Origin of the sequence: Paracoccus sp. pheM1 (assembly GCF_018499825.1) — a bacterium.
Lineage (GTDB): Bacteria > Pseudomonadota > Alphaproteobacteria > Rhodobacterales > Rhodobacteraceae > Paracoccus > Paracoccus versutus.
The window spans coordinates 1-52,603 of sequence record NZ_JAGXCX010000002.1 but is presented as its reverse complement, the minus strand read 5'-3'; the positions used below and the strand labels follow the sequence as shown (position 1 = coordinate 52,603).

At 65.5% G+C, this 52,603-nt stretch carries 67 protein-coding genes, 1 tRNA gene and 1 pseudogene (1 of these 69 cut by a window edge); 27 read left to right on the top strand and 42 right to left on the bottom strand.

The window, feature by feature from the left end:
• Together KF941_RS14320 and KF941_RS14315 are read left to right on the top strand one after the other, a co-directional pair.
• Positions 1-68, top strand: the 3' portion of a protein-coding gene (locus KF941_RS14320; RefSeq protein ID WP_214273760.1) for a hypothetical protein. The gene continues 478 nt to the left of window position 1, outside the view; 68 of the gene's 546 nt are visible here — the last part of the coding sequence; its start codon lies beyond the left edge, outside the window; it ends in the stop codon at positions 66-68.
• Positions 69-89: 21 nt separating this feature from the next.
• On the top strand, positions 90-428 hold the full coding sequence (locus tag KF941_RS14315) for a hypothetical protein (protein ID WP_214273759.1): 339 nt from the start codon (positions 90-92) through the stop codon (positions 426-428).
• Here KF941_RS14315 and KF941_RS14310 read toward each other — a convergent pair.
• From KF941_RS14310 to KF941_RS14300, 3 genes are read right to left on the bottom strand one after another with little or no spacing between them, the layout of a single operon-like run.
• Positions 418-3,717 (bottom strand): hypothetical protein, encoded by a 3,300-nt coding sequence (locus KF941_RS14310; protein ID WP_214273758.1) that lies wholly within the window; start codon positions 3,715-3,717, stop codon positions 418-420. The two genes, KF941_RS14315 and KF941_RS14310, sit on opposite strands and share 11 nt — an antisense overlap.
• A 17-nt stretch (positions 3,718-3,734) precedes the next feature.
• Positions 3,735-6,335, bottom strand: coding sequence for a hypothetical protein (locus KF941_RS14305; RefSeq protein WP_214273757.1), 2,601 nt, complete (start codon positions 6,333-6,335; stop codon positions 3,735-3,737).
• Positions 6,335-6,838, bottom strand: coding sequence for a hypothetical protein (locus KF941_RS14300; RefSeq protein WP_214273756.1), 504 nt, complete (start codon positions 6,836-6,838; stop codon positions 6,335-6,337). Before KF941_RS14300 ends, KF941_RS14305 begins: the two co-directional genes overlap by 1 nt.
• A gap of 190 nt (positions 6,839-7,028) precedes the next feature.
• On the opposite strand from KF941_RS14300, the gene KF941_RS14295 reads away from it, so the two are divergent.
• Positions 7,029-7,580 carry an AP2/ERF family transcription factor gene (locus KF941_RS14295; RefSeq protein ID WP_214273755.1) on the top strand — a complete coding sequence of 184 codons (552 nt, stop codon included), beginning with the start codon at positions 7,029-7,031 and terminating at the stop codon, positions 7,578-7,580.
• Here KF941_RS14295 and KF941_RS14290 read toward each other — a convergent pair.
• The 26 genes from KF941_RS14290 to KF941_RS14165 all read right to left on the bottom strand — a co-directional run bounded on the left by KF941_RS14290 (position 7,564) and on the right by KF941_RS14165 (position 24,696).
• Positions 7,564-8,049, bottom strand: a complete 486-nt coding sequence (locus tag KF941_RS14290) for a hypothetical protein (protein ID WP_214273754.1) — start codon at positions 8,047-8,049, stop codon at positions 7,564-7,566. The two genes, KF941_RS14295 and KF941_RS14290, sit on opposite strands and share 17 nt — an antisense overlap.
• A gap of 1 nt (position 8,050) precedes the next feature.
• Positions 8,051-10,090 carry a hypothetical protein gene (locus KF941_RS14285; protein ID WP_214273753.1) on the bottom strand — a complete coding sequence of 680 codons (2,040 nt, stop codon included), beginning with the start codon at positions 10,088-10,090 and terminating at the stop codon, positions 8,051-8,053.
• Positions 10,090-10,698 (bottom strand): hypothetical protein, encoded by a 609-nt coding sequence (locus KF941_RS14280; protein WP_214273752.1) that lies wholly within the window; start codon positions 10,696-10,698, stop codon positions 10,090-10,092. The genes KF941_RS14285 and KF941_RS14280 overlap by 1 nt, the downstream gene beginning before the upstream one ends.
• A 145-nt stretch (positions 10,699-10,843) precedes the next feature.
• The gene (locus KF941_RS14275) at positions 10,844-11,155 is read right to left on the bottom strand and encodes a hypothetical protein (protein ID WP_214273751.1); all 312 of its coding nucleotides are present in this window, start codon (positions 11,153-11,155) and stop codon (positions 10,844-10,846) included.
• A 10-nt stretch (positions 11,156-11,165) separates the two neighbouring features.
• Positions 11,166-11,594 (bottom strand): Bbp16 family capsid cement protein, encoded by a 429-nt coding sequence (locus KF941_RS14270; RefSeq protein ID WP_214273750.1) that lies wholly within the window; start codon positions 11,592-11,594, stop codon positions 11,166-11,168.
• A gap of 58 nt (positions 11,595-11,652) precedes the next feature.
• Positions 11,653-12,684 (bottom strand): major capsid protein, encoded by a 1,032-nt coding sequence (locus KF941_RS14265; RefSeq protein WP_214273749.1) that lies wholly within the window; start codon positions 12,682-12,684, stop codon positions 11,653-11,655.
• Positions 12,685-12,687: 3 nt separating this feature from the next.
• Positions 12,688-13,344: a hypothetical protein gene (locus tag KF941_RS14260; RefSeq protein WP_214273748.1), complete on the bottom strand. Its 657-nt coding sequence runs from the start codon at positions 13,342-13,344 to the stop codon at positions 12,688-12,690.
• Positions 13,337-13,666: a hypothetical protein gene (locus KF941_RS14255; RefSeq protein ID WP_214273747.1), complete on the bottom strand. Its 330-nt coding sequence runs from the start codon at positions 13,664-13,666 to the stop codon at positions 13,337-13,339. Before KF941_RS14255 ends, KF941_RS14260 begins: the two co-directional genes overlap by 8 nt.
• Entirely contained in the window at positions 13,663-15,339 is a 1,677-nt protein-coding gene (locus KF941_RS14250) for a portal protein (RefSeq protein WP_214273746.1), read from the bottom strand. The genes KF941_RS14255 and KF941_RS14250 overlap by 4 nt, the downstream gene beginning before the upstream one ends.
• A gap of 6 nt (positions 15,340-15,345) precedes the next feature.
• Positions 15,346-15,519, bottom strand: coding sequence for a hypothetical protein (locus tag KF941_RS14245; RefSeq protein ID WP_214273745.1), 174 nt, complete (start codon positions 15,517-15,519; stop codon positions 15,346-15,348).
• 87 nt (positions 15,520-15,606) lie between these two features.
• The gene (locus KF941_RS14240) at positions 15,607-18,078 is read right to left on the bottom strand and encodes a hypothetical protein (RefSeq protein ID WP_214273744.1); all 2,472 of its coding nucleotides are present in this window, start codon (positions 18,076-18,078) and stop codon (positions 15,607-15,609) included.
• Positions 18,078-18,332, bottom strand: coding sequence for a hypothetical protein (locus tag KF941_RS14235; protein WP_214273743.1), 255 nt, complete (start codon positions 18,330-18,332; stop codon positions 18,078-18,080). The genes KF941_RS14240 and KF941_RS14235 overlap by 1 nt, the downstream gene beginning before the upstream one ends.
• Before the next feature lie 63 nt (positions 18,333-18,395).
• The gene (locus tag KF941_RS14230; protein WP_214273742.1) at positions 18,396-19,715 is read right to left on the bottom strand and encodes a phage terminase large subunit; all 1,320 of its coding nucleotides are present in this window, start codon (positions 19,713-19,715) and stop codon (positions 18,396-18,398) included.
• Positions 19,716-19,815: 100 nt separating this feature from the next.
• A complete protein-coding gene (locus KF941_RS14225; RefSeq protein WP_214273741.1) occupies positions 19,816-19,983 on the bottom strand; it encodes a hypothetical protein in 168 nt (55 codons plus the stop codon).
• 35 nt (positions 19,984-20,018) lie between these two features.
• On the bottom strand, positions 20,019-20,420 hold the full coding sequence (locus tag KF941_RS14220; protein ID WP_214273740.1) for a hypothetical protein: 402 nt from the start codon (positions 20,418-20,420) through the stop codon (positions 20,019-20,021).
• A 2-nt stretch (positions 20,421-20,422) separates the two neighbouring features.
• Positions 20,423-20,746 carry a hypothetical protein gene (locus KF941_RS14215; RefSeq protein WP_214273739.1) on the bottom strand — a complete coding sequence of 108 codons (324 nt, stop codon included), beginning with the start codon at positions 20,744-20,746 and terminating at the stop codon, positions 20,423-20,425.
• Positions 20,746-20,952, bottom strand: coding sequence for a hypothetical protein (locus tag KF941_RS14210; protein WP_214273738.1), 207 nt, complete (start codon positions 20,950-20,952; stop codon positions 20,746-20,748). Before KF941_RS14210 ends, KF941_RS14215 begins: the two co-directional genes overlap by 1 nt.
• A gap of 8 nt (positions 20,953-20,960) precedes the next feature.
• The gene (locus KF941_RS14205; protein WP_214273737.1) at positions 20,961-21,434 is read right to left on the bottom strand and encodes a hypothetical protein; all 474 of its coding nucleotides are present in this window, start codon (positions 21,432-21,434) and stop codon (positions 20,961-20,963) included.
• On the bottom strand, positions 21,346-22,224 hold the full coding sequence (locus tag KF941_RS14200; RefSeq protein ID WP_214273736.1) for a hypothetical protein: 879 nt from the start codon (positions 22,222-22,224) through the stop codon (positions 21,346-21,348). Before KF941_RS14200 ends, KF941_RS14205 begins: the two co-directional genes overlap by 89 nt.
• On the bottom strand, positions 22,221-22,592 hold the full coding sequence (locus tag KF941_RS14195) for a hypothetical protein (RefSeq protein ID WP_214273735.1): 372 nt from the start codon (positions 22,590-22,592) through the stop codon (positions 22,221-22,223). Before KF941_RS14195 ends, KF941_RS14200 begins: the two co-directional genes overlap by 4 nt.
• On the bottom strand, positions 22,589-23,131 hold the full coding sequence (locus KF941_RS14190; RefSeq protein ID WP_214273734.1) for a hypothetical protein: 543 nt from the start codon (positions 23,129-23,131) through the stop codon (positions 22,589-22,591). Before KF941_RS14190 ends, KF941_RS14195 begins: the two co-directional genes overlap by 4 nt.
• A complete protein-coding gene (locus tag KF941_RS14185; protein WP_214273733.1) occupies positions 23,128-23,328 on the bottom strand; it encodes a hypothetical protein in 201 nt (66 codons plus the stop codon). The genes KF941_RS14190 and KF941_RS14185 overlap by 4 nt, the downstream gene beginning before the upstream one ends.
• Entirely contained in the window at positions 23,325-23,699 is a 375-nt protein-coding gene (locus KF941_RS14180; RefSeq protein ID WP_214273732.1) for a hypothetical protein, read from the bottom strand. Before KF941_RS14180 ends, KF941_RS14185 begins: the two co-directional genes overlap by 4 nt.
• Positions 23,699-24,028 carry a hypothetical protein gene (locus tag KF941_RS14175; RefSeq protein ID WP_214273731.1) on the bottom strand — a complete coding sequence of 110 codons (330 nt, stop codon included), beginning with the start codon at positions 24,026-24,028 and terminating at the stop codon, positions 23,699-23,701. The genes KF941_RS14180 and KF941_RS14175 overlap by 1 nt, the downstream gene beginning before the upstream one ends.
• Before the next feature lie 117 nt (positions 24,029-24,145).
• Positions 24,146-24,487: a hypothetical protein gene (locus tag KF941_RS14170; RefSeq protein WP_214273730.1), complete on the bottom strand. Its 342-nt coding sequence runs from the start codon at positions 24,485-24,487 to the stop codon at positions 24,146-24,148.
• Complete coding sequence (locus KF941_RS14165; RefSeq protein WP_214273729.1) at positions 24,484-24,696, bottom strand: hypothetical protein; 213 nt, start codon at positions 24,694-24,696, stop codon at positions 24,484-24,486. The genes KF941_RS14170 and KF941_RS14165 overlap by 4 nt, the downstream gene beginning before the upstream one ends.
• A 77-nt stretch (positions 24,697-24,773) precedes the next feature.
• Between KF941_RS14165 and KF941_RS14160 the strand changes: the two genes are divergently transcribed.
• The 20 genes from KF941_RS14160 to KF941_RS14065 all read left to right on the top strand — a co-directional run bounded on the left by KF941_RS14160 (position 24,774) and on the right by KF941_RS14065 (position 35,899).
• On the top strand, positions 24,774-25,121 hold the full coding sequence (locus KF941_RS14160) for a helix-turn-helix transcriptional regulator (protein WP_214273728.1): 348 nt from the start codon (positions 24,774-24,776) through the stop codon (positions 25,119-25,121).
• Between the two features lie 134 nt (positions 25,122-25,255).
• Positions 25,256-25,522, top strand: coding sequence for a hypothetical protein (locus KF941_RS14155; protein WP_214273727.1), 267 nt, complete (start codon positions 25,256-25,258; stop codon positions 25,520-25,522).
• Entirely contained in the window at positions 25,519-25,755 is a 237-nt protein-coding gene (locus tag KF941_RS14150; protein ID WP_214273726.1) for a hypothetical protein, read from the top strand. The genes KF941_RS14155 and KF941_RS14150 overlap by 4 nt, the downstream gene beginning before the upstream one ends.
• A 3-nt stretch (positions 25,756-25,758) precedes the next feature.
• Positions 25,759-26,352, top strand: a complete 594-nt coding sequence (locus KF941_RS14145) for a hypothetical protein (protein WP_214273725.1) — start codon at positions 25,759-25,761, stop codon at positions 26,350-26,352.
• Positions 26,353-26,575: 223 nt separating this feature from the next.
• Positions 26,576-26,770: a hypothetical protein gene (locus tag KF941_RS14140; protein ID WP_214273724.1), complete on the top strand. Its 195-nt coding sequence runs from the start codon at positions 26,576-26,578 to the stop codon at positions 26,768-26,770.
• Positions 26,767-27,075: a hypothetical protein gene (locus KF941_RS14135; RefSeq protein ID WP_214273723.1), complete on the top strand. Its 309-nt coding sequence runs from the start codon at positions 26,767-26,769 to the stop codon at positions 27,073-27,075. The genes KF941_RS14140 and KF941_RS14135 overlap by 4 nt, the downstream gene beginning before the upstream one ends.
• Positions 27,075-27,377 carry a hypothetical protein gene (locus KF941_RS14130; protein ID WP_214273722.1) on the top strand — a complete coding sequence of 101 codons (303 nt, stop codon included), beginning with the start codon at positions 27,075-27,077 and terminating at the stop codon, positions 27,375-27,377. Before KF941_RS14135 ends, KF941_RS14130 begins: the two co-directional genes overlap by 1 nt.
• A 103-nt stretch (positions 27,378-27,480) precedes the next feature.
• Positions 27,481-28,038, top strand: coding sequence for an HNH endonuclease (locus KF941_RS14125; RefSeq protein WP_214273721.1), 558 nt, complete (start codon positions 27,481-27,483; stop codon positions 28,036-28,038).
• Complete coding sequence (locus tag KF941_RS14120) at positions 28,035-29,006, top strand: PD-(D/E)XK nuclease-like domain-containing protein (RefSeq protein WP_214273720.1); 972 nt, start codon at positions 28,035-28,037, stop codon at positions 29,004-29,006. The genes KF941_RS14125 and KF941_RS14120 overlap by 4 nt, the downstream gene beginning before the upstream one ends.
• On the top strand, positions 29,003-30,088 hold the full coding sequence (locus KF941_RS14115; RefSeq protein WP_214274587.1) for an AAA family ATPase: 1,086 nt from the start codon (positions 29,003-29,005) through the stop codon (positions 30,086-30,088). The genes KF941_RS14120 and KF941_RS14115 overlap by 4 nt, the downstream gene beginning before the upstream one ends.
• A 96-nt stretch (positions 30,089-30,184) precedes the next feature.
• Entirely contained in the window at positions 30,185-30,436 is a 252-nt protein-coding gene (locus KF941_RS14110; RefSeq protein WP_214273719.1) for a DUF2312 domain-containing protein, read from the top strand.
• Between the two features lie 54 nt (positions 30,437-30,490).
• Positions 30,491-31,108 (top strand): pentapeptide repeat-containing protein, encoded by a 618-nt coding sequence (locus tag KF941_RS14105; protein ID WP_214273718.1) that lies wholly within the window; start codon positions 30,491-30,493, stop codon positions 31,106-31,108.
• On the top strand, positions 31,105-31,455 hold the full coding sequence (locus KF941_RS14100) for a hypothetical protein (RefSeq protein ID WP_214273717.1): 351 nt from the start codon (positions 31,105-31,107) through the stop codon (positions 31,453-31,455). Before KF941_RS14105 ends, KF941_RS14100 begins: the two co-directional genes overlap by 4 nt.
• Entirely contained in the window at positions 31,445-32,659 is a 1,215-nt protein-coding gene (locus KF941_RS14095; protein WP_214273716.1) for a hypothetical protein, read from the top strand. Before KF941_RS14100 ends, KF941_RS14095 begins: the two co-directional genes overlap by 11 nt.
• Positions 32,652-33,215: a hypothetical protein gene (locus KF941_RS14090; RefSeq protein WP_214273715.1), complete on the top strand. Its 564-nt coding sequence runs from the start codon at positions 32,652-32,654 to the stop codon at positions 33,213-33,215. Before KF941_RS14095 ends, KF941_RS14090 begins: the two co-directional genes overlap by 8 nt.
• Positions 33,208-33,732 carry a hypothetical protein gene (locus KF941_RS14085; protein WP_214273714.1) on the top strand — a complete coding sequence of 175 codons (525 nt, stop codon included), beginning with the start codon at positions 33,208-33,210 and terminating at the stop codon, positions 33,730-33,732. The genes KF941_RS14090 and KF941_RS14085 overlap by 8 nt, the downstream gene beginning before the upstream one ends.
• Positions 33,733-33,922: 190 nt before the next feature.
• The gene (locus tag KF941_RS14080; protein WP_214273713.1) at positions 33,923-34,255 is read left to right on the top strand and encodes a hypothetical protein; all 333 of its coding nucleotides are present in this window, start codon (positions 33,923-33,925) and stop codon (positions 34,253-34,255) included.
• Positions 34,248-34,730 (top strand): hypothetical protein, encoded by a 483-nt coding sequence (locus tag KF941_RS14075; RefSeq protein ID WP_214273712.1) that lies wholly within the window; start codon positions 34,248-34,250, stop codon positions 34,728-34,730. The genes KF941_RS14080 and KF941_RS14075 overlap by 8 nt, the downstream gene beginning before the upstream one ends.
• Positions 34,731-34,895, top strand: a complete 165-nt coding sequence (locus tag KF941_RS14070; RefSeq protein ID WP_155987319.1) for a hypothetical protein — start codon at positions 34,731-34,733, stop codon at positions 34,893-34,895.
• Positions 34,892-35,899, top strand: a complete 1,008-nt coding sequence (locus KF941_RS14065) for a tyrosine-type recombinase/integrase (protein ID WP_214273711.1) — start codon at positions 34,892-34,894, stop codon at positions 35,897-35,899. The genes KF941_RS14070 and KF941_RS14065 overlap by 4 nt, the downstream gene beginning before the upstream one ends.
• A 49-nt stretch (positions 35,900-35,948) precedes the next feature.
• On the opposite strand, the pseudogene KF941_RS14060 reads toward KF941_RS14065, so the two are convergent.
• Both KF941_RS14060 and KF941_RS14055 read right to left on the bottom strand, forming a co-directional pair.
• A pseudogene (locus tag KF941_RS14060) lies at positions 35,949-36,479 on the bottom strand (response regulator); the annotation flags it as partial.
• 92 nt (positions 36,480-36,571) lie between these two features.
• The gene (locus KF941_RS14055; RefSeq protein ID WP_036754658.1) at positions 36,572-36,847 is read right to left on the bottom strand and encodes a DUF1153 domain-containing protein; all 276 of its coding nucleotides are present in this window, start codon (positions 36,845-36,847) and stop codon (positions 36,572-36,574) included.
• Positions 36,848-37,010: 163 nt separating this feature from the next.
• On the opposite strand from KF941_RS14055, the gene mnmA reads away from it, so the two are divergent.
• On the top strand, positions 37,011-38,180 hold the full coding sequence (gene mnmA, locus KF941_RS14050; RefSeq protein WP_036754660.1) for a tRNA 2-thiouridine(34) synthase MnmA: 1,170 nt from the start codon (positions 37,011-37,013) through the stop codon (positions 38,178-38,180).
• A gap of 2 nt (positions 38,181-38,182) precedes the next feature.
• On the opposite strand, the gene KF941_RS14045 is transcribed toward mnmA, so the two are convergent.
• Positions 38,183-38,590 (bottom strand): SufE family protein, encoded by a 408-nt coding sequence (locus KF941_RS14045; protein WP_036754663.1) that lies wholly within the window; start codon positions 38,588-38,590, stop codon positions 38,183-38,185.
• A 128-nt stretch (positions 38,591-38,718) separates the two neighbouring features.
• Here KF941_RS14045 and KF941_RS14040 point away from each other — a divergent pair, with 128 nt between their 5' ends.
• A complete protein-coding gene (locus tag KF941_RS14040; protein WP_072463548.1) occupies positions 38,719-39,234 on the top strand; it encodes a hypothetical protein in 516 nt (171 codons plus the stop codon).
• 303 nt (positions 39,235-39,537) lie between these two features.
• Here KF941_RS14040 and KF941_RS14035 read toward each other — a convergent pair whose 3' ends face one another.
• The 6 genes from KF941_RS14035 to KF941_RS14010 all read right to left on the bottom strand — a co-directional run bounded on the left by KF941_RS14035 (position 39,538) and on the right by KF941_RS14010 (position 43,170).
• Positions 39,538-40,083, bottom strand: a complete 546-nt coding sequence (locus KF941_RS14035) for a GNAT family N-acetyltransferase (protein WP_036754676.1) — start codon at positions 40,081-40,083, stop codon at positions 39,538-39,540.
• 110 nt (positions 40,084-40,193) lie between these two features.
• On the bottom strand, positions 40,194-40,466 hold the full coding sequence (rpmA, locus tag KF941_RS14030; protein WP_036754679.1) for a 50S ribosomal protein L27: 273 nt from the start codon (positions 40,464-40,466) through the stop codon (positions 40,194-40,196).
• Between the two features lie 19 nt (positions 40,467-40,485).
• Positions 40,486-40,908 (bottom strand): 50S ribosomal protein L21, encoded by a 423-nt coding sequence (rplU, locus tag KF941_RS14025; protein WP_036754682.1) that lies wholly within the window; start codon positions 40,906-40,908, stop codon positions 40,486-40,488.
• 191 nt (positions 40,909-41,099) lie between these two features.
• Positions 41,100-42,161, bottom strand: coding sequence for a CaiB/BaiF CoA-transferase family protein (locus KF941_RS14020; protein ID WP_214273709.1), 1,062 nt, complete (start codon positions 42,159-42,161; stop codon positions 41,100-41,102).
• Between the two features lie 18 nt (positions 42,162-42,179).
• Positions 42,180-42,255: transfer RNA gene (locus KF941_RS14015), tRNA-Val, on the bottom strand.
• A gap of 48 nt (positions 42,256-42,303) precedes the next feature.
• Positions 42,304-43,170, bottom strand: coding sequence for an NAD(P)-dependent oxidoreductase (locus tag KF941_RS14010; protein ID WP_214273708.1), 867 nt, complete (start codon positions 43,168-43,170; stop codon positions 42,304-42,306).
• A 129-nt stretch (positions 43,171-43,299) separates the two neighbouring features.
• Here KF941_RS14010 and KF941_RS14005 point away from each other — a divergent pair, with 129 nt between their 5' ends.
• Together KF941_RS14005 and KF941_RS14000 are read left to right on the top strand one after the other, a co-directional pair.
• Positions 43,300-45,756: a penicillin acylase family protein gene (locus tag KF941_RS14005; protein WP_116220782.1), complete on the top strand. Its 2,457-nt coding sequence runs from the start codon at positions 43,300-43,302 to the stop codon at positions 45,754-45,756.
• Between the two features lie 63 nt (positions 45,757-45,819).
• Positions 45,820-46,767 (top strand): nucleoside hydrolase, encoded by a 948-nt coding sequence (locus KF941_RS14000; protein WP_036754696.1) that lies wholly within the window; start codon positions 45,820-45,822, stop codon positions 46,765-46,767.
• A 30-nt stretch (positions 46,768-46,797) separates the two neighbouring features.
• On the opposite strand, the gene KF941_RS28040 is transcribed toward KF941_RS14000, so the two are convergent.
• From KF941_RS28040 to dxr, 4 genes are all read right to left on the bottom strand, one after another.
• On the bottom strand, positions 46,798-47,766 hold the full coding sequence (locus tag KF941_RS28040; RefSeq protein WP_240540430.1) for an OmpH family outer membrane protein: 969 nt from the start codon (positions 47,764-47,766) through the stop codon (positions 46,798-46,800).
• Entirely contained in the window at positions 47,766-50,099 is a 2,334-nt protein-coding gene (gene bamA, locus KF941_RS13990; protein WP_114535477.1) for an outer membrane protein assembly factor BamA, read from the bottom strand. The genes KF941_RS28040 and bamA overlap by 1 nt, the downstream gene beginning before the upstream one ends.
• A gap of 103 nt (positions 50,100-50,202) precedes the next feature.
• The gene (gene rseP, locus KF941_RS13985) at positions 50,203-51,528 is read right to left on the bottom strand and encodes an RIP metalloprotease RseP (protein WP_072462789.1); all 1,326 of its coding nucleotides are present in this window, start codon (positions 51,526-51,528) and stop codon (positions 50,203-50,205) included.
• Positions 51,525-52,603, bottom strand: a 1,079-nt coding sequence (gene dxr, locus KF941_RS13980) for a 1-deoxy-D-xylulose-5-phosphate reductoisomerase (RefSeq protein WP_214273707.1), incomplete at its 5' end; no start/stop codon positions are given. The genes rseP and dxr, both read right to left, overlap by 4 nt.

Here is a 52,603-nt window from a genome sequence, read left to right as displayed (position 1 = left end):
GACAAAAGGCGCAGCCAGTTTCGTTGAGCCTGGACGTGTCAGGCTTCAATCGTGCCGGTCTGCACTGATCGGAATGGGGTGCCGTAGCGATGGATGATCCAAGCTGGTGGGTTGGTCTTTTTGCAATTTTCCTTGCAAAATTTCTCGACCCGCCTCTGTGGCTCCTAAGCGGTGTTCCCTCTTGGTTTCTTGCTAAGCAGCTAATCTCCTATCATCGCGCGATTTTGTGGATGGCTCTGGCATTCGTGGCGCTCATGGTTGCGTTCATTTTCGCAATCATCGGAACGCCCTTGCTTCCCGCTTTTCTTGCCGCCGGCACATTTAATGCCATGATCGGGGTGATTGTTATCTGGCGGTCGAAGCGCGCGCATCAAAAGCGCCAAGCAAAGCAAGACGTTCCTGAACTACGCGACCTGATCAATCGCTAAGGCTCTCCTTCAACGGATTGACGATCTGCCCGTCGATCAGCCAGCGCCAATAGGGCAGGCTGGCGAAAGGCGTCAGGCGGCGCAGGGTGCCCACGTCTCCGGCGGTCATGTCCAGGTCGCCATCAAGGGCGCGGAACCCCATGCCGACGGCCGACCCCAAATCAGTTAGCATTTCGAAGGACGGACCGGCATATGACCCGACTACCGACCGCGACGCAAAGCGAGACGCGGGCGCCTTCTGGCTCTTGCTGGGGAATGCCGCGGCGGCAGTGCGATAGATGCCAGGACCGCCCAGCTTTTCCATGGCGTTGCTCACCTCGAACGCGAGAGAGAAGATGCCGGACCTGTCCAAGCCCTCGGCAATCCAGGTGCCCGGATTATCCGAGATTTCGCGCCCGCTTTCGAGCTGCTTGAGCATGTAGATGAACGACCCGATTGCCGACATGGCGATGACGCCGCCCCAGAACCGGGTCTGTTTTTCTTGCAGGCCGCGCAACAGGACGCGCTGGTTGGAGGCCAGGGCGAAGGAGCGGAATTGCAGCAGCATCCTGCCGACCGTGGTGCTGGCGAACAGCGGCACGTCAGCAACGCCCTTGGTGACGATGATGCTGTCCACGTCCTTGTTGATCGCCGCGCGCCAGGAACGCACCATGTGATCCATCTCGGCCGGCCACACCTCGGAATTGGCGACCCGCACGCCGTCGATCACCTGGCCATGCTCGCGGAACAGCCGCCCCAGCAGCGGGGCGCCGTCCCGGCCCAGGCCGAGATAGGCCATATATGCCTGCTCTGCCTTCGGAAGCGCATCAAATCCACGCTCTGCGGCAATATCGGCATTCTTCAGGATGCGGTTCTGCGTCATCGTCGCGGCCAGCGTTTTCTGGAAATCGTTCCAGTGCAGCAGGCCGGTCATCTTCGTGAAGCCGACGGAGGCATTCTGGAGGAACCGTTCAAAAGGCGAGCCTTGCGCATAGGGGTCGGTCAGGTCGGCCAGCGTCGCGAGGCGAGAATGCAGGATCTTCTCCGAGATGGCCCCGGCCTCCTTGGCCTCCTTCTTCGCCAGCTTGATGCCCTGCATGTTCCTGATCAGCGGCTTGAGCCCATCCTCCATGTAGGATTTCAGTCCATGAACCATGGCCGGGCGCACAGCATCCGTGAGCGAAGAGATGGTGACGCCGCCAAGGGCGCGCAGGTAGTTGAAGGTCATCGCCGCATTGGCGATCCGGCCGAAGGCGGTGGTCTGGGAACGCGCGTTATAAGTGCCGCGCAGCATGTCCCGCACAGCCTGGATGTCCTCAATATCAGACTTTTCCTTGGCGGCGAGTTTCGCCAATTGCTTCTGCTTGGCCGTCTCTGGCAACTCGGTGTTCTTCTCCAGTTCGGCGCGGATCTGGGCGTATTGCTCCCGGATGGTCTTGATCTGATCCTTCATGGTGACGCTGCCGAAACGCGTTTGCATCTCGACATCGGCCGACATCACGCGGGCATACCGGCGCATGATCAGGTCGGCATTGCTGTCCAGGAACTTCTCGACCAGTTCGTCGGGAATATGAAAGGTTCGCTCTGCCAGGGGCCCGCGCTTGGTGGGAATGATATTCGACGGCAAGTCGGCATCGAGCGCGCGGCCGGTGACCACTTCATAAACGCTGTCCACGATTTCATCGAGGTAGTTCTTGCGGTCGGCATCGGACAGCCAGTCGTATTCTCCGCGCCGCCCCAGGGCTTCCAGATCGGCGTCGATCTTCGCCAGCTTGGCCAGGTCGGCCTCGTCCAACTCGCCCACGACGCGGCCGGCCAGCGTGTCCACGCCGGAACGGAATGCGCGCATGGCATCGTCGGACATCACATCGGCCACGCCGCGGGCAACGCCGTCGGACAGCGCCGACGCATCGGCCTGCCGGCCCACCATGCCGCGCTCGATGGCTTCTCGCGCACTGCGCAGGCTGGCGGTCGCCTTGTCTGTCTCGGCCGCAGCGCGCTGCGCCGCCGCCGTCACCTGCCCGTCGAAGTAGTTGCGCAGGATTTGTTTGAACTCGGCTTCATTCGCTTCGATCACGGGGCGATTCCAGACCCGCGAGAAATAGCTCTCGGCCGTGTCGACGCTGACCCCCTCGGGCAGCAGCCCGGCCGCGACGGCCCGATCCTTCAGAGGATCGAACACCTTGGCGCGAATCGAGGCCGCGGCTTGGGCGACCTCGGGTATGTCGCTGCGGTCGCCGCGGCGCATTGCCTGTCCCACAGCGTTGTTGAACTCGGTGCGGGTCATGGCCACGCCGCGCTTGCGCATGGCCTGATAAGCCCCGTTCATGTCCTCGACGGTCGAGCCGACGGCGCCGCGGGTCCATTCCTTCATCGAGGTTTCCGCCGCGGCCTCGCCCTGCCCTTCGAGGTTGCGCTTCAGATAGACCGGGTTCTCCATAAGTTGCGATGCGATTTCGCGAACGGCGACGGACGGGCTGTGCAGGGTGCGCAGAAGCGGGTTGAGCCGCGCCGTGGCTTTCGCCGCCTTGCTGGCGGCCTTCCCCGCCACGCCGAAGTCGTCGAGGGTCACGGCAGGCGCCGCCGCCGCGCCAGCGCTTTCAGGCTTGGCCATGATCGAGAGTTCGGCGTGCAAGGCATCCGTAGCGGCATCGAAATCGGGACGGGCGGCATCCTCCATGAGTTTCGATGCCGCCTTGTATTCCGAGCGTGACATGAGCGCACCGGCCCCGGCGCCAAGAAGCGCGCCCAGAACCACCGATCCGCCGATGGTCCATGCCGATTCCTCTGCCGTGCGGGTCTGCTGCGTCGCCTGCAATCCGGCCTCCTGGACCGCGGCGGAAACGCCGGCCGCCGCCCCGACGGATAGCGCCGACTTTGCAGCGGAATAGCCGATCTTGCCGCCGGTACGCGCCAGGACGCCGCCGGGAAGAAGCGTCGGGAGGTCGGCAAGGCTGGCGCCGAATTGCGAAGCCGTTCCCACCCAGCCCGATGCTTCAAGGATGCGACGGTTCCGAATTTCTCGGTCGATGTCAGATTTTATCGCGGCCGCTGCCTTGGCGTTGAACGCGCCCTCAAAGCGGTCCATGTGATCCTCGTATCCGGCGATGTCGTCGAATACGTTGTAGTTTCGGTCGATGTCATAGAAATCGCCCTGCGTCCTTGCCCACAGCGACTCGGACGCCAGCGCGGACCCGACCATGTTGTCGCGCTCAAATGCCGCACCGAGAGTTTGGGATAGGGACGGATTGAAGCCGACCTCGGCGGGCAGCTTCGGCGTTCCAAGAACGGTATCGCGATCAAGAGGCATTATGCCCTCCCCGAAAATCAAAAGCTGACGGCGGCAGCGCCGTAGAGCGGCGAGTTCCCCATGAGTTCATTGCCCTGCTCACGGAGTTTCATCAGCCGGTCACGCTCTTTCATTGCCTCGGCTTTGCGGGCCGCCAGGGCCTCATCCTGCGACGGAGGCTCGGCATAGAACGGATGCTGCGCCCGCTGGACCTTGCCCTCTCCATCCACGAACCAAAGCTCATAGCGCGGCGGGCGACCGGCCTGCACATCGGCAGCCGTGTCGTCGTATGCCTGGAGGAATACCTGCTGAACGAAGCCCTCCTCCGGGGCGATCCCGGCCTCTGCAAGCGCAGCGCGCGCCTGATCGCCGATATAATCGTGAGTGCCGTCCACCCCCGCCGGATAGGTCACTTCGGGCGGCAGGCGGGTCACGGCGCCAGAACCGGAAGGCAGGTATTTCGAGGGGCCATAGAGCCGCCGGAACCGTTCTCCAGCAATCACCTTGGCCTTGTCCTGGTCGCCGCCAGCGTCATAGAGCGCCTGCTCCAGTATCTCGCCATACTCAGACACTGCCGCAGATTTTTGCAGCTCATTTTCACCGAGGGCCGGCGCACGGCTGAAAATCCCAGCATCGAAGATCGCCCGCACGCTCTCTGGCGTGGCGGTGTCCTTGATCCACTTCTTTGCGCCCTCGGACTTCAACAACGCATCACGCTCGCGGCGCTTTTGCGGGTCGTTCAAGTCCATGATCTGCTTTGCCGCTTCGTCCTGCGACAACCCCAGAACGCCGGTCGAATGATTGAACATCGCCACCTTGTCGGCGATTTCCGACCCTCCCTCGCGCCGCCCGAAGGCAGCAGGATCGAGGGAATGCAGACGCGATGCCAGAATAAGGGCATCCTTCATATCCCCGGCGCTCTGGCCCGACAGGGCGGTTCGCAGCGCCCCCATGATCGGCGCAGGGACAAGGCCGGTCTGCTCGACGATCCCGGCCGCCAGCGCCCCCGCGTCGGCGCTGTCCGGCAGGCTGCTGGACATCTCGTTCCAGAGGTTATCGACGCGCTTCTTTCCGTCGGCGCTATAGCGGTCGATGCGCAACCCGCCCCCTTCCCCGAAGGCCAGCACATCTGCACGGGTCTGCTGAACGGTCTTGGTCTTTTCGTTGAACGAGTTCAGCAACGTGGCCTTGGTCCCGTCATCGACGACCAGGTTCAGGATTTCCTGAGCGGTCAGTGTTGGGTCCGCGGTTGCGATCCTAAGCTTTACGTTGTTCTCGACTTCCTGAATCTGGGCCTTTGCGGCGGCCTGCTGCTTGGTCGACCAGGATGCGACGCCGCTGGCGGCCGTCTCGCGCACCTGCGCGGCGAGGTTGCCGGGAAGGGTGTTGATCGCAGAGGCGACCTGGGGGCTGAAACTGACGCCGCCGCCCGCCGACATGCGCTTGGCGAATTCCTCGTCGGACAGCTTGGCCAGTCCCTCCCAGGTCGAGCCCAAGCCCTTGCGAACCAGATCATAGCGCCCGGCATTGAGGTCGGCAGACAGGTCGCGCCCGGTATTGGCCTTGTAATCCTGCTGCGCCAGCCACCAAGCACCGCGATCCTGATTGACCGGCGAAAAGTCGTTGAAGCCATTGGCTCCCGCAACCCTGTCCCATGTGCCCTGGACGAACTGGTAGCGTCCCGCGGCGGTCGTTGTGCCGCCCTGCCCCTTCCTCCGTGGATGGTCCCGAAGGTCGGAAAACTTCTCCCCGCCGTTCAGTGTCTGGTAATCTGGGCTTTCGGTGCCGGAGATGGTGCCGAGAAGCGCATATGCCTCGGGCGGCAGGTCGGTGGCGGCGAAGGTCCGAGAGTCGATCCTGCCCCCTGTCGCCTGTGCCGCTGCGATCGCATCCCGGCCCGCCGCCTCGCCCAGGGGGCCGACGAGTGCGCCGTGCAGGTTCATCAGATCGACTGCGGAAAACTTGTCCGCATTCGTCGCGACGAACTCGGCCGCTGCGACGGGATCGTTCTGCATCATGTTCAGGGACGTGAGGCGGTAGACCTCGGACTGGACCCGGCCCAGCTCCTCCTGCGTCTGCTCTGGCGACCAGCCCTGCCGTGATGCCTTCTCGGCTATCTCGTTTCGCGCGATCTGCATGGAACGGTCCAGCAGTGCGGGGTTGAGAACCGCGTCATCGGCTGCCGCCTGAATACGGGCGTCGGCCTGGCTGTCCAGATAGGTGATCCGCTCCCGCCCGGCGTGCTGGTCGATGTCGAGATTCGCGGACTGGAGTCGGCTATCGAGCGCGCGCTGCGCCATCTCCTTCGCGGCCGGGCTTAGCCCGCTCAACCGCTGGTCATAGGCACGCTGAAGGCCATCCATGGCCGCCTTGCGACGGGATAGAGCATCGCCGCCCTGGGCATAGAGATAGCCGCGCTCTGGGTCGTAGAGCGTCTGCCTGACGGTCTTTGCGAAATCGGTATCCGCCGCCTTCGCATCCGCCTCGTCCACGTCGGCCTGCCACTGGTCGAACATCTGCCCGACATCGGAGAGGCCCCTGGCGACCTGCCCAAAGCCGGATTGGCGCGGGGTGACGCCGACCGGCTGGCGGGCCTGAACGACCTGGCTGCGCTCATACGTTGGAACCCTCATGGCCATCAGGCGAAACTCCCCTGCGTGGCGCGGTTGCGCGCCCAATGCGAGTATTTTTCACCCACCTTCGCGCCCGTGGACAGGATCGTTCCAACCCCGCCCCACATCCCCTGCGACGCCGCATTCGCCCCCTCAGCACGGCTGTTCGCCGCCATCTGGGAATAGTTGCCGGCCTGGTTGGTGAAGTTCTTGCGGATCGCGAAAGCGTCGTCCTCGATGGCGGCCTTCGTGTCGTCGAGCATCTCGATGGCCGAGGCCGAGCTCACATCGACACCGTTGGCCGCCATGGCCACGCGCTGCTGCGCCAGCACGGCGGCACCAGCGCGACGCTGGCGTTCGGACTCGTCTTCGCCTTGGCGGATCGATTCCCGCGCTGCGGCTTCCTGCTGGCGCGCGGTGGCCTCGGCCGCCGCCTGCGCCGCCCTGCCCGACTGGATCGAGGAATAGGCGCCGACCACGCCTGACGCGGCCGAGGCGGCGGTTCCGACCCCCCCGAAGCTGCTGAACATGCTCGACAACCAGGCCATCGGACCCACGGGGGCGCCCGCGGCGGACAGGGCTGCCGACAAAGGATCAAGCCCAGGAATAAAGCACATAGTCAGATCTCCGACATATATCGACAGAACCCGCGCCGGCAAAATTCTGGCGGGCCGCTATTCCAGTAGCAGCCCGCCAAGCCAAATCATGCGGGAACATGAGATGACCATCCTTCCTCTGCCAACGCGCGAAACCCTTTCCCATTTGTTCGACTATGACCCAGAAACTGGTGGCTTTATATGGCGGTATAACCCCAAAAAACCCGCCTTCTGGAATGGTCGATTCGCAGGGAAGCCTGCGTTCACCAACAGAAATTCCGACGGATACTGCATTACGGCATTCACCAACCCCGAGAACGGGAGGCGGGCTGCTTATCTCGCGCATCGCGTGGCCTGGGTATTTATCACCGGACGAGAACCCGAAAAATTTATCGACCACATCAATGGCGACAGAGCGGACAACCGAGCGAGCAACCTGCGCGAAGCGACCGACCAAGAGAACAAGTTTAACCGGCGATGGAAACGTCCGGGATCGAGCCAGTATCGCGGCGTCCATCGTCATAGCAAAAATGGCAGGTGGATCGCGCAAATCCGGTCCGATGGCAGGGCGATACACCTCGGCTCTTTTACCTCGGAGATAGAGGCGGCCAAGGCGAGAGACAGCGCGGCCATCGCCCTGCGCGGCGAATATGCGTCGCTTAACTTCCCTCGCTGACAAGGTTCATCTCCATCTCGAAATGCAGGAAGCGATGTCCCTGCAACACCACCGTCTTTTCCGCGTCGAACCGGAATCCGATCCAGCGGAGCCAGCGCCGAGCGGCCAGGTTCTCCTCGGCCACCAAGTTCCATAGCCGGCGGAAGTCCTGGCCCAGCCACTCGACCCCGACCAGAGAGCCCGCCACGAACTCGCGCCGCACCTGCGGCCTGTCCACGGCGCGAGTCGTCAGCGCCCAGGGAAAGCCGGTATCGGACATCGCCGTCGCCGCCTTCACCCCGAAGATACAGACCAGATCGCCATCCATGTATGCTGCGCGGCACCGGCGGGATTGCGCCGCCAGCCGCAGCAGATCGGCCCTCGCGTCGCCCGTGCCCATGCAGTCCAGCTCCAGCCGGTCGATGGGCCGCAGGCGCGGCAGCAGGGCGTCGACCACATCGGCGGTGATGGGCGCGACCGTTACCGCCATGTCAGTTCCTGCCGATGCTGAGTTCGACCGAGATGGCCAGCACCGTCATGGGCAGCGGATAGTCCTGCCGCAGCGTCACTGTTCCGTCTCGGTTCCACTGCGCCGGCACTGTCAGTTCATGCATCCCGGTCCAGAGCGGGATTTCCTCGGACAGGTCGCCCCCGGTCTGCACCAGCTCGCTTTCCCGGCCGTCGTCGGTGACGACCTTGATGCCACGGGTGTTCTCCATCTGGATGCGCACCGCGCTGACGCTGTGCGGCCGACCCCGCGCCGCGCCCACATCGTCGAACTGGATGGCCGGGGGAAGCGTCTCCATCTCGGCGGAGAAGGGCAGCCCGACATGCACCTTGCTTGCGGCGTGCGGCAGGGTGATGGCGCCGCCCTCTACGGTCAGGCCGGTAATTACGTCGCCGTCGGCCAGGGCGACAACATCGCGCCCCTCCAGGTGATCCAGCCCCGAAACCGTGGCGGCAGGCGCACCGGCATAGGTGATGCCGCAATCGACGAAAAAGGCATCGGCTGCGGTGGCGAAATCCCTGTCGTCGAACCGCTCGACATAGCGCCGCTGCTGGCCGTCGACTTCGCGCCGCACGATAAGATAGGTGGCGTCGTTGGCCCCCTCGGGAACGCAGGCCACGCTCTCGACAGCACCGTCGATGTCCATGTCCGTCCAGCCCCAGACCTGATGTTCGCGCTTGTAGGTCAGCGCCAGCAGCCTGCCGTCGTCCAGAGCAACCCAGATGATGGACCAGGGGTTCTTGGCCATGGCCCAGCTGACGATGCGGCGACCCTGAAGGAAGTGAGAGGCGAAAATGGTCAGGTCATTGCCGGAATAGCCGTCGCTCTCGTAGGTATAGCGCAGGTCGCGCACGCCCCGACCAGATCGGTCGATGAAAAGGACCGTATCATCCGCCACCAAGGGCTTTACCGCCGCGCTGCCGACATATCCGTGCTGGGTCACGATGGGATTCAGCGCGTCGAAGCCGCCGTCCGGGCCGGTGACGGAGAACTCACCCGCGCTGGTGAACACCAGCAGTTCGCGCAGCTGGAGCATGGCACGGATGCGGTTCAGTTGCTCTCCGGCCATGTCGAACTCTGCCCGGTCGGAGGAGGTCATGTTCTGCGACCGCGTGAAGTTCAGGTAATCTGCGACGCGCGACATCCAGATCGTCTCGGGCTGATTGTCCGACGCCCCGAAGGCGAGCCGTTGCTGATAGATCGAGACGATGGATGGGTATTTCCCAGGCCCGTCGAACAGGGTCACGGGCCTGGGAGGCGTGACGGTGCTGTCAGGCGAGATATTGTCATCCCGGAACTCGGTGTTCTCGGTGAAGCCGATATATCCGGCAACGCCATTTTGCATCCTGTAGACCCGGTATTCGCTCGCACCCGTGACAGCCGTGAAGAAGATGCGGTTCTGCGCTCCTTGCTCCGCCAGGTCTTGGGCGTTTTCAACAATGCCAACGCCTGACGTGAAACTCTCGACGCCATCGACGATGGCAGTGACCCTATAGCGATAGGTCATACCGCCCGATCCGCCGCTGGTGACAGACGTGATGCTCGGACTCGGCACGGTGGGATTGATCGGCACGGTTGCGATGGTCCAGTCGGTATCGCTGTTGCGCATGATGCGGCGCGGGGCCACCTCTCGGTGCGCGGAAAAGATCACATCCACCGATTGCACCGCATCCAGTGACTGCGCCTGGTCAGCGGTCCATGGCGTTGCGATGGTGTAATCCACACCGCCGGACTGGAGCCGTGCGCCGTTCTTGACGAAGCCCAGCTGGTTGTGGCCGAGGATCAGGATCGACGCGTCATCCGTCTCTCGCACGAAGGGCAGCAGCCGGTGGCGATATGCGCTGTCCATGACCTCGCAGATGAAGCGCAGGCCAGGGCGATTGCTGATGCCCCCATGGGCGTGGACAAAGCAGTTGCGGCCCTTGCGCAACGCTGTGTCGTAGCGCGCCAGATCGATTCGGCCCCAGAGCGCCGGACCAAGGACGCCCGAGGCAAATGACGGTTGGATGCGAGCGGCGGGCATCAGAGGCCCCTCACGGTCAGTTGCATGGGATAGAAGGTCTGCTCGGTCGACGGCCGGCTGTTGAAGTCCATCGTCATCGCCTGGTTCAGCAACTCCTCGGCCTCGCGCTTGGCGCCCGTGACCTTGGCGGCGTCACGGGTGATCGGCATCGCTATGGCGGCGGCCAGATGCGCGGCGAGGGCATCAGCGAAGCCAGAGGAAAATATGGTCGGATCGGTCACATCTCGGGTGTATTCGATCACGGCATCGGGAACGTCGGAATAGATCGAATCCGCCGTCGACTCGCGCAGCGTGTCGGGCGATTGTCCCATCTGCATCGCCATGCGCGCCGCGGTGACATCGTTGACCCAGCGTATCGCCGCCATGTGTCCGGGCCGGGCATAGCGATAGGACCACGCGCCGGCCCGGTCGTTCAGCGTCTCCTCGACCAGCTTTTCGCGGCGCGAGGCAAAGACCCAGGGCCAGCGTTCCAGCAACGACCGGCGGATGCGGTCATAGTGCAGCTTGCACTGCACCGCTTCGGGTGAGGTTTCCTCGAATGCCGTGATGGTCCTGGACCCCAGGTATGTGGTCAGCGCGACATTGCAAATGGCGATGGCAGATTGCATCGGGGGCTCCGGTTATCGCGGGTCGATCCACAGCCCCGCCGCCTGGAGGGTGATCACGGCGGCGGCATAGTTCATGGCGAGGATGATGAGCATGGGAAGGTTCCTCATGGCGGCGCCCAGCCCCACTACAGGACCGGGCGGACGATCAGTCGGCGTTCAGCTTCTCGGTGACGCGCTCGATCATCGTCTCGCGCTTCATCGCGTGGTGGGGCTTCTCGCCCATGACCGTCTCGTAATGGGCACGCAGCACCTCGTCCGGCATGTCCGCCATGTCCACGGCACCGCCCGCCGCCTCGGGCTCCGGCGACTGCCCCGTCGCCTCGAACACCTCTGCTGGCGTGGCCTTGCGCATCCAGCGTTCGGAGAACAGGCCCGCCTCGATGCGAAACGGGCCGTCCTCGGGGGCGTGCCAAAGCCGGTCGGGAGACTGCCCCCGCGACTTGGCCACGACCCACATCTTGCGCTCATCAGCCATTGGTCTGGAGCCCCGCAGCGATGCCGGCCGTGATCTTGCCCGCAGTGGGCGTGCCGGACACGACATAGTTCAGCCGCATGTAGCGCTGATCGGCGCCGAACGGGATGACGGGGATCGGAAACTTGAACCCAGCCTTGAGCTGCGCCACCGGGATGGCGGGCGAGGCCGCAACCACCTTCGGGCTGGCGAAACTGTTGGCCGCGGCCATCTGGACCTGCACCGTGACGCTGGTGCCGTCGGCGAAGTCCTCGACCACCTGCACCAGCAGTGGGATATCGTAGTTGCCGCCGATGTCGCGGGTCAACTTGACCGGGGACAGCACGGGCTGCGCCGTATCGCCCAGGTCGATGTAGTTCGTCGAGACGGCGGTGGCGGTGAGCGCCTGCGCGTCCGAGAACAGGTTCTGTGCGTCGAGATGCATGGCATCCTCCATGTCGAGATGATGGTGACGCCCGGCCCGCGCAGGGCCGGGCCTGTTCTTACGGGAAGGTAATCGCAGCCTCGGCGTTGCTGATGGCATCCAACCGTCGCACCGGCATGTCGCCCCACATGGTGACGCGCTCGCCCGCGACTTCCTCGACGCGCAACTGGACGTTCTTCTTGTTCAGTGCCTGCTTGCGCAGGAACTTCGCCACGGTGCGGCCGACATAGATGACGGTCTTGCCCTCGACGAGGTTGCCCTTGCTGTCGATGCCGACGCGGCTGGCCGTGTCGATCATCTCCTCGGCGTCGATCATCAGGTCGAGCAGGTCGGCGCCGGTCGCCGCGTCCTTGGTCAGCGCCGACACGTCGATGTTGCAGATCCGCGCGTTGCCGCGCCAGTCGCCCACCGACAGGCCCATGTCCCATTTCAGGTGGTCGACGAGGGCGCGGAACTTGCCGCTGCCATCCTGCGCATCCCAGAGCTGGGCGCCCATGTCCTTGTGAGACAGGCCGGCCGCCGAGCCCTTGGGATACAGCAGCGTGGTAGCACGAGGCCCCCAGGTCACGAACCAGATCGAGGTGTTGTCGGAGCCGGTGCCGCCGGCATTGATCAGCTGGCGGCCCGAAGCCACGGCGGGATCGTCGTAGCGCACGTCCAGCCCCATGAACCCGTCGGGGGTCACGGCGGTCGAGCCATAGATCATGTTGCGGGCCATGAACTGGTTGAAGCCCTCGATCAGGCCAGACATTTCGGACGCGCGGAACGCGGCCTCGTTGCCGTTCAGCTTGGCCAGCGCCTCGTCCACGACCGAGAACTCCTCGGCCATGCCGGTCGTGTCCACGACCTTTGCGGTGGTGGTCTTGCCCTGCTTGACGCCGGCGTTGTAGCGGCGCCATGCCGGCTCGGGAATGCCCGTGCGGATGACGTGCTGGTGCTTGGTGCCGTCGTTGCATTCCGTGAACACCGCATCCTTGAGGATCGGGTTCGATTTCTCGGCAAGCTCGATGATGTTGGCGATCTTGCCGTCCGGGTCGGTGCGCATCAAAATGTCGACAAGGCCCGGATTCTTCACGTTCAGCTCGGCCATGGGTTAGTCCTTTCCGTTGCCGTTGCCATAGAGTGCGTCGGCGAAACTGCGACGCGTCGAAGTGCCTGTCTGTCCGGTGACGACGGCGGTATCCGCCACCATCTGCCCCACCTTCCAGAAGGCGCGCACAACGTCCGGGTGGCTTCCCAGCCCCGTTTCGTCGAGCATCTTGCGGAGTTCTGGCGATCCGACCGCCTCCAGGCCCTTCACGGCCGTGGCGACATTGGCGTCGTATTTCTCGCCTCCGAACTCAGCATCCTTGCGCAGGTCGCCGGCCCAGGCATCCAGCTGGGCATTTCGCTGCTCCAGCATCTGTTTCTGGGCATCTCCCGCGACACGCGCCTGCCGCATCGCCGCTTCGGTCAGCGCCTCGCGCGCCGTGGCGTTCGGATTGGCCTTGAGCCAGGCGTCCATGTCGCCAGCGAAGGCGTCGAAATCGGCCTGGAATGCCTCGGCCCCTTCCGGCGCGGCAAGCGAGAAGGCTTCTGCGCCCGCCTCGGCGTCGCCGGCCTTTTCGGCATCCTTGCCCTCGGCGGCCTCTTGCTCGGCAGCCGCATCCGCAGTCGCGGCGGCATCCGTCACATTGGCCTCGGCCCCTTCGGTGGCGGCCGCCGTGGTGGCTTGGGTGGTGTCGGTCGAGGCATTGGCTTCCTCACTCATCAGCTTGTTCCTTTTCGGCTTGCTGTTCTGCGGCGAGCTGGATGCGGTCCATCAGCTCGGCATGCTCGATCTGCATGGCGGCGAAGGTGCGCACGTCATGCGGGAAGATCCGTTCGTTCAGAATCATCAGTCCGACCTCACGCTGACCGGCACGAAGTCCGTCCAGGTCGGTCCCGAGGTGCGTCTGCGCGAACAGATAACAGCGTTCGAGGATCGACCACATGACCAGACGACCCTCGCGGGTGCGCAGCACGGCATCCCATGCCTGCCGAACCTCAAGCGCGCGGCGCTCGGTCATGATATCGGCGACGCGCTCGGTCATAGTGCCGCCCCCCGTTGCAGGGCGTCGATGCCGTTCAGGTTGGCCTCGGACAGGAGCTTGGCCGCACCCGCCATCGGCTCTGCCGCCTCCATGGCCTGCGCCTGCGCCGCGGCGCGCGCCTTGGCCTCGCGGACCTCGCGCAGCTCGTCGGGAGACAGCAGGATGCCGGGCGGGCCGCCGACCTGATCCGCGAATTCGCGCATCATCTGCTCGCCATCGATCATGTCGATCACGTCAGGCTTGATCTGCGCCAGCGTGCCGGCGAATCCGATGGTACGTTCGATCGCACCAATCCCGATGGCTTTCTGCGCCTGGGCGAGGAGCGATATGTATTCGACCTTGATCGGCTGACCCACGATACCCTCGGGCGCCTCGGGCAGAATGTCGGCGTCCTGCATGTAGGCGAATGTCGCCTCGATCAGCGGTTGCAGCAGCTCATGATCCAGGCTTTCCAACACCGGCCCCAGGGCCATCAGCTTTTCCTCGTGCCGCTCGGCAATCTCGCGCGCGGTGATCTGGCTGCGCCCGTCCAGCGCCAGCGCGGTCATCTGGAACAGATCCTTGTAGAACGCGACCTCGACGCGGCGCTGCGTTTCCTGGATATCGAGCAGCAAGCCCTGGACGTCCGGCCTGACCTCATAGGCCGGACGTATCCCGCCGGTGGAAAGATCGGTCGTCGCCATGGCCGTAAAGCCGCCAGGGACGTTCTTGAAGAACATGGCGCCCTGCGTCGGCCCGCCGATCAGCGGCGGGTTGTGCATCTTCTGGATCGCGATGGCCTTCTGTTCCTGTGAGACTTGCAGCGAGCGGGCGTCGCCAAGAGCGATCATGCCGGGGGACGATGCTGACCACGCCTCGCCCTCGACCTGCTCCCACCGCGGCGCCAGCAACGGCTTGACGCGGTGCCCGCCGATCTGGAGGAACTGACCGCCGGGTGCATCCTTCTCCCAATAGATCGACGCCCAAGCCCTGCCGCTGGCCTGCATGGCCTTCGGATCGCCGTCGGCGCGCTTGTCGATCATGTGGCAGATGGTGAAGGTCTGGTAATATTCGCCCGTGTCCCAGGCGCGCCTGACAGGCTGCGAAACGGCGTCCAGACCCCAGGTTTCGACGATGCCGCGCACCGGCATCTTGATCTCTCGGAAAAGCGCGACGACGCGGCCGTTGCCGTCCTCGCCCAGCCGGAATCGCCCGACCTGGAGGTTATGCCCGCGCACCACATCCTCGAAATCCGGCACGATCAGGTTTGCAGCGGTGCCGTAAAGACCGAGGTCGCCATAGGTCGTGTCGAGCATCCGGTAGATGTTCGACCCGCGCATGACCTCATACATCCGGCGCTGGACCTCGTGCAGCCAGTCCTTGACCTCGAACTCGGCCTCGTCTGCGGTCGAACCGCGCAAGCCCAGCCGGAACCAGGGTCGCGAAGGAGAGGTGACGCCCGACATCAGCCCCGCACGCAGCGTGCGCAGGGCCATCTGGGCAGTGTTGTCGAGGATGCGCTTGTTGATCGAGGAATCGCTGCGCCGCTCGTTCGCCTCGAACCGCCCGCGCGTCGGCTGGATCGCATCCCGCAGCTCGCGGAAATGCCCCTGCCAATAGTCGAACTCATGGTCCATCGCCTGCCGGCGATAATCCAGGGTCTTGCGCAGCTGCTGGTTGACGACGGCGGGCATGACCTCTCAGCCCCCCAAGATCGTTTTCTTGCCGTCGGGCGCATAGCTCTGCCCGGCGGTATTGGTCAGGATCGTGCCCTGTCGCCCCGACTTCGACCGCGGTCGCGACGCGGTGTTGAACACCGGCGCCTTGCTGGCCTGGTATTGCGTCGGTTCAGGAACGTCAGGGGCGGTGCACATGATGGCCTCTCGATTTCTTCGAAGGCATCATGCGAGGCGGGCGGCAGGTGATATATGTTGGCCTAATGCCAATCCCGCCGAAGCGGGTCAGGGGGTGAAGGGAGTGCCGTCCGGGTAGCACCAAGCAGACCAGGCTCCGCCGCCCATGTTGTTGTGGCGCAAAACCATGATCGGAGCCACGCCGAACTGGACGCGATAAGCCCGCTGCACCACAATTGTCGTCGTGGATTTGCGCACATCCACCACCCAGCCGCCGACAGCATCGGGCGCATTAAGAGTGCTGGAATTGCACCTCACCGATCCGTGCTGTGCTGTCGCAAGATCCAGATCGTTACTGGGAGGCAAGTTGGGTTCAACCCCGCCGCTGTCTCCGCCGAAACCCACCGCCATAAGCTGCCCGGTGCCGGTGAAGCCTGACTGCCCCGTGGTCACGCCGCTACCCGTGGCGCTGTTGAACGAAATCGCTCCGAAGCGTTCGGTAAACAGGAACTTTGCGTTGGTGGCCGACCTGCGTGAGGAATTGCCACCCGTCACCATATTGGCCGTGGCGTGCGGCCCCATCCTGACGACCTCTTGCGATGCCTGCGGGAATAGTTCGGACGGGTGGATCATGCCGAACCCGACTTGAACGCGGGTCGCAGATGCCGGGGGATCAAGATAGACCAGGGCCGAGCGATTATCGCCTGCGTATTCGGTGATCTTGCCGTAAAGGTCCACGACAGTCCGGTCGGACGTGACCATGACGGTGCCCCAGCGCGGGCTGTGGCTGGATTGCTCTATCCATCCGTCGAACAAGACACCGTTGGCATGACCCAGCACCAGCGCACTGGCAGCGCCCCCGAAGTTGTTGCTGTCGTCGGCCAACCCGTGGAGCTTGGCGTTATTGATCGACACGCCCGAGCAAACGCCCAGCACCGCCTGCACGCAGCCCACGCCGGGGAACCCGGTCGCCTCGCAGCGCAAGTTGAGGAACCCGATGTTGTCCGAGCGATTTTGCAGGGCGGTGTAGGACAGCCGGTCAACGGAAAGTTGAGGGCTGAACACCAAAAGGGCGTCGGTGACATCCTCCGCCGGCGCGTAGTCCACCGTCAGCACATCACCACTATGGGCCAAGACTCGCACCTTATGCGTCCTGGCTAGCGCGCCGGGCTGCGACGACATGGCACAGACCAAGGTCACATACCGACCAGCCAAGTTGGTGCTGACCGCCGCCGCCATGGTCCATGTCGTGCCCGCCGTGGTGACGCGCATAGCCTCGAACGAACCAGTCGCCCCGGTGCGGTTCACGGCTGGCGCGGCTGCCAGCGTGATTTGCGTCGGGCTGTCCACGCTGGCGATGGTGGACCAGAAATTGAGCCTGATACCCTGATCCACCGGCCCTGCGCGGTTGAGGCCGAACCACTTCCCAACGTGGCTGGAATTGAACGTCGCCACGCTGGCATTCACCACCGCGCCGACATTCGAAAAGGTCACGCCGAACGGCAAATGCCCGCGGTCGCCGCCATATTCTGTCGGCTGATATCCGCAGTTGAACAAATCCACGTTGTCGAAATCGCCATTCACGCAATTCTCGATGAAAAGACCCTCGTTCCGCAGCCCCCTCGCGCGGAGTGTTCCGATCTTGAATTTTGCGCAGTTGAAGAACCGATAGCCTCCGGGGTCTAATCCGGGAACCCCGAACCCCTGTATCGTCAGATCGCCTTCCATGGCACCGATGAAGGCATTGCCACCAGACTGTTCCCATTCCCAAACAAACTGCGGGACAGGGCCAGAAATCGCGTTTGCAGCGTAATACCCCGTGCTGCGCTCACTCGCGATAGTCAGCCAGTTCTTGACGCGAATACGGGTGCTGGGGAACGAGAAGTAGACGCGGTTTTCTCCGTGCGCGGCTCCATTCATGTCCCAAAGTATTTGCGCGTGATCCTCGCCATAGACAGGCGCGTTCATGGCAAGAACGCCGGGAACCCATTCGACACGCACCATGCGGTTGTTGCCCCCTGCCCACCAGGTCATCCAGTCGGTGTTGAATGCCCGGATACAAGAGGTGACATAGACCTCGTCTTGGCCCTGCCAATTTCCATCGCGTATTAGGTCCAGGTGTTCCTGGTCGATAAAGTCGGCAAGGCGCCATGTCGCAAAATCCCGCCGCGCCTGGACCTGCTGCGCCTCCGTCGCCTTGGCGTCGGCGGAGGTGGCCTTAGCATCTGCCGTCGCGGCGGCGCCGGCTGCGGCAGTTGCGACAGCCTGGGCTGATGCCGTCGCCACCTTGAGAGCCGCGGAATCCAGCGTGGCGAACTCGGGAACGACCTTGAGCAGAGTCACCGATACAGCGACGCCCGCGCCCCTGGCCCAGATGATTTCCGCCCCCTTGACCGGCCACATCATCGAACCGTTGAGCGAGTGCCCACTGGCCACATCGCCGCGGGGCGGCTCGCCGTCTGCGACGGCCAACTGGACCGCGCCATAGGCGTCGATCATCGCCATAGCCTCTCGGCCTTTTGCCTCTGCGATCTTGACCCAGCCAGAGGACAGGATGATGCGTTTCGTCGCGCTGGCCATCAGGTCACCGTCAGGTTGGTCGGGGTTGCGGCACTGGCCCAGAGGTGCTGGGCGGCGACGAGCGGCAGATCGGTCTTGCCCGTGACGCGGTGGCCGGTCTGCGGCGGGATATCGGGTGGGATGGACTTGGCGCCCACCGTGACGGCGAGGTTGAACTGCCCGGCGCCCTCGACCTTCACCACCTGCCCGTCAGCGCGCCCGCTGGCGATGCGCGTCCAGGAATTGCCCACCGTGAAATTCTGCGTCGTCGCCATGGCCCGCCCGTCTTGGTTCGGGGGCAGGATATGAACGGCGCGGTGAGCGATATATGTTGAGGGTCAGCCCCAGACTGGATGCCATTCCTCCTGCGCGCGAGCCTCTTGCTGGCGCTGGATCGAGCGCGGCACCACGGGATAGGCAAACGTCAGCGCCAGCGCGTCGGCTTCGTCGGGGCTGGAAACACCGCGCTTCTTCATGTCGGATTTCTTTTCCAGCTCAATCGCATTCTGCACGTCGAAGCTGTAGAGCGGCCCGGTCAGGTCCATCTCCAGATCGCGGCTGTCCGGTATGCAGCCGCCTGAACGCAGCCATTCCCGCATGGTCGCCCACATCTGCGCGCGTTTGTTCCGGCACTTAGGCACGCCCTCAATAGCGCGGTCCGCCTTGCCGCCGAAGTTCACGCCGATGACAGAATAGCCCATCTGCCTGCATCGGTCGATCACGCCACCGCCCACACCGCCCTCGTCGATGAACACGGCATCAGGGTGCAGCCGGTCAATCTCGGCCATGACGCGGGCCGCGACCTGCATCGTGTCCGCACCCTTCATGACGATGGGCGGCATGGTCTTGGCGTCCCTGCCCCGTCGCACCCAGATCACGCTGCGGTCATCACCGAATCGCGCCACGTCCACGCCCATCACCAGCTCGTCGCCGATCTGCGAGAACGGCTCACGCGCCATCGCCTCGCGCACCAGCCCACCGCCGATGAACTGCATGTCCGACTCGGCTTCGTAATCGCCTTCCCAGATGTGGCGATACCGTGCCTCGTCGCCTGCCAGGTCGAGCAGGCGCTCCTCCTCCAGCTCAGGACCGCGGAACGGGTTGTCGCGCCAGTTGGCCTCGACGACCGTGCGGCTGTCCGCAAAGCGCGGATCCTGGCGCATCATCACGTCCACCGGGTCGGAGCGCAGGCGGGGATTGTAGGTGAACCAGATCTGCGACCCCGGCTTGCGCAGCGTCGGGCGCAGCATGTCGAGCGGCCCCTGCCCCGCAGTCGCGGCCTCCTCCCACCAAGCGATATCGAAGCCTTCGAGCGACTTGATGTTCTCGGCGTTGAACTCGTTCATGCCGTTGAAGGCAATGATGCCGTTGCCCGGCGTCCTGATGATCCGATCCGATTCCACCGGCCTTATCGCCTCTGCTACCCCGAGCCGGGCCGCAGTCTCGACCAGCAGCTTGAACACCGACTGGTCGAGGGATTTCTGCACGTCTCGCAGGCAGATCGACGATAGACCAGGCTCGGTCAGGTGCCGCACGATCATGTGCATGGCCCGGTCCCAAGACTTGCCCGACCCGCGCCCGCCCCAGGCGCACAGATAACGCCGCCTGGACTTCCACAGCGGAGCAAAGACCTTGGGCGGGCGAACGTCGAGGATCATGCAAAGGCCCAGACGAGATAGCACAGCCACACGGACAGCAGCGCGCCGGCAGCGAACAGGCGCCGCTGCATCCGCTCGTATCGCTTCACATCTCGCGCGTTCATTTGAGGCCGAACGCGCTGCGCATGCCGGGCGCGTCAGCCAATCCGACAGCGGCAGCCCAGAACAGATAACCTAGGCCCGCAATCGCGCCGAAACCCCACACCATCAGCGAATAGACCGACGCGTGTATTGCGGCAGCTACCAGGATCGCCGCAAGCTGTTTCATCCATTCTTTCATGTTCATATCTCCGTTAAAATCTGTCACTCGCCGTCTTCCACGAATTTCACTTCGACGCGCTCGATCTGCACGCGGCCGTTGATGTCCAGATCCAGCTTGTCCCCGTATTTTTTCGGCTGGCGCTTGCCCGCGGTCCATTTCAGCGCGTCGATGGCCGCACGGGCCGCCTGCGGGTCAAGCTTGCCCGCTAGCACGCGATCCACGATGTCCCCGATTTTATCCGCATCAGCGTCCGCTTGAGCTTCGCGCGCGCGCGCGTAGTCGGCCCTGAAATCTTCATCATCCCGCAACCAGCGAATGACGGTCGAATACCCGGGCATACCCTTCTTGCGCAGCACCTTGGCCAGACTGTCACCGCAGGCAATCGCTTCGCAGATCGCGTCCTTGTATCCGGCAATGGTTTCCGCATCCCTCTTGATCGGCATACTCAAACCCCTCCGTCATGAAGCTGCGCGACCTCCTTGCGGCATGCTGTGCACATCCGCAGGCCGTGATCTATGTTGGCCGACACGCCGCACCGCATGCAGCGCCGCACGGGCCGCAGGACACGCCCCGCATCAGGTTTCAGCACCCCGGCGTCGCGCATGAGGCGGGCAGCTGCGAGCGATCCGTATTTGTTCGAGATGCGGGCGCGCAGGCTGTTGTGGGTCACGCCGTGCATGCGAGCAGCCTCGGCATAGGTGGCGTCCGGCGTCGCGATGATCCACGCCTCGGCGTCGTCAATGGGTCCGGTCTTGTAGGGCGGGGCCATCATTTCCTCCGGCTTGCGATGTGCCACAGGCCGCAGACGCGGCATCGGTAATGGCTGCTGGGCAGCCGGCGCTTGGTCGCGACCTTGTGCGCCATCTGCGCGGTGGCGAATGCCTCCTTGCCGGCGCAGGCCGCTGCGACCCACTCGGCCGCGATGCCGCTCTCGCCAAACACGTCCCGGACACGCTGGTTGGTCTGTCGGGCCATGCTCGTCCTCATTCGGTCGGCGCATTGTCGTTCGTGGTCTTGGGCTGGAGCGGATCGCGCAAACCAACTTCGGCCAGGATAGCCCTGCGCCGATCCTCGCTGATCCGCTCCTTCGGGGGCTCGACCGGCCCGGCGAGAGCGGCCCTGACCTGCTCGACGTGCTTCTTTCCCCACGCCTCCTTGAGCATCTGGACGATGTGTCCGGGGTTCGGCCGCTTGCTGGGGTTCTCATTGCGCCACTTGCGCAGGGCGGCCAGAACGCTGTCCGGCTTCCAGCCTTCTAGCGTGTCGCACCAGTCCCGCAGCACCGCGGCGCGCAGGGTTTCGGATTCGCTCGGCTGCCAGTAGCCGTGCAGGATCACCTCGACAGCCTGGCCGATGGCGAGCCGGTGTTCAGTCAACTCGCGCGGCTGCATAGAGGCGACGTTGCAGGGCGTCGTCGGCGGCAGCTTGGCGGCGGTCACGGGCAGTTGTGCGGTCATGGGTCGAGCCTCCTGGGGGCTGGGCGGGGATTTCGAGGGGCGGGGCGGATTTCGCAGCCGCGTATTCCTGCATATGGCGAGTGAGGGTCTTGGGACCGTGGGCCGGCGCGCTGTGCTGACGCATGTTCGCCACGGCGACCTTGACCACTTCGGCCTCGGTCAGGCCCAGATCGGTTATCCACCTGCCGGCGATGACGGGCGCATCGGCCGCGACCCAATACCGGGGCCAGCCGGTGCCATTCGGGTCGTTGAAGCCGAGAGCCTCGGCCAACTGCGCGACGAGGGACGGGGTGTGGCTGGGCTTGTCGACATCGGCAGTCGCGCGCGCGCCCTCCTCCTCCGCCTCCTTGTTCAAGGATGGTTCTAAGGACGGTTTGGGTCCGGCTGGCGGACTGGTAGGGGTCCGGCTGGCGGACTGGTCTAGTCCGGCTGGCGGACTGGTCACCTCACGGACTGGTCCGCTGGGCGGACGGGTCCGGCTGGCGGACTGGTCACATTTGACCTCTGGAAAGGCCCGGATGGCTTCCAGATTGAGGTCGTATATTACCGTCGCGCCGTTCTTGCAGGCCCGGCTTCCGGCCTCGATCAGCACCCCTTCCGACACAAGATCCCGGATGGTCTTGAACACGGTCGAGCGTGCGATTTCGGTTTCTTCGGCGATGGTGCCCTTGGAGCAAAACACACCCCGGCCGTCATCGCTGGCCCGGTCGGCCATATAGGCGAGGATCGCCTTGCGATGCGCGGAACCGAGGCGTCGCGAATAGACGAGGGTCACAACCTTGTGGCTCACCCGACCACCTCCACCTCGACGATCACCGCCCCGTCTCGACACCTGTCCCCGCGGATCGGCGCTTGCAGCTTGATCCGGCCGTCATCGATGCGCAGGACCGCCGCCAGCGCGTCCCTGGCGCCCTTGTTCGCGGTCACCACGTTGTCGTCGTCGACCGTGGTGACGGTGCTGGGCGGGCAGTAGATCAGCGTCATGCGCAGTTCTGCGTCGGCCGGGATGCGGGCCTTGTGCCAGCCGGCCTCGCGCGCCAAGGCGTCGGCCATCTTGCGCTGCGCCTTCACCCTGCGGGCGCGCTTGCTCCAGTGCAGACGCGAGTTGGCGGAAAGCTCCGAAGTCTTGGCCCAGGGCAGCGTCACGCGAAGAATCATGAGCGTGCCCTCACCACCGCCGGGAAACGGTTCTGGGCGTCGAAGCGATACCACGCCGCGTTGTCCTTGCCGGGCGTGCCGTTCCCGAGCCACGAGACCCGGCCTATGGGCACGATGTCGGAGCATTGCCCGATCAGGCGGCCGAAATAGCCGTTGGCCGCGAAATCCCACGGCAGCAACACCCAGGCCGGCGCGATGCCGATCAGGTGCTTGATGATGGATAGCGCCGGGTCGCCCTTTCCGCCGGTGACAGGCCAGGGAACATTCGTCAGCCAGAGGTCAACGTCGTCGGCTGCCTTGATATCCGCCACGGCCATCGTTTCAATGCCCGGCCCTTGCGGCTCCAGGTCAGAGGCCCAGACGCACCGGCCCGCCGGCCACAGATCCCGCAGATGCCTGATCAGCGCCCCATCGCCTGCGCAGGGCTCGCCATACCGCGCCCGCGGCGGCAGATACGGGATCAGCGGCACCACCGCTTCTCGGGGCGTCGGCCAGAAGCCGCGCGGCCGCTGGGGAAGGCCGGGTGTTCGCTTGCTCACCTCCCCACCTCCACGATATGCCGAAACCCCGGCACGTCCTCGGCCATGGCCAGGCGCTTGGCGGCAACGCCCTCGGCCCAGACCTCGCAGGCATCCCGGAACGTCAGACCCGCGCGCCGCGCTGCATCGCCGATGTCGAGACGGCCCGTCCGGATTGCCGCGATGAAGCGGCGCTTGTGGTCGATGGGGGCGGTCATTTCAGCCCCCTTGCCCATGCTTGGATCTGGCCTAGCTGCACAGGAGACATGAGGATGGATGCGCAGTCCCGGACGCGGGCACATCTCTCCAGAAGCTCGTCGCAGGCATAGGACCGCGCATCATCGCGTGACTGCGCGAACTTTCCCCATTTCGGACCAACCCTGTATCCGCCTCCAGCCATGCTGACAGACCACATCCACAGCCCGTCAACGTGCTGGTGAAGCTCAATCCTTGCCAGAGGCCAGGCCAGACGCGGATGCGGGAGTGTCAGGGTCTCGTCGATCTCTCCCTGCACCACAGTTCCGCTCGGCTCTACAGGGCGCATGACGGGCGGCTGGCGCAGGGCATCGAACAGGGAGAGCTGATCCATCACGCCGCCGCCTCCATCAGCACCAGCGCCCGCTCCACGGTGATGTTGAGCGCCTCGGCGATGTCGGCCAGCGAATAGCCCTGCCCTCGCAGGATGCCGACCATCTCGCGCCGCGCCCGGTCGGCGGGCTTGAGCCGGAGGATCTTCGGCGCGGTCGCCACCTCGGACAGCTGGTCAACCCGGACGACCAGGGCACCGGGATACGGACGCAGAGCCCGCTCCATCGCGGCCTGCTTGGTCGCGGCCCGAACAACATGGGTGACACAGCCCGTCGCGGTTTCGACGGTGATCTGGAATTTGGGGAGGGGTGTTTGGCTATCGTCGGCCATGGGTGCAACCCTTTCGACGTGAAGGATTTTTCATTTTCTTGGCCAGCCGAGAGAGCAAAGCCCCCCCGATACGCGACACCGGATAGGTGACGGCGAAAATCAGCGCCCGGAGCATCCTCATGGCTCACCGCCAATTCGGCGTGCGAGTCGCTCGGTCTTGGCCACCACGTAGTCTTCGAGGATTTCGGCGATGTAGTGCGGCGCGTCGTGCTTGCGCTGCATGTAGTTGATGATCTGCCGCTCGCTGATCCGCGTGAGCCGCGCCGCTGCACTGGCAACCGCCTTCTGGGTATGCCCCGCGTCGCCGAAACCGGCCCAGATCAGATCCGAAATCTTCTTCCTCGTGGCCTCCCTGACGGAAGCCACGGATTTTGCAACATTTTGCATCGAAATAGCCCCATGATGATCTTGTGAAGAAGGATCATCAACAGAACGGCGAGAGGGGGCGGCAGCGGTCATCGCGTCGCCTCCTCGGGAGTTTGGGCGGGCGGGTTCTCGGCCATGTAGGCCAGAACTTTCTGCGCGATCTTCATCGTGCAGTCGCCGCCGTTCACCAGGCGGTCATAGAGCCGACTGTTGTTGGCGGCGCGTCCGGTAATCGTCGCCGGGGCGAGCCCGGTTTTCGACGAATGCGCTTGAATCGCTTTGATGAGATGTTCTCGGTCCATGCCCGCAATATGGACTTTTGTCCACTATACGTCAACGGACTATTGTCCAGTGGCGGCAATCTCTTGCGGGCGCTTAGATGCGTGGCATGACAAAGCGGTTTTTCGACGCCCTTTCAGACGCCTTGGCCGCAACCGGCTGGTCCATCCCGGACCTGGCTGCTCGATCCGGCGTATCAAAAGACCAGATCACGAAGTTCATGCAGCGATCCAAGAAGGGCGTGCCCGCCTCGACGAACGTTGATGATGCGGTGAAGATCGCGCATGCCTTCGGGCTCACCCTTGACGAGATGATTCAGGACGACACGGCGCAGCTTCGATCCGAAGCCGTGCTTCTGTGGCGATCACTGACCCAAGGAGAGCGGGACTTGTTGCGAGCCGCCGCACGCGGGCAGCGCGAGACGCAGGGTCAGGAGCCTCCACAATGAGGCGAAGGGCGGAAACAAAACCTCGCAGTTCTTCATCGTCCCTCATCTCTCAAGTCTCCGATTCCCTCTCCACAAAGAGAACATTAAGCGAACATTCGCTCATGGGGCGACATGACGAAAAGGACAGGTGAAGAGTGAACTTTGCGGAAAGATTGTTTTTTGTAGGCGCTGCGATCACCCTGTCCGCCGGGCCGCTATCGTCGCTGCTGCTTCTGCCGATGGCCTGGGAATCTTTGCTGGACGGGCGCTTATTGCGGGCCGCCGGGTTACTCTTCACGGCAGTCGTCATGGGCGCGGTCTTTGGGATGCTCGTCGCCGCGGTGATTGATTCTGCCTTTCGAAGCGGCATGGCTGCGCAGCGCGCCCTGGACAGACAAATGGCCGAGGGCGGCGGCCCATGACCCCCGAGGCCCGCATCGCCACCCTCAAGGCCGAGGTCGCCGCTACGCAGGACGCGGCTGCGGCGATGGTGGTGCTGACGATCCAGGCGATGGGCGCCACACCCGAGCAGATGCTGCTGATCGCGCGGGAGTATCAGGCGGTTGCGGACGGCCGGCGGCGCAGTCGGATCACCGGGATCATCGCGCGGAAGGTGGCGGAGAAGTTGAGGGGCGAGGCGGAAAGAGGGGATTGAGGCATGTATCTTCCTGCCGTTTGCGGCTCGTGCGGACTGATTTTTGGAAGCCTGTTCATGGTCAGGATCGGGATGAAATTCACCTTTGAAGGCACATCCTACATCAACTGCCCGAGGTGCAACGGCCAAGCAGCCACCCTGTCAGGGACAATAGAGCTGCTAGAAGACGGGATTCGCCTTTGGTCGGGGCCTGATTTCACCAAGGAGATATTCGAGGCCATGAAAATGGCCGTTGATGACGTCAGATCAGGCAGGGCAACTGTCCATCAGGCGGCAGCGCGGATCAGAAAGAAAAGCCCAGAAGCAGCAAAGCAGTTCCGCGAGTGGGCAAGCCTAGGCATCGCCTTCATGGGGCTGATGGTAGCTGTAGCGGCTCTTTTCCTTCAGTGGAAACAGCAGGAAAACAGCAACTTGTCTGCTGAACAGATGGTTGATCAAGCGGTAGACGACTATCTTAACGATCACTATTCACAGCCGATCATATGCTCAACGGAGATAGCACAGCGCCCAACCGTCAATCAGAAGGGCGTCAAGAATGAGATGCGCATCGAACCCCAGAAGAAACGCAAGGAAGTAAGGCGACGTAAGCGGCCTTAGCCAAAAAGGAACGCTCGGCAATTCCACCCCCTCGCCCGCCTCGCGCGGGCTTTTTCATGCGCGGCCGCCCCGCGCCGGCAGGGGCAGGATAGCATAGGCGAATCGGGGGCGCAGCAATTTATCAGGACATTTGTCCACTTTTCGGTTGACGTGGACATTTGTCCATGCAATCTTCATCTCAACGGCGCACCCCACCCCACCGCGCCAGCAGATGGAGCATCCCATGTCACGCCTGAACATCGAGAACTGCGTCGTCTGGGGCACGATTGCGTGCCTGGTCGCCGGCTTCTGGGCATCGGCCGTCGTCTTCGGCGTCCCGTTCGCCAAGCACCTCATCGAAGCCGCAACACAGCGGCCCGCCGCCTGCGCCGGCCTGAACGGCTGGGATTGCACGGCCCGCGCCGCGGAGGGCTGGTGATGCCGCACCCGGTTGACCTGAACGAGCTGGCGAACATGCCGGGGTTCGGCGCGGCCAAGACCGTGCTCCAGAAGGCCGGGCATTGGGATGAATATGCCGGCACCGGCCTGGAGCGTGAGTTCACCATCGAGATTGAGGGCACCGCGCCCATCAGGGCGACTATCACCGTCAAGGCGCGGTCAAAGGCCGAGGCTGAGAAAAAGGCTGACGACAAGATCAGCCGTGACCTGGTGGATTGGCAGGTGGATGCCAGCATGGCTGACATCGACAGCCTGGAAATCCGCGACAGCCAGGAGGGCTGGTGATGGCCTTCCAGTTCGAGCCCTACCGCATCCCGCCGCATAGCGGAAGCGAGGACATCTCGGACGCGTGGACCGAGGAAACCGACCCGGAGAACGAGCGCGGCGAGTGCTGCGAGGCGTTCTTCGACGACGAAGTGAGCGGCTACGGCTGTCACAGCGCGCTGATCGCGATCCGCGTCACCGGCGGTCTGGGGGATGACATGTGGTCGGTCAACCTGCCCCGCGACATGGCGATGAAGCTGCTGAACCCCATGACCGTGACCCGGCTGGAGAGCCTGCGCGCCGACCGGCTGGACGAAGAATAACCCGAACCGGCCGGCGCCTCCCATTCCTCCCAGCCGGCCGCCCTGCCCCTGCGGCTTTCCTCCTCCCTGGCCGCAGGGGCGACAGTTTCAAACGAGGTTTCAGATGAACCAGATTGCACCTGCTATCTTGCGCCAGTTGCTCCGCTACGATGCCCAAACCGGAAAGCTGTTCTGGCGCCAGCGCGGGTCGGAGTGGTTCAAGCAGTCCCCTCGCCGTTCACGCCAGCACGCGTGCGCGAATTGGAATTCGCGCTATGCCGGATCGGAAGCATTCACCGCGATGGGCGACGACGGATATCTCCGTGGCCGCGTGTTGGGAACGGCCTACCTTGCCCACCGTGTAATTTGGGCTCTCGAAACTGGTGAGTGGCCGCAAGAGCAGATCGATCATTCAAATGGCGACCGCGCTGATAACCGACGGGAAAACCTTCGGGAAGCAACCCCCTCTGAAAACACCCGCAACAGAAGCGTTCAGTCGAACAGCAAGAGCGGGGTTAAGGGCGTCTCGTGGGAGAAACGCCGAGGGAAATGGCGCTCCACCATCAAGCTGCACGGCAAGCAAACGCATCTAGGGCAATTCGACACCATAGAGGCCGCGCGAGCGGCCTATGACGCCGCCGTTTATGACGTGCACGGCAAGTTCGCGAGGTCCAACCCATGAAAGACATGATGAACAGCCTCCTTGGTCCAGGAATCCACGATATCCCATCTGAGGTGTATCACTCTGATCCAGCTACGCGACCCTCTCTTTCTTCCACGCTGGCGAGAATTATTCTGAACAGAAGCCCAAGGCATGCTTGGGTTTCATCACCGCGCCTCAATCCCGATCACGAAAGCAAGGACAGCAAGACCTTCGACATCGGTCGGGCCGCGCACCGGGCGGTGCTGGGCAAGGGTGGCGATTTCGTCGCGTATCCCGAGCATGTGCTGGCGAAGAACGGCGCGGCCAGCACCACGGCCGCGAAAGAATGGGCCGAGGAAATCCGCGCCCGCGGCATGACGCCGGTGAAATCCGACGAGTTCGACGCGGTGAACGACATGGCGTCAGAGATCATGGCGCGGCTCGCGTTCATGGACATCGCTTTTCCGCCGGCCCGCTCGGAGCTGACGGTCATCGCGGAAATCGACGGCGTGATGTGCCGCGCGATGATCGACCACGCGCCAGAAGATCCTCGGCAGCCGCTCTGGGACCTGAAAACCACCACCGACGCCAGCCCGGATGCGGTGATGCGCTCGATCATGGCCTATGGCTATGACATCCAGGCCGCGCACTATACCGAGGTGTGGAAGGCCGCGACGGGCGAGGATCGGGCGTTCCGGTTCGTGTTCGTCGAAAAGGAAGCGCCGCACGAATGCTGCGTCGTCCAGCTTGGTGGCGACAGCATGGTCATGGCGCGCAAGCGCACCGCCCGGGCGCGCGAAATGTGGCGGCATTGCCTGACCACCGGACAATGGCCGGGATACCCCGCTGAAATCGTCCAGCTGGAGTTGCCCGAGTTCTACCAGGCGCGCTGGCTGGAGCGTGAAACGTTCGAGGCCGAGGTGAAGAAAGCCACCGGCCGCGATGTCCTTGAAGCCGCCTACAGGTGGCAGGCCCCCGAAAATCATGGAGAAACGCCGTGGGCATGATCCGCTTCATTCCGGTCGCCGAACTGAACGACCCTCTCACCCTGTCCATCGGGCTGTCCGGCGGATCCGGCACCGGGAAGACCTATACCGCGCTGCTGATGGCTCGCGGCATCGCGGAGACGATGACGGGCCGCAAGGGCGCGCCCATCGGCTATGTCGATACCGAGAACCGCCGAGCGCTGCACTACAAGGCGGCATTCCCCGAGATGTGCCATTTCGACTTCAAGGCGGTGGACGAGGCCGGCAACCTGGTCGGGTTCGGCCCGGAACGGTGGATCGAGGTCATCGATGCCGCGGAGGCCGCCGGCCTGCCGGTGCTGATCCTCGACAGCTTCTCTCACGCCTGGGAAGGCGTCGGCGGGGTCCTCGACCTGCACGCCACGACGCTGGAGCGCCTGACCGGCGGAGACGGATCTTTGGCCGACAAGCGCAGCCAGCTCGCCTGGGCAGAGGTGAAACCGCGCTATCGGCGTCTTATCGATCGCATCGTGCGCGCCAAGACGAACATCATCATCTGCACCCGCGCCAAGCCGGTCATGCAGAGCGGATTCGGCAACAAGGCAAAGAACGCCCGCAAGACCAAGACCCGCCGCGAGGATGTGCCTTGGGACCCGGCCAGCGATGGCGACCTGATGTTCGAGATGACGACGATGGTCATCCTCGACCCGTCGGCGCCCGGCTGCCCGGTCCACCAGATCAAGGTCGCTGACCAGTTCAAGACGCTGCTGGACCCGCGGCGCCCGATGGGAGTGGACACGGGCCGAGCTATGGCCGAGTGGGCGAAGGGCCAGGGCGACGCGCAGCGGCAAAAGGAGATCCTGGACGCCGCGCGGGCGCAGGCTCGCACCGGCACCGACGCGATGCGGACCTGGTGGAAGGAGAACCCGGATAAGGCAGCGGTTGCCCGGTCCATCCTGTCCGAATTGCAGGACCTGGCTGCGGCCGCTGATCGCGATACCGCGGCGGTAGCGGACGATCCGTTTGCGAACCTTGCCGATGATGACGGCATGACGCCTGAGCAGCGCGCCGAGCTGGAGGCGGCCGAATCCGCGTTCCGCTCCAGCCATACTGAAACCGCCTGAACCCTGCCGCCGCGTCTCTGATCGCCGGGCGCGGACCACTCCCCGGCTGGCCTGTTCGCCATCGCCAGCCGGGGCTTTTCCAGAGAGGAACCAACCATGCAGGACAACGACACCTATACCGTCGCCGCCGAGGAACTGCGCCAATTCGTGGAACGGATCGAGCAGCTCGAAAGCGAAAAGCGCGACATCTCGGACCAGATCAAAGAGGTCTACGCCGAGGCAAAAGGCCGCGGATATGACGGCCCCGCTTTGCGCCAGATCGTCGCCCTGCGCCGGAAGGACAAGGACCAGGTTGCCGAAGAAGAGGCGGTGCTGGAAATCTACAAAGCCGCCCTCGGCATGGCCTGACGAAATCCTGGGCGACTGGTTCTGACCGGCCCTAGCGCAAAAGGAGCGCACCGCATGCAGTTTGAAATCAAATCCCGCAGGACCAGATCCGTTATCTTCACGGCTGAAATCGAGGCGGACGAAAGCGCCAGCGCCAGCATCAAACTCGGCTTGGCGGTGAAAGTTGCAGTTAAAGCCCGTGCCAACCTGGGCGGTGCCTACCTGGGCGGTGCCTACCTGGGCGGTGCCTACCTGGGCGGTGCCAACCTGGGCGGTGCCAACCTGGGCGGTGCCAACCTGCGCGGTGCCAACCTGGGCGATGCCTACCTGGGCGGTGCCTACCTGGGCGATGCCTACCTGGGCGGTGCCTACCTGGGCGATGCCTACCTGGGCGGTGCCTACCTGGGCGGTGCCAACCTGAATGGAACTTGCGGCCTCAATCCCTGGATCAAGAACATCCAGGTCGAGGACTGGCCGATCAGCTACACCTCGGATGTCATGCAGATCGGATGCCAGCGGCATTCTTTCGATGCGTGGCGCAATTTCAGCGATGCGGAAATCCGCGCGATGGATGGTCGTAAGGCGCTGGATTTCTGGAAAAAATGGAAAAGCTGGATCTTCCAGACCATCGATATGGCCCCCGCGCAGCCTACCAAAGCGGCCGATCCCGTTGAGACGGAGGCCGCAGAATGAGCGCCCAAGACACGGCAGAACTGGAACGACTTGACGACATCCTGCGCGACCCTCTTTCCGGGCTGACCTGGGACAACCGCATCATGGCGGCTGACGCGATCCGCGAAGTCCTCGCCGACCGCAAGGCAGAGGCCGGCATGCGCGCCCTGCTGCTGGCTGGCTGCGACCTGCTGTCTATCGAGGCCGAGGGCCTGCGCGACGGTATCAGCGTCAATGGCGTCATGTGTCCCTGTCCCGAGGATCAGGCCACTGTCGAGGCCGTCCGCGAGTTCGAGGACTGGATCGCCAGCGTCAAGGACACGCTCTACCCCATCACCCCGACCGAAGGAGGCAGCGATGCAGAATGATGCGCCGGAATGGATCGACGTTGCGTTTGCTGAGGGGTTCGGCTGGTCCACCTATGCAGCCCATGATGGCGACAAAACCCGGTTCGTCCGCTCCGACCTCTGCGCCTCGGGCCAGCAGGTGCGGGCATTGGTGGATGCTCTAGAGCGTATTGCAGGGCAGAAGGGTGAGTATTCGAGACCCTTTCCTGAAACAGAAGACGGCTACGGAACATATGCTGTCATGCTGGCAAGGGAAACTCTCGCCGCCCTGACGCCAGCCCCGCAGCCCGAGGGGCAGGTGCCTGTAGGCGCGGATGCACTGATTGATCTGATCGAGGAACTCGGGCGCGAAGTCTATTATATGCTGGATGATTGCGAAACCAGCGGCCCTGTTGGGGAGGAAGTCCACACCATCACGACAGAGGCGCTGGAAAAGGTATCCGCAATACTTGATCGTATCGAAACCCTGCCGTTCGAGGTGCCGGGCGTGATCCTTGGCCCCGGCGCAATGCTTCAGGAGGCCATCAAGCAGACGTTTCTGACGCCTGCGCCCGACGCCGCGAGGCAAGCCATGCTATGCGCTGTTGCTTTCGAGGCGGGGCTGAAATCGGCAACCGAAGTCGTTGCTAACTATCATATCTGCGAGGCCATCCTTGCGCGCGAAAACCCCTATATCGCCGCTTCCTTTGCGCCCGACGCCGCGCAGACGGAGGCGGCTGGCCGCGAGTGGTGGATTGTTATGGACCATGGATTTTATCGTGCTTGTCCTCGGAAGCCCGCCCACCGAAATCCTGTTCTCGCCCGAGAAGTCATTGCCGCCCACCCCGCCGCGCCTGCACCGGGGATCGCGGAGGCGATGGAATGGCAGCCGCCTAGAACTGACTACGAGGCGGTTGCTCGTATGGCAGTTGACGGGGACGCCGACCCCATTGGAACAGCCCGCAGAAACTATCCGCATCTGTTCCCCTCTGAAATGGAAAAATGCCATTGTGTTACGCGATACGGACCTGATCCGCAGTGCAAAACGTGCGGCGGCTACGGAGATGTTGAGGTTTACGTTAGAGCCCACCCCGCCGCGCCTGCACCGGGGATCGCAGTCGAGGATGCTATAGCGGCGATTATGGCCTTGCCGCTGCTCCCCGTCGCTTTGGTGGAAGGCTTTGTCAGCCGCAAGGAAGTGATCGCTGCCCTTCGCGCACTCGCCAATGGAGAGAGCCATGACTGATGCACAGATCACCCCGGAGGTGGTGGAGCGCTATGTCATGGAGGCCGAGGATGACAAGTGCGTCCCGGTCAGAGATCCGTGGGGCCGATGGGTCCGAGCCTCCGACTACGACGCCCTTGCCCAGGAGAACGCCGCACTGAAAGCCGAGAACGAGCGGCTAAGCGACCTGTATCACACCCAGATCACCCGCAACGAATACCTGACCATCGAAAACGCCGCATGGCAAAAGTCCGCCCGACAGATGGAAGCCCAAGCTGCCGCCATCGAGGCCGAGACCATCGAGCGGTGTGCGGAGCTGGTCGTGCCTAGCAATTTGCGGCAAGAAATCCGCGCCCTGCCTCGCGTGTCCGACCCCGACGCCCTCAAGCGGGCGGTGGATGCGGCCGTGCTGGCCGAGCGGCAGGCGTGCGCCGAGATCGCTGAGAATCGGGCACAAGCATACGAGGCCCAAAAGGCGTTACCCCTCCGAAACATAACCCTGCTGGATCAAAAAGCAGACACCGCTCGGATCATCGCAGCCGCCATCCTCGCCCGCACGGAGACCAGCCATGACTGACCACGACAAGGCCCGCGATCACGTGAAAGAGCTGCGGGCATGGGCTGACTGGTGCGTGTCCTGCGCCTGCGGGAACGTGCCAACCGAGTCCGGTGACGCCTATGCTGTTCTGGACCAGCTATCCGCCTCAATCGAGCGGTGCGAGAGGCTGGAAGCGGAGAACGAACGGCTGCGGAATAATAATAACCGCTTCCCCGATCTCATGGCGCGGATAGCGGCCGCGAAAGACGAGCCATTGGACACCCGTATTTCGGCTATAGTTGCTGCCGTGGCGGCGATGCCGAGCCATTTCGGCCGGTATCAATGGGAGATCGGGCGCGTTCTGTTTGGAGATAAATGGGTCCACGTCTCTGGAAATGATGGCGAAGGGAGGGGGCGCCAAGCAATTGCAGCGATCCCAGGCCATTTGAGCGGTGTCGCGGAATACATCGCAGCGGCAAACCCGGATGGTGTCCTTTTGATGATCGCGGAATTGCAAGCCGCTCGCGCCGCCCTTGCCAGCGACGGGAGGGCGTGAGGGATGTGGGCAGCCGTCACAATTAAGGTGGTCGATCCGGGCACCGAAATAACTGAACCGAACGGGACCAAACACATTGTCACGGACAATAATGCCGTGCGCGTCGGACGCGTGATGCATGTGACAAAGTGGATGTATGAGGCGTTGCGTCACGCGTCCGACCCCCGCCGCACCGCACAGGGAGGCGGGGATGAGTGAGCTGGATAAGCTGATCGGGGCTGTTGAACGAGGGGAACCCAATCGCAATGACGGAACTCTATTTCGTCTGTTCGGCGATGATTGGGTCCACGCCTGGGATGTGATTGATAGAGGCTCCCTCGACGCCGCCATGGCGCTGCATGAGGCACTGCTGCCGGGGTGGAGTGTCACGCTCGAAAACGATGACGGGAACATTCACGCGGCAGTCTGGCCGCGCGGTGAAATCGGTGAGCAGCACGGATCGCAAGGCCCCACGCTGGCCCGCGCCCTCTTGCTCGCCATCCTGCGCGCCTACCGCCAGCAGAGGGAGAGCGGGGATGAGTGAGCGCCCGGTTCTTGAAGCGATACGCGCCGTCCTGAAATTCAAGGACACCGCGACGATCAGCGAGGTCGCGAAGTATGCCGGCATGACGCACAAGCAGGTGCTGGACGTGCTGAACGCCAACGGTCACATGGTCTGGCGCAACCGAAAGAACGGCCACATCACCAAGGTCGATCCCCGCGCCGTCCACCGTCAGCAGCTTGTCGAGAGCGACCGCTACTATTTCCGCGAAAGCTACGGCGCATGGGCGCATGAGGGCTACTGCCTGCGCTTTAAGGGCTATGACGATCTGCGCCAATCGCTTGAGAGCAAGCACTGGACAGGCGGAATTGGCGATAGCTGGCAGATTACCAAGGTCGAGGACACGCCGGAAAACCGAGCCGCGCTTGAGGCAGCCGGGCTGAAACCGTGGTCAGAGGCCGAGGCAGACGAGCGGCTATGGCGTGAGCCGGTCAGCCCCGCACAGAGGGAGGCGTAGATGGGGAGGCCGGAAACCACGCTCAAGCGCATGCTGATCGCCAGCAAGGAAGCCGGCTATATCGTGGCCGGCGCCAAGGCCGAGGGCGACAAGATCGAACTGATATTCGAGACGCCGAAGGATGCTCTGCCCGCCGACCTGATCAATTGGAGCCGCAAGAAGTGAAGCGCTCTTTGCCGGCATATGTCTATGCAAAGGGGAAGCGTGGCTATCTCTACTTCTGCCGTTGGGGCAATACCCAGCGGATGTATACTGCCCCTGGAACGGCAGAGTTTGCCGCGGAATATGCCCTGCTGATGCGCGGCCGGCCGCCTGCTCCGAGGCGCACGATCAAGGGCCTGATCCAGAAATACATGGAATCCGAACGCTGGCCCGCTCTCGCTCAAAACACCAAGAAGTCCTATCGTCGGCATTTCGGCTACCTGGAAGAGGTTGCGGGTCACGTCGATCCGGCTACGCTGCGCACCGCCCATATCTACGAGATGCGGGACGCGCTGCGAGACACGCCGACCGATGCCAACCGAAAGATCGGCACCCTATCCACGCTGCTGGCGCATGGCGTCCGAATCGGCTGGCTGGACCGCAACCCGGCCGAGGGGGTCGAAAAGCTCAAGGGCCTGCGCCCACCGCGCGAGCCGTGGCCGGAGGCGAAGATAAAGGCGTTCAGAGAGGCAGCCGCCCCGCTGCCCTTGCTCATCTTCGAGATGCTGCTGGGGACCGGCCAGCGAATCGGGGATGTGCTGAAAATGCGCTGGGATGATATTGAGGACGGCGGGATCTGGGTTCGGCAGCAAAAGACCGGGGCGGGCATCTTCGTGCCCTTCACCGATGGGCTGGCCGCTATCCTCGAACAGACGCCACGACAGGGCGAGACAATCATAGCGCAGCCAAACGGCCGGCCGTGCAGCTACTCGTTCGCCCACAAGCTGGTGACGGAGGTGCGGGTCAAGATCGACGCCATGGCTTGGGACATACATGCTCTGCGCCATTCCGCCGCCGCCGAAATTGCCAGCCTGCCGGGCATGAGCATCGAGCATGTGATGGCAATCACGGGCCATTCGAGCGAGCAAATGGCGCGCCACTACAGCCGGAAAGCCGACATGCGCGCGAAGGCCAGAGAGGCCCAGAACGCACGGCGAACGAAGCGCGAATCGGGAAATGCAGTCTGAAACGGCATATTCGGACTATGAAAAATCAACACGTTACGGTAAAATAAAAGTGGTTCAGGAACATCTCCTTGGTCAGCGTCGTGCCCTTGCGCAGGCTCAGAAGCTCCAGGATCTGGTATTCCTTGCCGGTCAGGTTGACCGCGCGCCCGCCCACCTCGACCGAGCGCGCGTCCAGGTTCACCACCATCTCGCCGGTGCGGATCACCGACTGGCTATGGCCCTTGGAACGGCGGATGATCGCCTGGATGCGGGCGACCAGCTCCTCGCGGTTGAAGGGCTTGGTCATGTAGTCGTCGGCACCGAAGCCAAAGCCGCGCAGCTTGCTTTCGGTGTCGTCCGAGCCGGTCAGGATCAGGATCGGCGTGTCGATGCGGGACATGCGGATCTGGCGCAGGACTTCCATGCCGTGCATGTCCGGCAGGTCCAGGTCCAGCAGGATCAGGTCGTAGTCATAGAGCTTGGCAAGGTCGATGCCCTCCTCGCCCATGTCGGTGCGATAAACATTATAACTCGCGTTCGTCAGCATCAGCTCGATGCTGCGCGCCGTGGTCGGATCATCCTCGACCAGAAGGATTCGCATGTCATTTCCCCTTGCTAACCAGGCTACTGGCAAAACCTCTCAGCAAAAGGTTAATATCACGTTACCGGCTTATTTATCAAATTTGTCTCAACTTACGGTTGCCGAAATTTCTGCAGATGCGTGATTTTCAGCGCATTGCGGCCATGCTGGCGAAAGGCGCTGGCCCAGGCGTCGAACTCTTCCTCGGTCAGGCCATAGCGGCGAATCGCCTCGTCCCGCGACAAGAGGCCGTAATGCACCGCATCGACCACCGCCGCCTTGCGGCTGGCCACCCAGCGGGTCTGCGGCTGGGGCAGATCGGCCTGGGTCAGGATGCTGCCATCGGGCAGGATCACGGTGCGCAGACCGGGAGTTTTCTTCAAAAACATCGGCAAGTCCCTGTTCTCTCTGCCTCCTTGTGTCGCAAACTTCTTAAGCCCCGGTGAAGTGGCGCAGGGTTTTTCCAGGCCCGGCCCTTGAGAATTGCCGGTTTTTACCTATAAATGTCATGAACTGCGGGCCAGAGCAGCGCGCCCGCGCAAAGGACGATCCATGACAGCGCCAAGCCCCTCTCTGCGCCATGACGCGCCAGATTCGACCGTGAATTCGCTGGGCTTTGCCAAGCCGCCGGCGCAGACGCGCGTGGTCGTGGCCATGTCGGGCGGCGTGGACAGCTCGGTCGTGGCCGCGATGCTGGCCGCGCAGGGCTATGACGTGATCGGCGTGACCCTGCAGCTTTACGACCACGGTGCGGCGCTGGCGAAAAAGGGCGCCTGCTGCGCCGGGCAGGACATCCACGACGCCCGCCGCGTGGCCGAGCGCATCGGTTTTCCGCATTACGTGCTGGATTACGAGAACAGGTTCCGCGAATCGGTGATCGAGGAATTCGCCGATGCCTACCTGGCCGGTGCGACGCCGGTGCCCTGCATCCGCTGCAACGAGCGGGTGAAGTTCCGCGACCTGCTGGAGACCGCGCGCGAGCTTGATGCCGATTGCATGGCGACCGGGCATTACATCCGCCGCTTCGACGGCCCGCGCGGGGCCGAGCTGCACATGGCGGCCGACCCGGCCCGCGACCAGAGCTATTTCCTGTTCTCGACCACGCAGGAGCAGCTGGATTTCCTGCGCTTCCCGCTGGGGGGGCTGGCCAGCAAGGCCGAGACGCGGGCGCTGGCGGCGCAATACGGGCTTTCGGTCGCCGACAAGCCCGACAGCCAGGACATCTGCTTCGTGCCCGATGGCGACTATGCCGGCGTGATCGAAAAGCTGCGCCCCGGCGCCGCCGATCCGGGCGAGATCGTGGACATGGACGGCAACATCCTGGGCACGCATCGCGGCGTGATCCATTACACCATCGGCCAGCGCCGCGGCCTGGGCATCGGCGGCCTGGGCGATCCGCTTTACGTGGTGCGGCTGGAGCCCGAGACGCGGCGCGTCGTCGTCGGCCCCAAGCAGGCGCTGGCGACCCGGATCGTGCCGGTGACCGAGGTGAACTGGCTGGGCGACGAGCCCTTCGCCGGCGAGATCCCGATCACCGCCCGCATCCGCTCGACCCGGCCGCCGCGGCCGGCCATCCTGCGCGCGACCGGCGAGCGGCGCGCCGAGATCGAACTGCTGGCCCCGGAAGAAGGCGTCAGCCCCGGCCAGGCCTGCGTCTTTTACGCGACCGAAGGGACGCGCGTGCTGGGCGGCGGCTGGATCTCGCACCGCCGCGGCGGCTGAGTTCAGGCCGCCGCAGCCAGCAGGCGGATGCGCTCGACCATGGCGCGCAGCCCGTTCGAGCGCTGCGCCGAAAGATGCTCCTCCAGCCCCAGCCGTCCAAGCTCGGCGCTGGCGTCGATCGCCGCCACCTCGCCGACCGGCACGCCGGAATAAAGCGCATGCAGGATGGCGATCAGCCCGCGCACGATCAGCGCATCGCTGTCGCCCTGGAAGTCGAAGCGGCCAGCCTCGATCCGGGGCATGATCCAGACCTGGCTGGCGCAACCCTCGACCTTGGTGGCGGGCACCTGCAACGAGGCATCCATCGGCGCCATCGCCTTGCCCAGTTCGATGACATGGCGGTAGCGCTCCTCCCAATCCTCCAGGAAATCGAAGGTCTCGGCGATTTCTTCAAAGGCGGGCGTGGCCATCGGGGCATCCTCTCGCATCGGGCGGCACTGGCATAGCGCGACGGGGCGGCAAGGTCAAAGAGGCTTTCGCGCCCGCCCGACTTGGCCTATCACTGCGCCAAAGACTTGGGAAAACGGGGGCAGCCTTCATGCGGTCGGGAACCTTGGGCATTCTTGCCTGTGCGATGCTGGTGCTGGGCGGTTGCGGCCGCATGGGGGACAGCAGCCTGAACCCGTTCCGCTGGTTCGGCGGCGGCAGCGGCGCACCCCGCCAGCAGACGCTGGAGCCCGAAGGCGGCTATCCGACCGCGATCGAGGACGGCCGCCTGCCGCTGGCGCAGATCACCAGCGCGAAATGGGAGCCGCTCTACGAAGGGCGGATGCTGGTCGTGACCGGGCTTGCCGCCAGCAAGGGCTGGTGGGATGTGGCGCTGGTCACCGAGGTGCCGATGCCCAGGGGACGCATCCGCCCCGATCAGGACGGCGTGCTGCGCCTGCGGCTGGTGGGCAAGCCGCCCCTGCCCGACACCTTCGCCGCCGCCAACCCGCCGCAGCCTGCCAGCGATACGGTGACGGTGGCGCTGACGCTTCCCAACGCCGCCTTGGCGGACCTGCGCGAGGTGGTGATCGCCGGCGCCGGCAACGCCATCACGCTGCGCCGCTGACGCCGGGCCCAGGCCCGGTTCGGCAGCGCGAAAGGCTGCAGGCAAACCGCGACCGGCACGGTTGCGCCATGGGTATTTGAGGAACGGAGAAGAACCTGGCGCCGCCCTCGTCTTCTTCGTTCCTCAAATACCCATGGCGCGACATTGCCGCATCGCCTCATCCGCCATCTGATCGCCAGGCCGGAGTAGCGGGGACGAGGCGCAGGCCATGAGCCGAATGCAGGCAGGGCGGCCGCCGTGGCAGGAAAAAGGCCCGCATGACGCATGCGGGCCTTTTCGCGGAATGCCGGCGGGTGCGGCCGGTCAGGCCATCTTGCGCAGATAGGTCCAGGTCGGCACGCGGGCGGCGCGCGCCACGGACCAGCTTTCCGCATCGCCGAGATATTCGAAGCCGCAATTGGTCAGCACCCGCGCCGAGCCGGGATTGTCCTGGAACGCCTCGGCAAACAGCGTGCGCGAGCCGTGCGGATTGGCCTCGACCAGGGCCGAGACCGCCTCGGTCGCGAAGCCGGTGTTCCAGAACCCGGCCCCGATCCAGAAGCCGAGTTCGGACTGTTCCTTGTCGATCCGCGTCAGCGAGACCACGCCCAGCACCTCGGCCAGCTTGTTGGCCGAGCCGTCGATGGCCCAGACGTCCTCGTCCCGGTCAGCCGCCATGGCCCGGCGGACATAGGCTTCGGAGGCGCCGGGCGGCAAGGGATGCGGGATCGAACGGGTTCCCTCGGCCACGCGCCGATCGGCGGTGTAATGCGCGATGAGCCCGGCATCCGATGCCCGCAGCGGGCGCAGGACGAAGCGCTCGGTCACGATCTCGATCTGCCGCGCATCCGAGGAAATCAATTCGTTCATGTCACTATTCTCCCCCAATTACTCGCAATCATATGGGTGCGGCCCCTGAAAACGCGAAGGGGACCGGCCCTGCCGATCCCCCTATTTAGCACCCGAGTGTTGAAATCGGCTTACTCGGCGGCCTCGAGATTGGCGGGAAGCACGGAAATATAGGTGCGGCCCTTGAGGCCCTTCTTGAAGGCCACGTGGCCGTCGGTTAGGGCGAACAGGGTGTGGTCGCGGCCCATGCCGACGTTCTGGCCCGGCCACCAGGTGGTGCCGCGCTGACGCACGATGATGTTGCCGGCGACGGCCTGCTGGCCGCCGAAGAGTTTCACGCCGAGACGACGACCGGCCGAGTCGCGGCCGTTGCGGGACGAACCGCCTGCTTTCTTATGTGCCATGGCTCAGTCTCCTTCTGCCTCAGTTGGCGTCTTCGGCCGAAACTTCGGCTTCCGACTTCTTGGCTTTTGCCGGCTTGGCGGCCGGCTCGAGTTTGGTGCGCGCGCCGACGGCGGCTTTCACATCGGTCTTGTCGCCGCCTTTTTCAAGCAGCTCGGTGATGCGGACCAGCGTCAGCTGCTGGCGGTGGCCGCGGGTGCGCTGCGACGAATGCTTGCGGCGGCGCTTGACATAGGTGATGACCTTGTCGGCCTTGATGGTGTCGATCACCTCGGCCTGCACGGCGGCGCCGGCAACCAGCGGCGCGCCCACGGTCGCGCCGATCATCAGCACGTCGTTGAATTGGACCTTGTCGCCGGCTTCGGCGTTCAGTTTTTCGACGCGCAGCACGTCACCGGCCTGAACCCGGTATTGCTTGCCGCCCGTCTTGAGAACTGCGAACATTCCGTCTTTCCTTGCTCTGCCGCATCCTTCGGCCCCTGCCTTGCAGGTGTTGCCGGGGCCAGGCCCCGCCTTCGGACAGCGCACCCATTGTCTCGGGTGAGGTTCAAAATATGATGCCGGCAACGGACATGCGCCCGGCCGGTCGCGGGTATATCGCGGATTCGGCCGGGCAAGTCAACCGAAATGGCGGCTCAGCGCCACAGATCGCGCGCCTCCTCCACCGCAAGCCGCCGCCCCTCGCGCGGCGCGCCCAGACCGGCCGACATGAGCGGCGCCGGGCGCGGATCGGTGCCGCTATAGGCGCCGCGGGCGCGGTTGTGCGGGTGGCGCGGCGCCTCGTCCAATGACAGCACCGGGGCCGCGCAGGCATCGGTCCCCTCCAGCGCGGCCGCCCAGTCGTCGCGGCTGCGGGTGGCGATGCGCGCGGCCAGGATCGCGCGCAGCGCGGCCCAGTTCGCCGGGTCGGCGCGGTCGGGCAGGTCGGCCTCGGACAGGCCCAGTCGCCGGACCAGTTCCGCCCAGAACTGCGGCTCGATGGCGGCGATGGCCAGGAAGCCGCCGCAGGCGCAGGGATAGCAGCTGTAATAGGGCGCGCCCCCGTCCAGCAGATTGGCCTGCCGCTGGTCCCGCCACAGCCCGTTGGCGCGCAGCCCCGAGATCATCGCCATCAGATGCGCCACCCCGTCGGTGATCGCGGCATCGACCACCTGGCCCCGGCCGGTCTCGCGCGCAGCAAGGATCGCCGCCAGCATGCCCGAGACCAGATACATCGAGCCGGCGGCGAAATCGCCGACCAGGTTCAGCGGCGGCACCGGATGATCCGCGGGACCGATGGCGGAAAGCGCGCCGGTGATCGCCAGATAGGTCAGGTCGTGGCCGGCGGAATGGGCCAGCGGGCCGGTCTGGCCCCAGCCGGTCATGCGGCCATAGACCAGGCGCGGGTTTTCCGCGAAATCCTCGGGGCCGAGGCCCAGCCGCTCCATCACGCCGGGGCGCATGCCCTCGATCAGCGCATCGGCGCGCAGGATCAGGTCGCGGGCGATCCCGCGGCCCTCGGGCAATTTCAGGTCCAGTTCCAGCCAATCGCGGCCGCGGTCGAGCACGTCGCGGTCGAGCGGAAAGATCTGCGGCGCGCCGGGCCGGGCGATGCGCACCACCTGCGCGCCGTGGTCGGCAAGCCACATGGCGGCGAATGGCGTGGGGCCGATCCCGGCGATCTCGACGATGCGCAGGCTGGACAGGGCGCCGGTCATTCGCGGCCTCCGGGGGACTGGTGGGCGGTGAGGGACTCGAACCCCCGACATTCTCGGTGTAAACGAGACGCTCTACCAACTGAGCTAACCGCCCCCGTGCCGGCTGATAGCGCGATCCCGGCGTCCTTGGCAAGCACGGGCGTCACCGGCGCAGCCGCGCGATCAGCGACGAGGTGTCCCAGCGCCCGCCGCCCATGGCCTGCACCTCCTTGTAGAACTGGTCGACCAGCGCCGTCACCGGCAGGCTTGCCCCGGTCTCGTCGGCGGTGGCCAGGCAGATGCCCAGATCCTTGCGCATCCAGTCCACCGCAAAGCCGAAGTCGAAGCGGTTCTCGGCCATGGTCTGGTGGCGGTTCGCCATCTGCCAGCTGCCGGCGGCGCCCTGGCTGATCACCTCGACGACCTCGGGGATCGACAGCCCCGCCTTTTCGGCGAAATGCAGCGATTCCGACAGGCCCTGCACCAGCCCGGCAATGGCGATCTGGTTGCACATCTTGGTCAGCTGCCCCGCGCCCGAGGGGCCCATGAGCTTGCAGATCTTGGCATAGGCGGCGATCACCGGCTCGGCGCGGTCGTAATCGGCCTGCGCGCCGCCGCACATCACCGAAAGCTGGCCGCCCTCGGCCCCCGCCTGCCCGCCCGAGACCGGCGCATCGACGAAGCCCAGCCCGGCCTCGGCAGCGACCGCGGACAGCTCGCGCGTGACCGCGGCCGAGACCGTGGTGTGATCGACGAAGACCGCGCCCCGGCCCATGCCGGCAAAGGCGCCCGCCTCGCCCAGGCAGACCTGGCGCAGGTCGTCGTCATTGCCGACGCAGGCCATGACGAAGTCGGCGCCCCCGGCCGCCTCGCGTGCGGTGGCGGCCAGGCGGCCCTTGTGGCGCGCGGCCCAGGCCTCGGCCTTGGCGGGGCTGCGGTTCCAGACCGTCACCTCATGCCCGGCCGCGGCCAGGTGGCCCGCCATCGGAAAGCCCATCACCCCAAGTCCCAGAAATGCCACCCGCGCCATCAGATTCTCCCTTTCGTGTCGAAAAGGCGCGTTGATCCGGCCCGCGCCCTGCCCTATTCACCCCGATGAATTTCATCACCCGGCGCGGGGGTCAACCTCTCGTGCCCAAGCTCGGGACCGTGCCTTTTCATGGTGACACTTTTCCGCTGGCTTGTGCGCCTGACGGTCGGGCTGATCCTGCTGACCCTGGCGCTGGTGACGCTGGCCTGGTATTTCGCCATCCGCTCCTTGCCCGACTACGACGGCAGCTATGCGGTCCAGGGCATCTCGGCCCCGGTCGAGATCGTGCGCACGACCGAGGACGTGCCGCATATCTTCGGTCAAAGCGACCGCGACGTGTTCTTCGCGCTCGGGCTTGCCCATGCCCAGGACCGGCTGTTCCAGATGACCGTGCTGCGCCGTGCGGCCCAGGGCCGGCTGGCCGAGATCTATGGCATGGGCGCGCTGCCCGCCGACGACCTGGCGCGCCGGCTGGGGCTTTACCGCAATGCCCGCGCCTCGCTCGAGGCCCAGGACCCCGAGGTGCTGGACGCGCTGCAAGCCTATGCCGCGGGCATCAACGCCTGGATCGAGCAGGTCAACCTGGGCGCGCGCGGGCGCGGGGCGCCGGAGTTCTTCCTTTATCCCGACGACATCGCCTATTGGGAACCGGCGGATTCGCTGGCGATCCTGAAGCTGCTGGCGGCCTCGTCCAGCGTGCAGCTGCGCCGCGAGGTGCTGCGCGCGCGGCTGTCTCTGGCCGCTCCCGAACGCGGGCAGGATCTGGTCGCCATGCCGGGCGAGCCGCCGCTGCCCGGCTATGCCGCGCTTTTTCCGGGCGCCCGCTTTGCCGCCCCGGAACGCGGCGCCGGGCCGCGGGACTGGACGGCGACGCTGGCCGGCTATCTGGCGCCGGCGGCGGGGGCCTCGGCCAACGGCTTTGCCGCCGCGGCCGGCCGCACGGCGGCGGGAGGGGCGCTGCTGGCCAATGACCCGCAATTCGCCCTGACCGCGCCGGGCCTGTGGTATCTGGCACGGATCGAGCTTGGCTCGGGCGGGGTGATCGGCGGCACCATCCCCGGCATTCCCGCGGTGCTGTCGGGTCGCAATACCGGCCTGGCCTGGGGCATCACCCCGGCCTGGATCGACGACCAGGACCTGTATATCGAGGAGGTCCAGCCCGGCGATCCCAACCGCTATCGCGGCGCACAGGGCTGGACCGAGTTCGCGACCCGGCGCGAGACCCTGCGCATCCGCGGCGCCGAGCCGCAGACCATCACCCTGCGCGAGACCGAGAACGGCCCGGTCATCCCCGCCGCGCATCTGGACCTTGCCAGCATCCTGCCGGCCGGCCATGTCGCGGCGCTGTCCTGGACCGGCGGCCATGGCGAGGACCGCAGCATGTCGGCGCTGATCGGCCTGATGCGGGCGCAGGACCGCCAGGCGGCGACCCAGGCGCTGCGCGGCATGGTCGCCCCGGCCCTGACGGTGACGCTGGCCGATGCGCGGGGCGTGGGCCAGGTGCTGGCCGGCGCCCTGCCGCAGCGCCCCGCCGGGCACCAGACGGCGGGACGCATGCCCGCGCCGGGCTGGGTCGTGCAGAATCGCTGGCAGGGGCTCGACCCCGCACCGTCCGAGCTGGCCGAGCTGAGCCCCGAAAGCGGCATCGTCGCCGCGACCGGCGCGGCCGAGCCGGGCTGGGCCGGGCTGGGCCACGACCGGGCCGACGGCTACCGGCTGGGCCGGCTGCGCCACCTGATCGAATCGCGCGAGGTGCATTCGCGCGACAGCTTCATCGCCGCGCAGACCGACATCGTCAGCCCGGTGGCCCGCGGCCTGCTGCCGCTGGTCGGAGCAGAGCTGTGGTTCACCGGCGAACCCGCGGCCCAGGGCACGCCCGAGCGGCTGCGCCAGGATGCGCTGGCGCTGCTGGCCAATTGGGACGGCGCGATGAGCGAGCATCTGCCCGAGCCGCTGATCTATGCCGCCTGGATGCGGGCCTTGCAGGACCGGCTGGTGCGCGACGACCTCGGCCCGCTGGCGCAGGACCTGACCGAGCTGTTCCCCGTTTTCATCGACCGGGTGTTTCGCGACGCCGGCGGCGCCTCGGAATGGTGCGACATCCGCCAGTCCGCCCCTGTCGAGACCTGCACCCAGATCGCCCGGCAGGCGCTGGACGCGGCGCTGCTGGACCTGGTGGCGCGCTTTGGCCCCGACCTTGCCAGCTGGCGCTGGGGCGACCTGCACCGCGCCCGCCATGTCCACCCGGCGCTGGGGGACATGCGCGGCATCTCCTATATCGTGAACCTGATCCAGCCGACCTCGGGCGGCGAGGCGACGATCGCCCATGCCGGCTTCCTGGGCCGGGGCCGCAATCCCTGGCTGAACGTGACCGGGGCCGCCTATCGCGGCGTCTATGACCTGGCCGACCCCGACAGCTCGGTCTTCGTCATCTCGACCGGGCAATCGGGCCATCCCTTCTCGCGCCATTACGACGACATGGCCGAGCTTTGGCGGCGCGGCGAATACGTGGTCATGTCGCTGGACCCGGCGCTGGCGCGGGCGGCGGCGGCGGGCATCACCCACCTGCAACCGGCCGGCGACTAGGGGGCTTGCATCCCGCGCCCGGCCGGGCTTCCCTGCGGGCCGGGACGCAGCGAAGGACAGCCCATGGCGCGCAAGATCATCATCGACACCGACCCCGGCCAGGACGATGCCGTGGCGATCCTGCTGGCCCTGGCCAGCCCCGAGATCGAGGTGCTGGGCCTCGGCGTGGTCGCCGGCAACGTGCCGCTGCACCATACCCAGCGCAATGCCCGGATGGTCTGCGAACTGGCCGGCCGACCCGACCTGCCGGTCCATGCCGGCTGCGACGCGCCGCTGCACCGCAAGCTGATCACGGCCGAGCATGTGCATGGCAAGACCGGGCTCGACGGCGTCACCCTGCCCGAGCCGACCATGCCGCTCGCCCCCGGCCATGCCGTCGATTTCCTGATCGAGACCCTGCGCCGCGAAAAGCCGGGCAGCGTGACGCTGGTGCCGATCGGCCCCCTGACCAATATCGCCACCGCCTTCCTGCGCGCGCCCGACATCATCCCGCGGGTGCAGGAAATCGTGCTGATGGGCGGCGCCTATTTCGAGGTGGGCAACATCACCCCGACCGCCGAGTTCAACATCCATGTCGATCCCGAGGCGGCCAAGATCGTCTTTGCCAGCGGCGCACCGCTGACGGTGATGCCGCTCGACGTGACGCATCGCGCCCTGACCAGCCGCGCCTGGGTCGAGGGCATGCGCGCCATGGGCCGCGTCGGCCAGGCCGTCGCCAGCTGGACCGATTTCTTCGAACGCTACGACCGCGAGAAATACGGCAGCCAGGGCGCGCCGCTGCACGACCCCTGCACCATCGCCTGGCTGCTGAAGCCCGAACTGTTCACCGGCCGCTATATCAATGTCGAGATCGAGACCCAGGGCGAATACACCCTGGGCATGACCGTCGCCGACTGGTGGCGGGTCAGCGGCCGGACGCCCAACGCCACCTTCATCCGCGAGGTCGAGGCCGATGCCTTCTTCGCGCTGCTGACGGAACGGATCGGCGATCTGGACCGCAGGGTCGGATAGCAGCCACACCTGCCGCGGGCGGGTGGGGGTTTATTCCTCCGCCCCGCCGGGCCTGGGGTCGGGTGCCGCGGGGGGCTCGGAGGCCGCATCGTCCCGCGCCGCATCGTCTCCCGGCACCGACAGATCCTGTCCCGAGCCATCCTGCGCCGCATCGTTCCCCGTCTGCACCGGCGCATCCGCCTTGGGCGGGTCGGCCAGCGGGCCCGCGCCGTCCCCCGGCTGGGGGTCGGGTTCGGGTGCCGCCGGGGATTCGGGGGCCGCATCATCCCGCACCGCATCGTCCCCCGGCGCTCGCGCGTCCTGCCCGTCCTGTCCCGAGCCATCCTGCGGCGCGCCGTTCCCCCTCTGCTCCGGCGCATCCGCCTTGGGTGGGTCGGCCAGCGGGCCCGCGCCGATCTCGCGGTCGATGCGCTCGATCAGCACCTCGGTGACGTCGATGGATTGAGAGGCGACGAAGATCGCGCGCTGGTCCAGCACCACCACCGCGCCCCGCTCGCGCATCACCGCCGCCAGGACCGGCAGCACGGCGCGGAAGAAGGCCTGGCGCTCTTCCTCGGCCTCGGCCTGCAAGGCGCGGGGGGCGGCGTCGCGGGCGCGGCGCACCTCGACCACGCGCTTGTCGAACTCGTCGGCCCGCTTGCGGAACTCGTCGGGCGGCAGGGTCTGGCGCAGCGCCGTCAGCTCCTGCTCCTCGGCGGCGAACTGCTCGACCAGCCGCTCGTTCTCGGCCGCGATCTCGCTTCCGCGCCGCTCCAGCTCGGCCTGCACGCGCTGGCCCCAGCGCGAATGCAGATACAGCGCATCCTGGTCCAGCGTCAGGACCGGCAGCACCGCCTGGCCGTTCGGGGGCGGCGTCTCGACCACGATGGGCGCCGCCTCGGGCGTGGGCGTCCCGGCCTGCCCGGAAGGCTGCTCGGGCACGGGCTGGGCGGGCGCGCGCTCAGGCACCGCCAGCAGCGCGGCCAGGACCAGCGCCGCGATGCCGCGTCCCCCGGCCATCAGAACCGGGTCGAGATCGTCAGGTCGAAGGACTGCTCTTCGTCGTAATCCTCTTTCTTGAGGGCCTTGGCGAAGTTGAAGCGCAGCGGCCCGATCGGCGTGGTCCAGAAGATCGAGGCGCCCACCGCGGCGCGAACCTTCATGCCGTCGTCGACCTCGACCCCGTTGGTGCCGCTGGTCCGGTCCAGCCCCCAGACCGAGCCGGCATCGGCGAAAAGCCCGCCGGTGATGCCGTATTCCTCGGGCAGGCCCAGAGGGAATTGCAGCTCGGTGCGCAGCGCCCAGAAATAATTGCCGCCAAGCGCATCCTCGTTCGGCGCCGCCAGGTCACGCGGACCCAGGCCGTTCGGCTCGAAGCCGCGGATCTTGCCGTTGCCGGTAAAGCGGTTGAGGAAACGGCTGTCCTCGTCGTCCAGCATATGCACGGCGCCGGTCTCGAACTCGGCCAGCATGGTCACGTTCTCGCGCCAGGCGCGGCTTTCGACGCCGGCGTAAAGCGTGCTGGTGACGGATTTCACGTCGCCGCCCAGGCCGGCGAAATCCTGGCCGGCGCGCAGCCGGTAGCTGGTCACCGGGTCCAGCCCGGCGATGCGGCTGTCATAGCTGTAGGTATAGCCAAGCGCCGAGGTGAAATAGCCACCCTGCTCGTCATAAAGGATCTGCGACGAACCGACGAAGTTGCCTTCGGAATCCTCATGAGGCTCTTCGACGTCGAACAGCGTATCCTTGCTGAGCTTGTAGCGCAGTTCCAGCCGGCCGTTCTCGGAAACCGGGAATTCGATTCCGGTCAAGAAACCCACGGTGCGGGTGTTGTAGTCGGAATTCAGCCGGTCGGTTGTGTTGTACCAGGCCTGCACCCGCGCCCGCAGGTCGCGGCCGAGGAAATAGGGCTCGACGAAGGTCAGGCCCGAGCTTTGCGTATCCGTGCCGGTCGAAAAGGCCAGGTCCACCTGTTGCCCGCGGCCCAGGAAGTTCTTTTCCGACAGCGAGATGTTGAAGCCGACGCCGGTCGAGACGCCATAGCTGACGCCGAAGTTCAGGCTGCCGGTCGGCTGCTCCTCGACGTTCACGTCGACGATCACCTGCTCGGGCGTCGAGCCCTGGCGGCTTTCGGCCTGCACGTCGGCGAAATAACCCAGCGCGCGCAGGCGCTCGGCCGAGTTGCGGATCTCGCGCGGGTTGAAGGGGTCGCCCTCGACGGTGGCGAACTGGCGCCGGATCACCTCGTCCAGGGTGGTGGTGTTGCCTTCGATGTCGATGCGCTCGACGAAGACGCGCGGGCCGCGGGTCAGGGCAAAGGTCAGGTCCAGGGTCTGGCTGCGCTCGTTGCGGGTGACGCGCGGCTCGATATTGACGAAGTCCAGCCCCTTGCGCAGCGCCAGCGCCTCCATCCGGCGGATGGTGGTGTCGATGTCGGTCGGGTTGTAGACCGCGCCGCGCTTGACCCGGTTCTGGGCGGCGAATTCCGCCGCATCGACGCCGGGGATCTCGCTGACGGTGTTGATGGTACCGAAGGTATAGCGCGGGCCTTCGTGGATCTGGAAGGTGATGTAGAAGGCGTCGCGTTCCCGCGCCAGTTCCGGCGCCACCGCCTGCACGCGGAAATCGGCATAGCCGCGCGAGCGGTAGAAATCGGTCAGCAGCTTTTCGTCCAGCGGCACCCGCTCGGGGGCGAAGGTGTCGCGGCGGATGAAGGTGCGCAGGATGCCGGCCTGCTTGGTTTGCAGCACGTTGCGCAGCCGGCGGTCGGAAAAGGCGCGGTTGCCGACGAAGCCGATGCGCTCGATCTCGGTCACGTCGCCTTCGCGGATCTCGAAGACCAGGTCGACCTGGTTGCTGCCGCGGCGGATGATGCGCGGATCGACGCGGGCGGCCAGGCGCCCCTGCGAGGCATAGACCTGGCTGATCGCGGCGGCATCGGCCTCGGCCTGGGCGGGCGAATAGACCCGGCGCGACTGCGACTTGACGATCTCGGCCAGGTTCTCGTCCTTGAGCCGCTTGTTGCCTTCGAAGGCGACGGTGTTGATGGTGGGATATTCCGCCACCCTGACCACCAGCGTCCCGCCCGAGGGCACCAGTTCGACCGTCTCGAACAGCCCGGAATTCTGCAGCCGCTGCATGGCGTCGTTCAGCGCCCCGGCCGAGACGTCCTGGCCGCGCGGCAGGTCCAGGTAGGAGAGGATCGTGGCCGGCTCGATGCGCTGGTTGCCTTCGATCCGCACGTTGCTGAAGACAAGGGCCGAGGCGGGGGTCGCCACCATCGCGACCGGCGCGGCCACCGCCAGCGCTGAGATCAGCGCCAGCGCGCCCTTGCCGAGTTTCCTGTCCGTCATCGCCGCCCCTCGCGAATAATGCATTGCCCGGCGGGTTTGCCCCGCCATATTTGCCCCGATGGATACCGCGAAGCGGGCCATGCTGTCAAAAGCCTAGCGCCGCTCAGGGGCAGAAAAGATCGTTGGTGAGGCCCAGAACCATCAGCGACAGAACCGCCGCCAGCCCCAGCGCCGACAGGATGTCCATCACCCGGTCCGAGGGGCGCCGCCCCGCCACGGCCTCGTAGAGATAGAACATCAGGTGCCCGCCATCCAGCACCGGCACCGGCAACAGGTTCAGGAAACCGATGGCCGCCGACAGCACCGCGATCCACCAGATGAAGTTGCTGCCCCCCGCCGAAGCCGCCTGCCCCGTGGTCTCGGCGATCGAGATCGCGCCGCCCAGGTTGCAGCTGCCGATCTGGCCGGTGATCATCGCCCAGAGCCCCGAGACGGAGGAGGCGATGATGTCCCAGGTGCGCGCGGCGCCGATCCCCAGCGCCTCGGCGGCGCCGGCGGGCCGGGTCGCCGGCTCGAAATAGGTGCCGCCGCCGGTCACGCCGATCAGCCAGCGCCGGGTATAGCCGTCGTCGGTGGGCAGATCCTGCTCGCGCGCGGCCAGGGTATAGTCGGCCTCGCCCTCGCCCTCGCGCCAGACCTTCAGCAGCACCGGCCGGCCCTCGGCCTTGGCCACATGCTCGCGCAGCTCGTCGAAGCGCGAGACGGGGGCGCCGTCCATGGCCAGGATCACGTCGCCCGGCTTCAGCCCCGCCGTGGCCGCCGGGCTGCGCGGCGCAATGCCGATGACCAGCGGCGGCATCGGATGCGGGCCGGGCACGGTGATCCGCGCGCCGTCGCGCAGCACGGTCCAGTCGTGGCTGGCCCGCGCGGGCAGGTCGGCCGCGGCCGTGCCGAGGTCGCGCCAGCTTTCGACCGGCCGGCCGTCCAGCGCCAGGACGCGGTCGCCGGTCTGCAGCTGCATCTCGATGCCGGGCGGCGTCGGGTGCAGCCGGCCTACCTCGACCTCCTCGACCGGCAGTCCTTGCCAGATCGCCATGCCGGCAAAGACCAGGATCGACAGCGCGAAGTTGAAGACCGGACCCGCCGCCACGGTGGCGAAGCGCGCCCAGAGCGGCGCGCCGGTCAGGCTTTGGCGCGCACGGGCCGGCTCGACCGGCACCGAGCCGGCGCTGGCCGCATCCGCATCGCCCAGGAAGCGCACATAGCCGCCCAGCGGGACTGCCGCCACCTGCCACAGCGTGCCATGCCGGTCGCGGCGCGAGACCAGCCGCGGCCCGAAGCCCAGCGAAAAGCACTCGGCCTTGATGCCGCAAAGCCGGCCGACGATGTAATGGCCATATTCATGCACGGTGACGATGACCGACAGCGCGACGACAAAGGCCGCCGCGGTCCAGAGGAATCCGCCCATCGCGTCCAGAACCAGGCTCATGCCGCCCCCTGCCATTGCGCCGCCGCACGCCGGGCGAAGCCGTCCCAATGCAGCACCTCGGCAAGGTCGCGCGGGCTTTGCCCGAAACCCGCCTCGCGCGCGGCCAGCGCCAGCGCATGCTCGACCGCCGGGGCCATGTCGGTAAAGCGGATGCGCCCGGCGATGAAATCGTCCAGCGCCTGTTCCTTGGCGGCGTTCAGCACCGCGCCGGCGGCGCCGCCCGCCTCGATCGCCTCGCGCGCCAGGCGCAGGGCGGGCCAGCGCGCCTCGTCCGGCTGGGCAAAGGTCAGGCTGCCAAGCGCCGCCAGGTCCAGCGCCGGCACCGGCAGCGGCGCGCGCGCCGGCCAGTTCAGCGCATAGCCGATGGCATGGCGCATGTCCGGCGCCCCCAGATGCGCGATGCTGCCACCGTCGCGATGCGTGACCATGGCATGGATGATCGACTGCGGATGCACCAGCACCCGCAACCGCTCGACGCCAAGGCCAAAGAACTCATGCGCCTCGATGACTTCCAGCGCCTTGTTGAACATGCTGGCGCTGTCGATGGTGATGCGCTGGCCCATGTCCCAGTTCGGATGCCGGCTGGCCTCGGCCACGCTTGCCTGCGCCAGCCGCTCCAGCGGCCAGTCGCGGAAGGCGCCGCCCGAGGCGGTGATGGTCACATGCTCGACGCTTTCGAGGTCTTCGCCCTGAAGCGCCTGGAATATAGCGGAATGTTCGGAATCGACCGGCAGGATGCGGGCGCCGGTCTCGCGGGCGCGGGACATGACCAGCGGCCCGGCGGCGACCAGGGTTTCCTTGTTGGCAAGCGCCAGCGTGCCGCCGCGGTTCAGCACCTCCAGCCCCGGCGGCAGGCCGGCGGCGCCGACGATGGCGGAAAGCGTCCAGTCGGCGGGACGCGCGGCGGCCTCGGCCACGGCCCGCGGCCCCGCGGCGGCCTCGATGCCGCTGCCGGCCAGCGCCGCGCGCAGCTCGGCCAGGCATTGCGGCCAGGCGGTGACGGCGATCTCGGCCCGCAGCGCGCGGGCCATCTGGGCCAGGCGCGCGACATTGGCGCCGCCGGTCAGGGCAATGG

Excerpts from the sequence above, each read along its gene's own strand:
- KF941_RS14285 (WP_214273753.1), bottom strand. The coding sequence starts at position 10,090 with ATGCCCGCCGCTCGCATCCAACCGTCATTTGCCTCGGGCGTCCTTGGT.
- KF941_RS14160 (WP_214273728.1), top strand. The coding sequence starts at position 24,774 with ATGCGTGGCATGACAAAGCGGTTTTTCGACGCCCTTTCAGACGCCTTG.
- KF941_RS14100 (WP_214273717.1), top strand. The coding sequence starts at position 31,105 with ATGAGCGCCCAAGACACGGCAGAACTGGAACGACTTGACGACATCCTG.
- KF941_RS14215 (WP_214273739.1), bottom strand. The coding sequence starts at position 20,746 with ATGGCCCCGCCCTACAAGACCGGACCCATTGACGACGCCGAGGCGTGG.
- KF941_RS14185 (WP_214273733.1), bottom strand. The coding sequence starts at position 23,328 with ATGACCGCCCCCATCGACCACAAGCGCCGCTTCATCGCGGCAATCCGG.
- KF941_RS14175 (WP_214273731.1), bottom strand. The coding sequence starts at position 24,028 with ATGGCCGACGATAGCCAAACACCCCTCCCCAAATTCCAGATCACCGTC.
- KF941_RS14005 (WP_116220782.1), top strand. The coding sequence starts at position 43,300 with ATGGTGACACTTTTCCGCTGGCTTGTGCGCCTGACGGTCGGGCTGATC.
- KF941_RS14195 (WP_214273735.1), bottom strand. The coding sequence starts at position 22,592 with ATGATTCTTCGCGTGACGCTGCCCTGGGCCAAGACTTCGGAGCTTTCC.
- KF941_RS14305 (WP_214273757.1), bottom strand. The coding sequence starts at position 6,335 with ATGGCCATGAGGGTTCCAACGTATGAGCGCAGCCAGGTCGTTCAGGCC.
- KF941_RS14035 (WP_036754676.1), bottom strand. The coding sequence starts at position 40,083 with ATGAACGAATTGATTTCCTCGGATGCGCGGCAGATCGAGATCGTGACC.
- mnmA (WP_036754660.1), top strand. The coding sequence starts at position 37,011 with ATGACAGCGCCAAGCCCCTCTCTGCGCCATGACGCGCCAGATTCGACC.
- KF941_RS14145 (WP_214273725.1), top strand. The coding sequence starts at position 25,759 with ATGTATCTTCCTGCCGTTTGCGGCTCGTGCGGACTGATTTTTGGAAGC.
- KF941_RS14265 (WP_214273749.1), bottom strand. The coding sequence starts at position 12,684 with ATGGCCGAGCTGAACGTGAAGAATCCGGGCCTTGTCGACATTTTGATG.
- KF941_RS14055 (WP_036754658.1), bottom strand. The coding sequence starts at position 36,847 with ATGTTTTTGAAGAAAACTCCCGGTCTGCGCACCGTGATCCTGCCCGAT.
- KF941_RS14250 (WP_214273746.1), bottom strand. The coding sequence starts at position 15,339 with ATGCCCGCCGTCGTCAACCAGCAGCTGCGCAAGACCCTGGATTATCGC.
- KF941_RS14230 (WP_214273742.1), bottom strand. The coding sequence starts at position 19,715 with ATGATCCTCGACGTTCGCCCGCCCAAGGTCTTTGCTCCGCTGTGGAAG.
- KF941_RS14110 (WP_214273719.1), top strand. The coding sequence starts at position 30,185 with ATGCAGGACAACGACACCTATACCGTCGCCGCCGAGGAACTGCGCCAA.
- KF941_RS14245 (WP_214273745.1), bottom strand. The coding sequence starts at position 15,519 with ATGTGCACCGCCCCTGACGTTCCTGAACCGACGCAATACCAGGCCAGC.
- KF941_RS14275 (WP_214273751.1), bottom strand. The coding sequence starts at position 11,155 with ATGTGGGTCGTGGCCAAGTCGCGGGGGCAGTCTCCCGACCGGCTTTGG.
- KF941_RS14045 (WP_036754663.1), bottom strand. The coding sequence starts at position 38,590 with ATGGCCACGCCCGCCTTTGAAGAAATCGCCGAGACCTTCGATTTCCTG.
- KF941_RS14170 (WP_214273730.1), bottom strand. The coding sequence starts at position 24,487 with ATGACCGCTGCCGCCCCCTCTCGCCGTTCTGTTGATGATCCTTCTTCA.
- KF941_RS14210 (WP_214273738.1), bottom strand. The coding sequence starts at position 20,952 with ATGGCCCGACAGACCAACCAGCGTGTCCGGGACGTGTTTGGCGAGAGC.
- KF941_RS14310 (WP_214273758.1), bottom strand. The coding sequence starts at position 3,717 with ATGCCTCTTGATCGCGATACCGTTCTTGGAACGCCGAAGCTGCCCGCC.
- KF941_RS14070 (WP_155987319.1), top strand. The coding sequence starts at position 34,731 with ATGGGGAGGCCGGAAACCACGCTCAAGCGCATGCTGATCGCCAGCAAG.
- KF941_RS14180 (WP_214273732.1), bottom strand. The coding sequence starts at position 23,699 with ATGGATCAGCTCTCCCTGTTCGATGCCCTGCGCCAGCCGCCCGTCATG.
- KF941_RS14010 (WP_214273708.1), bottom strand. The coding sequence starts at position 43,170 with ATGGCGCGGGTGGCATTTCTGGGACTTGGGGTGATGGGCTTTCCGATG.
- KF941_RS14000 (WP_036754696.1), top strand. The coding sequence starts at position 45,820 with ATGGCGCGCAAGATCATCATCGACACCGACCCCGGCCAGGACGATGCC.
- KF941_RS14090 (WP_214273715.1), top strand. The coding sequence starts at position 32,652 with ATGACTGATGCACAGATCACCCCGGAGGTGGTGGAGCGCTATGTCATG.
- rseP (WP_072462789.1), bottom strand. The coding sequence starts at position 51,528 with ATGAGCCTGGTTCTGGACGCGATGGGCGGATTCCTCTGGACCGCGGCG.
- rpmA (WP_036754679.1), bottom strand. The coding sequence starts at position 40,466 with ATGGCACATAAGAAAGCAGGCGGTTCGTCCCGCAACGGCCGCGACTCG.
- KF941_RS14130 (WP_214273722.1), top strand. The coding sequence starts at position 27,075 with ATGGCCTTCCAGTTCGAGCCCTACCGCATCCCGCCGCATAGCGGAAGC.
- KF941_RS14295 (WP_214273755.1), top strand. The coding sequence starts at position 7,029 with ATGACCATCCTTCCTCTGCCAACGCGCGAAACCCTTTCCCATTTGTTC.
- KF941_RS14125 (WP_214273721.1), top strand. The coding sequence starts at position 27,481 with ATGAACCAGATTGCACCTGCTATCTTGCGCCAGTTGCTCCGCTACGAT.
- bamA (WP_114535477.1), bottom strand. The coding sequence starts at position 50,099 with ATGACGGACAGGAAACTCGGCAAGGGCGCGCTGGCGCTGATCTCAGCG.
- KF941_RS14290 (WP_214273754.1), bottom strand. The coding sequence starts at position 8,049 with ATGGCGGTAACGGTCGCGCCCATCACCGCCGATGTGGTCGACGCCCTG.
- KF941_RS14120 (WP_214273720.1), top strand. The coding sequence starts at position 28,035 with ATGAAAGACATGATGAACAGCCTCCTTGGTCCAGGAATCCACGATATC.
- KF941_RS14235 (WP_214273743.1), bottom strand. The coding sequence starts at position 18,332 with ATGGCGACGACGCAGAATTTCACGGTGGGCAATTCCTGGACGCGCATC.
- KF941_RS14165 (WP_214273729.1), bottom strand. The coding sequence starts at position 24,696 with ATGGACCGAGAACATCTCATCAAAGCGATTCAAGCGCATTCGTCGAAA.
- rplU (WP_036754682.1), bottom strand. The coding sequence starts at position 40,908 with ATGTTCGCAGTTCTCAAGACGGGCGGCAAGCAATACCGGGTTCAGGCC.
- KF941_RS14085 (WP_214273714.1), top strand. The coding sequence starts at position 33,208 with ATGACTGACCACGACAAGGCCCGCGATCACGTGAAAGAGCTGCGGGCA.
- KF941_RS14080 (WP_214273713.1), top strand. The coding sequence starts at position 33,923 with ATGAGTGAGCTGGATAAGCTGATCGGGGCTGTTGAACGAGGGGAACCC.
- KF941_RS14220 (WP_214273740.1), bottom strand. The coding sequence starts at position 20,420 with ATGCCGATCAAGAGGGATGCGGAAACCATTGCCGGATACAAGGACGCG.
- KF941_RS14315 (WP_214273759.1), top strand. The coding sequence starts at position 90 with ATGGATGATCCAAGCTGGTGGGTTGGTCTTTTTGCAATTTTCCTTGCA.
- KF941_RS14115 (WP_214274587.1), top strand. The coding sequence starts at position 29,003 with ATGATCCGCTTCATTCCGGTCGCCGAACTGAACGACCCTCTCACCCTG.
- KF941_RS14300 (WP_214273756.1), bottom strand. The coding sequence starts at position 6,838 with ATGTTCAGCAGCTTCGGGGGGGTCGGAACCGCCGCCTCGGCCGCGTCA.
- KF941_RS14255 (WP_214273747.1), bottom strand. The coding sequence starts at position 13,666 with ATGACCGAGCGCGTCGCCGATATCATGACCGAGCGCCGCGCGCTTGAG.
- KF941_RS14205 (WP_214273737.1), bottom strand. The coding sequence starts at position 21,434 with ATGACCGCACAACTGCCCGTGACCGCCGCCAAGCTGCCGCCGACGACG.
- KF941_RS14140 (WP_214273724.1), top strand. The coding sequence starts at position 26,576 with ATGTCACGCCTGAACATCGAGAACTGCGTCGTCTGGGGCACGATTGCG.
- KF941_RS14105 (WP_214273718.1), top strand. The coding sequence starts at position 30,491 with ATGCAGTTTGAAATCAAATCCCGCAGGACCAGATCCGTTATCTTCACG.
- KF941_RS14280 (WP_214273752.1), bottom strand. The coding sequence starts at position 10,698 with ATGCAATCTGCCATCGCCATTTGCAATGTCGCGCTGACCACATACCTG.
- KF941_RS14020 (WP_214273709.1), bottom strand. The coding sequence starts at position 42,161 with ATGACCGGCGCCCTGTCCAGCCTGCGCATCGTCGAGATCGCCGGGATC.
- KF941_RS14225 (WP_214273741.1), bottom strand. The coding sequence starts at position 19,983 with ATGAAACAGCTTGCGGCGATCCTGGTAGCTGCCGCAATACACGCGTCG.
- KF941_RS14040 (WP_072463548.1), top strand. The coding sequence starts at position 38,719 with ATGCGGTCGGGAACCTTGGGCATTCTTGCCTGTGCGATGCTGGTGCTG.
- KF941_RS14240 (WP_214273744.1), bottom strand. The coding sequence starts at position 18,078 with ATGGCCAGCGCGACGAAACGCATCATCCTGTCCTCTGGCTGGGTCAAG.
- KF941_RS14075 (WP_214273712.1), top strand. The coding sequence starts at position 34,248 with ATGAGTGAGCGCCCGGTTCTTGAAGCGATACGCGCCGTCCTGAAATTC.
- KF941_RS14150 (WP_214273726.1), top strand. The coding sequence starts at position 25,519 with ATGACCCCCGAGGCCCGCATCGCCACCCTCAAGGCCGAGGTCGCCGCT.
- KF941_RS14260 (WP_214273748.1), bottom strand. The coding sequence starts at position 13,344 with ATGAGTGAGGAAGCCAATGCCTCGACCGACACCACCCAAGCCACCACG.
- KF941_RS28040 (WP_240540430.1), bottom strand. The coding sequence starts at position 47,766 with ATGGCCGGGGGACGCGGCATCGCGGCGCTGGTCCTGGCCGCGCTGCTG.
- KF941_RS14095 (WP_214273716.1), top strand. The coding sequence starts at position 31,445 with ATGCAGAATGATGCGCCGGAATGGATCGACGTTGCGTTTGCTGAGGGG.
- KF941_RS14270 (WP_214273750.1), bottom strand. The coding sequence starts at position 11,594 with ATGCATCTCGACGCACAGAACCTGTTCTCGGACGCGCAGGCGCTCACC.